The sequence below is a fragment of the Thiobacter sp. AK1 genome, from assembly GCF_039822265.1.
Classification (GTDB): domain Bacteria; phylum Pseudomonadota; class Gammaproteobacteria; order Burkholderiales; family Thiobacteraceae; genus Thiobacter; species Thiobacter aerophilum.
The window spans coordinates 1-54,070 of record NZ_JBAJEX010000002.1 but is presented as its reverse complement, the minus strand read 5'-3'; the positions used below and the strand labels follow the sequence as shown (position 1 = coordinate 54,070).

The following is a 54,070-nucleotide window of genomic DNA, read 5'->3' as shown; positions in this document are numbered from 1 at the left end:
GTGGTGGGTGGTGCCGCAGGCCGACTACAGCCCGATCGACCAGAGCGCGGTCGTGCTCAAGCCCGGCGCCGACAAGCCGGCGGCCAAGGCGTATCTGGACTTCCTGCGCGGGCCCGAGGCGCGTGCCGTGATCGACAAATACGGCTACACCATCCCGCAGTAAATCGGGGTGCACGCGCGTGGTGGAGCTTTTCGGTCATGCCATCGACCTCGGCCCGCTGTGGCTGACGCTCGAAGTCGCGAGCATCTCGACCGCCATCCTGCTGGTTCCGGGGATTGCGATCGCCTGGGTGCTGGCGCACTGGAAGTCGCCGCTGCGCGCTGCGGTCGAGGCGGTGGTCGCGCTGCCGCTGGTGCTGCCGCCGGTGGTGCTGGGCTTTTATCTGCTGGTTTTCCTCAACCCGCAGGGCTGGCTGACGCAGACGTTGCATAGCCTGGGCTATGAGGGGCAGCTCACCTTCAACAAAATCGGCCTGATCATCGGCTCGGTGGTGTATTCGCTGCCGTTCATGGTGCAGCCGTTGCTGCGCGCGTTCGAGGCGCTGCCGCAGAACCTGCTCGATGCCGCGGCCACCCTGCGCGCCGGCTGGTGGGACCGCTTTTTCAACGTGGTGCTGCCGCTGTCGCGCGGCGGCCTGATCGTCGCACTCACCCTCACCTTCGCGCACACGGTGGGCGAGTTCGGCGTGGTGCTGATGGTCGGCGGCAACATCCCGGGCAAGACGCGGATGGTGTCGATCGACATCTACAACCATGTCGAGGCGATGGAGTATGCGCAGGCGCACATCCTCTCGGCGCTGATGCTGGTGTTTGCGGTCATCGTGCTGACCGTGGTCTACGGCCTGTACCGGCAAGGCAGTCGGGAGCACGCAGCATGATGCAGGAACCGAGCGATGCCGCCGTGCGCGGCGAGCTTGCCGTGCGGCTCGGTGCCTTCACGCTGAACACGGGCACATTCTCTTGGCCGCTCGACGGCATCACCGCGATCTTCGGCCGCTCCGGCTGCGGCAAGAGCACGCTGCTGCGCGCCATCGCCGGGCTGATCCCGCGGGTGCACGGTCGGCTGGAGGTGGGCGGCGTGGTCTGGCTCGACGGCGCGCGACAGACGCCGCCGATGGCGCGCAACGTCGGCTATGTGTTCCAGGACGCGGCGCTGTTTCCGCACCTCACCGTGCGCGGCAATCTGGAGTTTGCCGCGCGCCGCGCCCCCGGCGGCGTCGACGCGGCGGCCGTGCAGGCGCAGGCCGAAGCGGTCGGCATCGCGCATCTGCTGGAGCGGCGCATCGGTGCGCTGTCCGGCGGCGAAAAACAGCGGGTGGCGATCGCGCGCGCGTTGCTGTCGCGGCCGCGGCTGCTGCTGCTCGACGAGCCGCTGGCTGCGCTGGACTGGCGCGCCAAGGACGATCTGCTCGAACTCATCGCCGAGCTTGCGCAAAGCCGCAGCTTGCCGATGCTGCTGGTCAGCCACGCGCCAGAGGAGATCGAGCGTCTGGCGCAGCGCGTGGTGTTCATGGACGCCGGGCGCATCCTGCGCGTGGAACCGCTGGCCGATGCGCTGATGCGCGCGGACTCGCCGCTGTTCGACCGCCTCGGGCCGGTGGCCGTGCTCGAAGGGCAGGCCAGCACGCTGGCCGAGGGCCTGGCGCAATTGCACATCGACGGCAGCCTGCTCACCTTTCCTGGCATTGCGGCGAGCCCCCGGGCGCGGCTGCGGGTGTACGCGCGTGACGTGGCGCTGGCGCGCCGCGTGCCCGCAGACATCAGCATGCTCAACCACCTTCCCGCGCGCATCTGCAGCTTTGCCGAAAGCCGCCGCGGCCATGTCCTGGTGCGGCTCTGTCTAGCCGACGGGCAAGGGCTATGGAGCGAGATCACCGAAACCGCCCTTGCGGCGCTGCAGCTCAGAGAAAACGAGACCGTGATTGCGCTGATCAAGGCCGCGTCGGTGGAGCGTTGACATGCAGACCAACACGATATCCTCCCTCACCTCTCGTCATGTTCCGTCCCCTGCGGCGCCAAGGGCTTTGCAGCGACGCGCGCCCGGGAGCGTGTGGATGTGATCATCGGCGATGCCGATTTCATCGATCACGCCAAAGACCTCGACCTGACGCAGCGCCAGACGCTGGGCAAGGATCGGGGCACAGGTGATGGCGTTGCTGCCCCGCGATTTCCGGAGCGGTTCCAATTCCACCTGGGCCAGCGCATGCAGCCCAACCTGGTCGACGCCAACGGAACGCAGTCGGGTCGGTTCCAGGGAGCAGCCACCTAACTCGACGAAATCGCTTCCAGGCAGGCGTTGCGCACGGCTGACGATAAGCCGGACAGCCAATGTTTACGCGAGGAGATCGCCGCGCTGGCTGAGGCGTCGGGCGAGACGGACGCACAGGTCGGGCCAAAGGGCCTCGGGGAGGTCGAAGGCCCTGCCGAGGTTGAGAAGGGTGGATTCGCGAACTCGAGTGCCTTCACGCCGAGACTCGACCAGGCGGTAGATGTGGGAGGCGACCCCGTCGGCGTTGCGGCGGCTGGGGAGCAGCGGATGGATATGCCGAAGGGGTAGCGCTTGGCAAGCGCTTTGTGGGGTGTCGTAAGAATTGAGGTGAATTGAGGGGAAGGTTGTTAAATGACCTTCCCCCGACCTCAGGGCCGACTACATCCTGGCCAACCCGCCGTTCAACGTGAAGCGCCGGGGCGGTGAGCACCTCAGAGAGGACAAGCGCCGGAAGCACGGGGTGCCGCCCGTCGGGAACGCCAACTTCGCCTGGGTCCAGCACATGATCCACCACCTCGCGCCCACGGGGCTCGCCGGCTTCGTCCCCGCCAACGGCTCGATGTCGTCCAACCAGGCGGGCGAAGGTGAGATCCGCAAGAACATCATCGAGGCGGACCTCGTGGACTGCATGGTGACCCTGCCCGGCCAGCTCTTCTACTCGACGCAGATCCCCGCGTGCCTCTGGTTCCTCGCGCGGGACAAGCGCTTTCTCCCCTCTCCCTCTGGGAGAGGGGCAGGGGGTGAGGGCCGCGACCGCCGCGGCCAGGTGTTGTTCATCGATGCCCGCAAACTGGGGCAGATGGCGGACCGCACCCACCGGGCGCTCACTGCCGAGGACACCCGTAGGGTCGCCGACACCTACCACGCCTGGCGCGGCGACCCCGACGCGTGCGAGTACCGGGACGTCGCCGGCTTCTGCAAGAGCGCCACGCTGGAGGACATCCGCAAGCACGGCTACGTGCTCACCCCCGGGCGCTACGTCGGCGCGGCGCAGCAGGAGGACGACGGGGAGCCTTTCGAGGAAAAAATGGCGCGGCTCTCCAGCCAGTGGCGTGCGCAGCGTGAGGAAGCCGCCAGGCTCAATGCGGCGATCGAGGACAACCTGAAGGCGCTGGGGTTTTGAACCGAGCGTTGACGATGGATCCAAACGGCCGACATAATAAACTCACAGTTTATTAAGCACCGGGTTTTGGGCCATGAATAACGCAGATGAAAATAAGGCAGGACGCGCCGGCCGCTACGTCCGCCAGCTCACGGGCTATCGCGCCTTCATCCCGGCACCGCTGCCGCCCAATCCGCCGCTCGATCTTGGCGCTCCGCTGCGCGAGCGGCTCTCGGCTGCCGACTACGCCCTCGGTCGGCTCGACGGCGCCGTGCTCACGCTGCCCAATCCTGACCTCTTCGTCTTCATGTACGTGCGCAAAGAGGCCGTGCTGTCCAGCCAGATCGAAGGCACGCAGTCTTCCCTGCAAAACCTGCTCGCCGCCGAAGCGCAGCTCTTCGACCCGGACACGCCCAAGGACGTGAACGAAGTTGCCAACTACGTGCGGGCGATGAACCTGGGGCTCGAACGGCTACGTGAACTCCCGATCTCAGTGCGGCTGATCCGCGAAATCCACGCTGAACTCATGCGCGGCGTGCGCGGCGGCCGCCTGCAACCGGGCGAGTTGCGCACCAGCCAGAACTGGATCGGCCCCGCGGGCTGCACCCTTGCCACCGCCCGCTTCGTGCCCCCGCCGCCGCACGAAGTGCCGCAGGCCCTCTCCCACCTGGAAACATTCCTGCACGACGGCGCCGGCCTGCCGCCGCTGGTACAGGTGGGGCTTGCCCACGCCCAGTTCGAGACCATCCACCCGTTTCTGGACGGCAACGGTCGCATCGGGCGGCTCTTGATCACCTTTTTGCTCACCGAGAAACGGCTGCTCGCCAAGCCCGTGCTGTATCTGTCGCATTACTTCAAGCAGCACCGCGCCGAATACTACGAACGCCTACAAGCCGTGCGCGATGCGGGCGACTGGGAGGGCTGGCTCGGTTTTTTTCTCGCGGGCGTCGAGGCGGTCAGCCGTGAAGCCACGGCCACCGCCGCGGCCATCCTGCGCATGCGCGAGGACTACCGCGCCAAGATCACCGAACACCTCGGCCGCGCCGCCGCCAACGGCCAGCGCGTCATGGACCGCCTGTTCGAGCACCCCATCGTCAGCGTGGCCACCGTGCGCGAATGGCTCGGTATCACACCCGCCGGAGCCAACCAGATCGTCGCGCGCCTCGAAGCGATCGGACTGTTACGCGAGATGACCGGCTACGCCCGCAACCGGCGGTTTCGTTTTGATCCGTATCTGCGGCTGTTCGAGGAGGCGGCGGAATGAACAACTCGGCGCTGGCGAAATGGCAGGGCGAAGCCGCGCGGCGGGGTGCGGCGATTGAAGCCGACTTGAAGGAGGTTGGGTATGGCGGGCGAGTGGCCTGAGACGCCGCTCGGCGAACTCGTCCAGAACTTCGACTCCCGGCGAGTACCGCTATCGAACCGCGAGAGGGAGAAGCGTCGTGGCGACTATCCCTACTACGGCGCCACCGGAATCATGGATTACGTCGATGGCTTCCTGTTCCAAGGGCTACATCTTTTCCTAGCTGAAGATGGCTCCGTTGCGCGGCCAGACGGCAAGCCTTTCCTGCAACTCGTCGATGGCAGGTTCTGGGTTAACAACCATGCGCACGTGCTGAAGGTAGCAACTGACGAGGACACCAAGTTCCTGTACTACGCACTCTCGACAGTAGCCATCGGCCCGACAAAAAAAGGGCCGTCTTGCAGCATGGCTGGGCGTGACTTCATTCCGGCGGCGAAGCGCCCGAATGCGCGGGCGGCGGCATGCAGCGCAGCGCGGCAGGGAATGGCGTAATGGGTGGCCACGCGGGGAGGCCAGGGGAATGGGGCGGCACCTTGCCGTCACCCGTAGATCGCGCCTTCCAGCCGGTGACGTACGTATGCCCCTTGCAAAATTTCCCATCTTGTTTGCCAAGGAAGGAAAGCTGCTGCCGGCATCACGCAGGCTGCTTCCGGCGCCGCGGAGGCGCGTCATGAATTTCGGCCGGCGTCGGACGGGTGATCGGGTTCAGGCCTTGCGCCGGCTGCCATCGAAGCGGGTGCGGGCGGCCAGGATCTTGGGTTGGTGCCGTTGCGCCCACTCGATCAGACCCTTGAGGGGCGGCATCAGCGAATTCCCGAGCGGGGTGAGCCCGTAGCGCACCGAGGGCGGTGTCGAGGGCGTGACCTCGCGCCAGATCAGCCCGTCGCGCTCCAGGTGGCGCAGGGTCTCGGTGAGCATCCGGCGCGAGATGTCGGGCACGGAGCGGGCCAGCGCATTGAAGCGCTGCGGGCCTTGGGCCAGGGTCACCAGGATCAGGGTGGACCATTTGTCGCCCAGGCGGTCCAGCACGTCGCGCACGGGACAATGCTTGTGTTGGCCAGGGCGCGCCGGCGCCACGGGGGCGGGGTTCAGGTCGTCGGGTTTCATGGCGGTTCCTCGCAGGTAACCAGGGGCGGCGGCGGTGCCTTCTTGTGCGACGCTCAAGGTTACTTTATAAGACCAACACCCGCAAATGAACCACGAGGAGACCCGCATGAAGCTCTATTACAGCCCGGGCGCTTGTTCCCTCTCACCGCACATCGTGCTGCGCGAGGGCGGCTTCGATTTCCGGCTGGAGCGCGTGGATCTGCAGAGCAAGCAGACCGAGACCGGCACCGACTACCGTACTATCAACCCGCTGGGGTATGTCCCGGCCCTGCAGCTCGACGACGGCAGCATCCTCACCGAGGGTCCGGCCATCGTGCAGTATCTGGCCGACCGCGTGCCGGAAAAACGCCTCGCGCCGCCCGCCGGCACGCTGGAACGCTATCGCCTGATGGAGTGGCTCAATTTCATTTCCACCGAATTGCACAAGGGGTTCGGCGCGCTGTTCAACCGGGCGTTTCCGCAGGAAGCCAGAGCGATCATCCAGACACAGCTTGCCCAGCGCCTCGCGCATGTGGAGCGCAAGCTCGGCACCGGTCCCTATGCGATGGGCCAGGATTTTTCCGTGGCCGACGCCTATCTCTTCACCGTGCTGGGTTGGGGCGAATATGTGAATGTGGACCTCGCGCCCTGGCCGGCGCTCCTCGCCTATCTGGGCCGCGTGGCGGCCCGTCCCGCCGTCCAGGCCGCGCTCGCGGCCGAAGGCCTGGTCCCCGCAAAATAAGGAAAACGCCATGACGATCTTGTTCACGCCCCTTCAACTCGGTCCCCTGCATCTGCCCAACCGCATCGTGATGGCGCCCATGACCCGCTGCCGGGCGCTGGGCAATGTGCCGAATGATCTGATGGCGAAGTATTACAGCCTGCGCGCCGAGGCCGGGCTCATCATCACCGAAGGCACCTCGCCCTCGCCCGACGGCCTGGGCTATGCCCGCATTCCGGGCCTCTATTCCGAAGCGCAAGTTTCCGGCTGGCGCAAGGTGACGGACGCCGTGCATCAGGCAGGCGGACGCATTTTCGTGCAGCTCATGCACTGCGGGCGGGTGGCGCATCCGGCCAACCTGCCGGCGGGCGCGCGCATCCTCGCGCCTTCGGCCATCGCCGCGCCGGGCGAGATGTGGACCGACAGCGAAGGCCCGCAGCCCCATCCCGTGCCCGCGGAGATGAGCGAAGCGGATATCGAAACAGCCATCCAGGAATATGCCGCCGCCTGCAGAAACGCCCTGGCGGCGGGCTTCGACGGCGTCGAGCTGCACGGCGCCAACGGCTACCTCATCGACCAGTTCCTCAACACCGCGTCCAACCACCGGAGCGACCGCTGGGGCGGCAGCATCGACAATCGCATCCGCTTCGCGGTGGAGGTAGCCCGTGCGGCGGCCCAGGCCATCGGCGCCGAGCGCGTCGGCATGCGCATCTCGCCCTACGGCGTATTCAACGGCATGACGCCGGACGCCGAGATGGACGCGCTCTATCTGCGCCTGATCGAAGCCCTCAACGACATCGGCCTCGTCTATATCCACGTGGTGGATCACAGCTCCATGGGCGCGCCGCCGGTGAGCGACGAACTCAAGGCCCAACTGCGTGCGGCCTTCAAAGGCAGATACATCCTCTCCGGCGGCTATGACGCCGCGCGCGCCGAAGCGGATCTCGCCGCGGGCAAGGGCGATCTCGTCGCCTTCGGCCGGCCCTTCATCGCCAACCCCGATCTGGTGCAGAAGCTCAAGACGGGCGGCGAGATCCAACCCGCCGATCCCGCCACCTTCTATACGCCGGACGCCAAGGGCTACACCGAGCTCTGATGCGCCAACCCACGCTGTACCTTCCCCATGGCGCCGGGCCGTGCTTCTTCATGGACTGGGAGCCGCCCGATACCTGGGCGCGACATCGCGCCTTTCTGGAAAATCTGCCCGCCACCCTGCCGGAGCGGCCCCGCGCCTTGCTGGTGATCTCGGCCCACTGGGAAGCACCGCAGTTCACCGTGCAGAAGCATCCCGCGCCGCCCCTCGTGTTCGACTACTCCGGTTTTCCGCCGCACACCTACCAACTCACCTGGCCGGCGCCCGGCGCGCCGCTGCTCGCCGAGCAGGTGGCCGGGTTGTTGCAGGCAGCGGGGCTTGCCTGTGGCTTCGATGAGCGGCGCGGCTTCGACCACGGCGTGTTCGTGCCGCTCAAGCTCGCCTTCCCCGAGGCCGACATCCCCTGCGTGCAGCTTTCCCTGCGCGCCGATCTCGACCCCGCGGCGCATCTCGCCGCCGGCAAGGCCCTGATGCCGCTCCGTGACGAGGGCGTGCTGATCCTCGGCTCCGGCAACAGCTATCACAACATGCAGGTGATGCTGCGGGCCTGGCAGAGCGGTGCGCTCACCACGCACGGACTCGATTTCGACGCCTGGCTTACCGAGACGGTCACCCAAGCGGATGCGGTAGAGCGGGAGCGGTGTCTCATCGCCTGGTCATCCGCCCCCGGGGCCCGTGAGGCCGCGCCGCGGGAAGAGCACCTGATCCCGCTTTTGGTTGTCGCGGGCGCCGGGGGCAATGCGCCCGGCGCGAAGATTTTCGAGGACCGCGTGCTGGGCGCGGTGCAAAGCGCGTTCCGTTTCGGCTGAACTCGACTGGAGGCATCACTGCACCGCGTGCAGGGATAGAAAGGCGCGCACGATGAGCTGGGCGTGGGACGCCCGCTCTGCCCGCCGGCGATGCCTGGTCGGCGTGCCGAAGGCGAGGCGCAGAGGGTTGAGCCCCATCATCATGCCGAGCAGCAGCTCCGCGCTGTGCGCGGGATCGGGGCAGGCGATCAGCCCCTGCGCGGCGGCTGCTTCGAGATAGTCCGCCAGCATGCGCTGGGTGCGCTGCGGACCGTTGCGGTAAATGGTCTGGCGCGCCCTCGCCAGGGCCGAGGCGGGCAGCGCCATGGCCTGCATCAGGCGCTGATGGTGTTTGCTCACGAGAAATGTCGCAAGATCGGTCAGGAAACTCACCAGGGCCGCGCGCAATTCGTTCAGGTCACGTGGGGCCTGTTCCAGGCTGCGGCTCAAGGCGAAGGATTCCCGGGCGACCACTGCGCGCAGGAGGTGATACCGATCAGGATGGCGCGTGTAGAGCGTGGCCTTGGAGATGCCGGCGCGCTGCGCCACGGCTTCCATGGTCACGGCCTGCGGCCCGTGGGTGAAGAGCAGGGCGCGGGCGGCGCGAAGTATGGCGCCGTCCTTGCTGCGGTCGATCGGTCTGCCCGCCCGTTTTTTTGGCACCGTACGGCTCCCCTATCCATTACAATACGCGGACGTTCACTATATCACCGGGATCGAGCATGCACCTGCGTTCCTTGCTGTGGGCCTGTGTGGCCGGTGCCCTCGTGGCCGGCTGTGGTCGCGAAGACAAAACCACCACGGACGCGGCGAGCGCGCCCTATGTCCGCACCGTCGCGCTCGCGCCGGCCGCGGCCGACAGACTGGTGCTCTCGGGCATCGTGCGTGCGCGCTTCGAGACGCCGCTGGCCTTCCAGGTCGGTGGCCGCATCACCAGCCGGCGGGCGGATGCCGGCCAGCGTGTCGATGCAGGGCAGACCCTGTTCGAACTCGATCCGCGCGATCTCCAACAGGGTGTCGAGGCCGCCCGGGCCGATGTGGCCGCGGCGGAATCGGCGCTGGCCACGGCGCGCGCAGACCTGGCGCGGGCGCGCCAGCTCTTCGAGCAGAAATTCGTCAGCGCCCAGGCGCTGGACCGCAGCGTGCTCGCGGAGCGGGAAGCGGCCACCCGGCTGGAAGCGGCGCGGGCGCGGCTCGCCCAGGCGCGCAACGGTCTCGCCTATGCGCAGCTGCGCGCGCCTGCCGCAGGGGTGCTCACCGAGGTGACGGGCGAACCGGGCCAGGTGGTGCCCGCGGGCCAGCCGGTGGCGGTGCTGGCGCGCGAAGGCGAACGCGAGATCGAGGCATATTTCCCCGAGCAGATTCGGCCGCCGACAAGCGGCCGGCTGTTGGATGCGCCGGGCACGCTGCGTCTGCGCGAAGTCTCCGGCGCAGTGGATCCGCAAAGCCGCACTTGGCGGGCGCGCTACCGGGTCGAGGGCGCGCAGGCGCCCCTGGCGCTCGGCGCCGTGCTGCGGGTGGCCTTCGGCACGGGCGAAGCGAGCGATTCCAGCTTGAGCGTGCCGCTTTCCGCGCTCGATGAGCGCGGGCAGGGGCCGCGGCTGTGGCGCATCGTCAACGGCCAGGCCCAGCCGGTGCCGGTGACCATCCTGAGCATGGACACGGAACAGGCGCGTGTGCGCGGCGACTTTAAGCCAGGTGACAGGGTGATCGCCCTGGGCACGCATTTGCTCACGCCCGGCATGGCGGTGCGCGAGCTGGCGCAATGAGTTTCCCCAATCTTTCCGCGCTGGCGGTGCGCGAGCGCGCCGTCACCCTGTTCTTTTTGTTGCTGTCGGTCTTCGCCGGCGTCTATGCCTTTCTTTCCCTGGGCCGCGCCGAGGACCCGGCCTTCACCGTGCGGGTGATGATGGTGTCGGTGGTGTGGCCGGGCGCGACCCCCGAGACGCTGCAAACACAGGTGGTGGACCGGCTGGAAAAACGCATCCAGGAAGTCGAATACCTCTACCGCATCGAGACCACGGTGCGTCCCGGACGGGCGGATCTGCAGGTGGAGTTCCAGGACTACGCGCCGCAGTCGCGCATCCAGGACCTCTTCTATCAAGTGCGCAAACGCATGCAGGACGAGGCGCCCAACTTGCCCAAGGGGGTGATCGGGCCGATCGTCAACGACGACTTTTCCGATGTGTATTTCAACCTGATGGCGCTCACCGCACCGGGCATGCCCATGCGCGAGCTGACGCGCGAGGCCGAAGCCCTGCGCGACCGGCTGCAGGCCATCGAAGGCGTGCAGAAGGCGGTGTTGCTGGGTGAGCGCAGCGAACGCGTGTATGTGGAATTCGACAGCGCACGCCTCGCCAACCTGGGCATTTCGCCGCAGGCCGTGTTCGACGCCATCGACGCCAACAACCGGCTGGTGCCGGCCGGGCACATCGAGACGGCGGGCCCACGCCTGTATCTGCGCGTGGACGCCGACCTGTCGGACCCGGCGCAACTCGCGGCGGTGCCGATCCGCATCGGCGAGCGGCTCGTGAAGCTTGCCGACATCGCCACCATCCGTCGCGGCTATGAGGAACCGCCCAGCTATCTGGTGCGGGCGCGTGGCCAGGATGCGGTGCTCTTGGGGGTGGTGATGAACAAGGGCGAGAACGGCTTGGAACTCGGCAAGCGTCTGGCCGATTTCGTCGAACGGGAACGCCACGCGCTGCCGCTGGGGATGTCGCTCACGGTGCTCACCAACCAGGCCAATGCCATCGCAGCCGCGGTGAATCTGTTCCAGATCAAGTTCCTCGTCGCCGTCGCCGTGGTCATGGGAGTGAGCATCCTCGCCATCGGCCTGCGCGCCGGGCTCATCGTCGGCATCGCTGTGCCGCTGACCTTGGGCATCACCTTCCTGGTGATGAAGCTGATGGGCATCAACCTCGACCGCATCACCCTGGGCGCGCTCATCATTGCCCTGGGCCTGCTGGTGGACGACGCCATCATCGCGGTGGAGATGATGCTGGTGAAAATGGAGCAGGGCTGGGAGCGCGTGCGTGCCGCGGCCCACGCCTGGACCGTCACCGCCGCGCCCATGCTGTTCGGCACCCTGGTGACGGTGGCGGGCTTCTTGCCCATCGGCTTCGCCCGCTCGGGCGTGGGCGAGTACGCGGGCAACATCTTCTGGGTGCTGGGTATCGCCCTGATCGTTTCCTGGTTCGTGGCGGTGACGTTCACGCCCTATCTAGGCGTGAAGCTCTTGCGCGACTTTCCCCACAGCGGCCACGGTGAAATCGACCCCTACCAGACCACCGCTTACCAGCGTCTGCGCGCCCTCATCACCTGGTGCGTGACCCACCGCAAGACCGTGGTCGGCGCTACCGTGGGCCTGCTCGTGCTGGCCATTGCGGGGCTGGCCGGCCCGGTGCAGAAACAGTTCTTCCCGGGCTCCGACCGGCCGGAGGTGCTGGTCAGCATCTACCTGCCGCAAGGCAGCAGCATCGCCGCCACCGACCGCGTGGCGAAGAAGGTGGAGGCCATTCTCGCGCCCCTGCCCGAGGTGAAGACGCTGTCGGCCTATGTGGGCGCCGGCGCGCCGCGTTTTTTTATCTCGGCCAATCCGGAGCCGCCTGATCCCGCCTTCGCCAAGATCATCGCCGTGGCGGGCAATGCCGAGGAACGCGACCGCGTCATGGCGACGCTTACGCGCCACATCGCCAACGGGGAATTTCCCGAGGCGCGGGTGCGCGTCTATCGCCTGCTGTATGGCCCGCCGGTGATCTGGCCGGTGAGCTTTCGCATCCTCGGTCCCGATCCCGACCAACTGCGCCGCATCGCCCACGAGGTGCGCGCGGTGATGGCGGCCAACCCCCACGTGCGCGACCCGCATCTGGAATGGGACGAGCGCGCGCCCACCCTGCATCTGGCCATGGACGTGGAGCGCCTGCGCCTGATGGGACTCACGCCGCTGGAAGTCGCCCAACAGTTGCAGTTCCAGCTCAACGGCGTGCCGGTGACCCAGGTGCGGCAGGATGTGCGTACCGTGGAAGTAATCGCCCGCGGCGCGGCGAGGACCTATTCCTACGAGTTCACCACCGCCGATGGCCGCAAGCTTCCCCTCGACCAGGTGGGCAAGCTGGAAGTGCGCTACGAGGCGCCGGTGATCAAGCGCTACAACCGCGAGCCATTCGTCGCCGTGCAGGCGGACGTGGCGGGCGCGCAGCCCAACGACGTCACCGCCGCCGTCTGGCGCAAGCTGGAATCGATCCGGGCCAGCCTTCCGGCGGGCTATCGCATCGACATCGGCGGCTCGGTGGAACAATCGACCAAGGCCGACCGCTCCATCCAGAAGCTGCAGCCGGCCATGGTCGCCTTCATGCTCATCTTCATCATGCTGCAGATGCGCTCCTTCGCCGGCACCTTCATGGTCGTCGCCACCGCGCCGCTCGGACTGATCGGCGCGGTCCTCGCCCTCCTGGTGTTCAACCAGCCATTCGGCTTCGTCGCCCTGTTGGGACTCACGGGCCTGGCCGGCATCCTGATGCGCAACACCCTCATCCTCACACAACAGGTCTCCGACAACTTCGCGGAAGGCCTGCCGGCGCTGCAAGCCGTGGTCGAGGCCGCGGTGCGCCGTGCCCGGCCGGTGGTGCTGACGGCGCTCGCCGCGGCACTCGCCTTCGTGCCGCTCACCTTCGACAGCTTCTGGGGCCCGCTCGCTTACGTGCTGATCGGCGGTGTGGCCGTGGGCACGGCGATCACGCTGCTGTTCGTGCCGGCGCTGTATGCCCTGTGGTTCGGGTTGGAGACCTGATCCCGCTGCGTGCTGGCGTCGAAAAAGCGGACAGGCTTGACGGGAACGTTGCGCAGTGCTCAGTTGCCTGCGGGAGAGAAGGTGGCAGCAGACGCGGCAACGCACGCGCTTTGGGCGAATGGCGCCATGTCTGTCAAGACACGAACTGGCGCTCACGGCGGACGTAAAAAAGCCCGAAACGGGTTCGGGCTTTTGGGATTGGTGGCCAGGGGCAGAATCGAACTGCCGACACGCGGATTTTCAGTCCGCTGCTCTACCAACTGAGCTACCTGGCCCAAAACTAGCGCCGTGACGCGGATTTTGGTTCCGGCTAACGTTCGCTTCGCTCACGTTACCCTTCACCGCAACTTATCTGCTGCGCGACCAACTGAGCGACGTGGCCGCAAGTCGTCAAAACCACTCCACCCGCGGCGGGAAAGCGCGACATTACAACCGAAAAGGCGGTGATCCGTCAAGGCGTGGCGCGTTTGCGAAAGAGTACGTCCCACACGCCATGCCCTAGCTTCAGGCCCCGCGATTCGAACTTGGTGATCGGCCGCCAGGAGGGACGGGGGGCGAAGCCGGCAGCGGTATTTTCCAGGTGCGGCTGTGCCGATAGCACGGCGAGGATTTGCTCCGCATAGGGTTGCCAGTCGGTGGCGATGTGTAGGTAGCCGCCCGGCCTGAGTCGGTCGGCGACCAGGGCCACGAACGCTGGCTGGATGAGGCGCCGCTTGTGATGTCGCTTCTTCGGCCACGGATCCGGAAAGAAGATGTGCACCCCGTCGAGGCTTTGCGGCGGGATCATGTGGGCGAGCACCTCGACCGCGTCATGGGCGATGATGCGCACGTTCGTAAGCGCTTTTTCGTGGATCTGTTTGAGCAGGCTGCCGATGCCGGGGGTGTGCACTTCCACGCCGATGAAGTCGAGCTCCGGATGGTCGCACGCGATGGCGGCGGTGGTTTCGCCCATGCCGAAGCCGATTTCCAGGATGCGCGGGGCGTGGCGCCCGAAGACCTCGTCCAGATTCAACCATTGCGGCCGGTAGGGTAGGCCGTAGACGGGCAGCAGGGTTTTGAGCGCCCGGCTCTGGGCGCGTGACATCCTGCCGGCACGCAGCACGAAACTGCGGATGGGACGATGGGTGGCCTGGGACACGGCTGCTATCCAAAACTGCGCATTGTACTGCAAGCACCCTGGCCGCCCCTCAAGAAGCGAGCGGGTCTGCCGTTATCACACGATCGACCTTCTTTGGCGAACGGCACGATGTTCTTCCATTCCGTGCAGGAACGGCGCATCACGCTCAGCGCGGCCCTGGTGCTTGCGCTACTGGCTGCGGTCACGGGCATGGCCACGTGGTGGCTGACGGTGAGCCAGAGCAAAGCCTGGGTGGCGCGCAGTTTGGAGCTCACCCTGAGCAGTCATGTGGCCCTGGTGGAACGGGAGATTCGCGAGCACGAGGCCGTGGTGTTGGCCTTGACCCAGGATGAGGCAGTCCAGCGTGCCCTGGACCGGCTGGCGCGGGCGCCGCGGGATGCCCAGGCTCTGGCTGCCCTGCGCCGCGCGGTGGCGGCGGTGCGGGTAAGCGCAGGCTATGGACTGCGCTTCGCCGACGGCGCGGGGCGGCAGCTGGCCCAGTTCGGCCCGGTCTCGGGCGAGTCGCAGCTGGCCCTGCCCGTGCGGGGCACGCTGCCCACTTGGATCGAATGGGCGGATGGCCCACGCCTCAGCAGCCGGGTGGAACTTGCTGGTGGCTGGCGCGGCACCCTCACCGCCAGCCGCGCGGCGCCTTTGCTGGGAGCGCTCACCAGCGGCTACCGGGGGCTGGGGCAAACCGGCGAGTTTGCCCTGTGCGCTGGCAAGGGCAATGACCACATGGACTGCCTGCCGGTGCGCTTGCTGTCGCGACCGCTTAGAGATTTGCCGCGCCGGGTGGAGGGCGAGCCTCTACCCATGGCGCGGGCGCTGGCGGGTGAGGCGGGCTTTACGTTCGCACGCGACTATCGCCGGCAGTGGGTGGCGGCTGCTTTCGCACCGGTGGGCACCATGGGCCTGGGCGCGGTGCTGAAGGCCGATACGGCGGAGCTGTTCGTGCCCATGCAGGGGCGGCTGCTGCCCTGGCTGCCGCTGGTGCTTGGCTTGGTGCTGCTGGGGGCTTTGCTTCTGCGTTGGCAGGTGCTGCCGCTGGTACGTCAAGTGTTGGTGTCGGAGAGGCGCGCACGGGCCATGGGCGCATCGCTGGCGGAAAGCGAGGCGCGCAGCCGGGCAGTGCTGGATAGCGTCGATCAGGGCATCCTCACCGTGAACGCCAAGGGTGAGGTGCAAACCTATAACCTGGCGGCCCAGCGCATGTTCGGCCATCCGCCGCAGGCGGTGTTGGGACACAACGTGGGCCAGCTGATTCCCGATGCCTGCGGCGAGGACGGTAAGTGTTTCGAACGTCTCGTGGACAGTGGTGATGCCACCCCCACGGCGACCGGCCGCGAGATGATGGGGCGACGCTACGATGGCACGGTCTTTCCCTTAGAGATTCGCGTCAGCCGTCTGCAATGCCGGCGTCAGAGCCTTTACATCGCCGCGGTGCGCGATATTTCCGAGCGCAAGGCGCAAGAAGCGCGCATGCTGCATCTGGCGCACCATGACCCACTCACCGGCCTGGCCAACCGCATCCTCCTCAAGGATCGGCTACAGCAGGCCATTGTGCGTGCCGCGCGTGCCGGCGACCACGTGGGCGTGTTGTTCCTGGATCTCGATCACTTCAAGACCATCAACGATTCCCTGGGTCACCAGGTGGGAGACATCCTGCTCAAAACGGTAGCGAACCGTATCTCCGGTTGCCTGCGCGAGGGTGACACGGTGGCGCGTCAGGGTGGCGATGAGTTCATCGTTGTGCTGCCGGCGGTCACCCGTTTCGAGGACGTGGCCATGGTGGCGAGCAAGATTCTCGCCGCGGTGTCCGCACCCTACCAGATCAATGGCCAGGCGCTGCACACCGGCGCGAGCATCGGCGTGGCGGTGTATCCCGAGGACGGGCAGGACGTGGATACCCTGCTGCGTCATGCTGATACCGCCATGTATTACGCCAAGGGCACCGGGCGTGGCAATTATCAGTTTTTCGCGCCGGAAATGAACCGCGCCGCGCGCGAACGCCTCGAGCTCGAGACCAGCCTGCGCCACGCGCTCGACAGGCGTGAGTTCCACCTGGAATTCCAGCCCATCGTCGCGCTCGATGGCGACGTGGTACGGAGTGCCGAGGCGCTGCTGCGCTGGCAGCCAGGGGGCAAAGCGGTGGCGCCCGATCGTTTCATCCCGGTGGCGGAGGAGACGGGGCTCATCGTGCCCATCGGCGAATGGGTGCTCAAGGCGGCCTGCGCCCAGTTCAAGCGCTGGCAGGCTATGGGTGTTCCCCTGGGGCGGGTGGTGGTGAACCTATCGGCGCGCCAGTTCGCCCACCGCAACCTGGTGAGCGTGGTGCGGCGGGCCCTCGACGAGGCGGATTGCGCGCCGGAACAGCTGGGACTGGAAATCACCGAAAGCCTGCTGATGGCCAATCCCCTGGAAGCGATCCGGGTGCTCACTGTACTGTCCGACATGGGCATCCAGATCTCGGTGGACGATTTCGGCACCGGTTACTCCAGCTTGAGCTACCTCAAGCGTTTTCCCATCCACAAGATCAAGATCGACCGCAGTTTCGTCCGCGACCTGGCTACGGATCCGGAGGATGCGGCCATCGTCACCGCCATCATCGCCATGGCCCATAGCCTGGACTGTAGCGTGGTCGCGGAAGGGGTGGAAACGGAACAGCAGCTCGCCTTTCTGCGTGAGCGTGGCTGCGACGAATACCAGGGCTACTACTTCAGCCGACCGCTGCCAGCCGACACCCTGATGGCGCGTCTGCTGGCACCCAGCGGCGCGGGTTGACCGGTCCACGCGGCCGGTTTATAAGGAAAAATCCCCCGGCCCGAGCAAGACCTGTGAACAGCGCGACGCTTGCCGAGCGACTCAACCAATACGAGAAGCTGATGCGGCTCGATAAGCCCATCGGCATCCTGCTTTTGCTTTGGCCCACGCTTTGGGGCTTATGGTTTGCCTCGGCCGGTCACCCAGACCCCCTGATCTTGTGGATCTTCCTGCTGGGCACCGTACTCATGCGCTCGGCCGGCTGCGTCATCAACGATTACGCCGACCGCGACATCGATCCCCACGTGGCGCGCACGCGGGAGCGGCCCCTCGCCGCGCGGCGTGTGAGCCCACGCGAGGCCTTGGTGCTCGCTGGGGCGCTGGCCTTGGCGGCTTTCCTGCTGATCCTGCCTTTGAACCGCCTCACATGGGTGTTATCCGTGCCCGCCGTGCTTTTGGCGGCGAGCTACCCCTGGACCAAACGCTTCTTCGCCGTACCCCAGGCCTATCTGGGCATCGCCTTTGGGTTTGGCATTCCCATGGCCTATGCCGCCCAGACCGGCACGGTGCCGTCCATCGCCTGGCTGCTTTTGCTGGCCAATGTGTTCTGGTCCATCGCCTACGACACGGAATACGCCATGGTGGACCGGGACGACGATCTCAAGCTGGGTATCAAGACCTCGGCCATCACTTTCGGTCGCTTCGACGTGGCAGCGGTGATGCTTTGCTACGCCACCCTGCTGGCTGTGCTGGCCTATGCGGGACAACGCCTCGGCATGGGGACCCTCTACTACACGGGACTCGCCGTCGCGGGCGGCATAGCCCTCTACCACTATCGCCTCATCCGCGACCGCAGCCGCGAAGGCTGCTTCAAGGCCTTTCTCCATAACAACTGGCTGGGCGCGGCGGTTTTTGCTGGCATCGCCCTCGACTACCTCCTGCGCTGACATGCCGGTGAAGGTGGACACCGCCGCTATTCTGGAAGAATTCGCCCAGGGCCTGCCGCGCCTGGCTGGGGGCCGTGTGGATTACTCTTCGGCACGCCGCCTGCCGGTGCTGCTATGTTTCGTGGAATGTGCGGGCCGCATCCTGCTCCTCAAGCGCAGCGCCAAGGTGCGCAGCTACCCGGGCAAGTGGGGCACGGTGGCGGGCTTCATCGACCGGGCCTTGTCCTTGGAGGCGCTCGCCTGCGCCGAGTTGAAGGCGGAATTGGGTGTGCCGCCCGAGTGCGTGGCCCATTTCGCCCTGGGCGAGCCATACGAGTACACCGACCCAAGTGGGGAGCGCACCTGGCGCCTTTTTCCCATGCTGGCGCGGCTTGCCGGCACACCCCGCATCGAGATCGACTGGGAGCACACCGATTTCGAGTGGATCGAGCCGCAAAACCTTGCCGACTACGACACCGTGCCCATGCTGGAGGAGAGCCTGCGCCGCGCCATCCGTGCATCCATCGCGTGACGCGGGCAAGCTGTCATGCCGCTGGCTTGCAAGCCAAGCTTGGCTTGGCTGGCTGATAAATGCTCAGGTCGCCAGACCCTGCTGGCCCAGGAAGCGATGCAGGATTTCGAGACGCACGCGACTGTCGTTCATTTCCAACATGCTTTGCTTGGCGGCGAGCTTCAAGGGCAGCATCTCCGCCAGCCGGTAGCCCAGCCACACCGCGTCGTCGAAGGCCAGGGGTGGCTGAAAGCGTTCCTCTCCCACCTGTTGCACGATGGCACGCAGCACATCGGCGCAGGCCGCGTGCTTAGACGGTAGCGCCAGGGGCGGCTCCACCGGTAGCAGCCGCGCCTTTGCTACCACCCATCCATCGGCTTGTGCCTGGTTTGCCAGTACCTGGAAACGCTGGCCGCCGACCACCGTGAGATGGAGCTCGCCCACTGCCTGCATGTGCCAGTCGGTGATGCGCGCAGTGGTGCCCACGGCGTGGGGCGTGGCCGCTTCGCCCCCTTCGGCGCCTTCGCGAATCAGGCATACGCCAAACGGGCGATCCGCCTTGAGGCAGGCCTTGGCCATGTCCATGTAGCGTGGCTCGAATACTCTTAGCCGCAGCATGCCGCCGGGGAACAGCACGGTGTGGAGGGGAAACAAGGGCAGATCGAAGGGCGTGCCCTGGGCGGATTCCTGGAGGTAATCCACGATGCGGTCACGGAGTTTGCGCAGCATCTCAGGTCGCGGTCTCGCCCCAGCGCGGCATGAGCTGGTGCGGCACCGCGAGCTGGTCCAGCACGCGCGCGACGACGAAATCCACGAGATCCTGCACAGTTTGGGGGTGGTGGTAAAAGCCGGGATTGGCAGGGAGTATAACGACACCCAGACGGGCCAGCTTGAGCATGTTTTCCAGATGCAAGGCGGAAAACGGTGTCTCACGCGGCACCAGGATGAGCTTGCGGCCCTCTTTGATGACCACGTCTGCTGCACGTTCGATCAAGTCGTCGGACAGACCGTTGGCGATGGCCGCCAGCGTGCCCATGGTACAGGGGCAGACCACCATGGCATCGGGCGGGTTGGAACCGGAGGCCACCGGCGCGAACCATTGGTCGCGGCCGTAAACGGCGAGTTGGCCTGGCTGCGGTTGGTAACGTTGCTCGAGAAATGCCTGTAGCGCCTGGGCGCGCGCAGGCAAGGTAAGCCCCAGTTCCTGTTTGGCGGTGACATGAGCCACCTGTGAGGTGAGAAGCTGCACCCGGCAGCCTGCGGCGAGCAGGCATTCCAGCAGGCGGAAGGCATAGGGCATGCCGGAAGCCCCGGTGAGGGCGAGGGTGAGGGTCTTCATGGTGTGAGCTCCAACGGCTGCGCTTCCCGTTCTCGCGTGCGGGGCTCATCCTGTTCCTTCTTGCGTGCCGCGTCCTCTTCTCGGCTGCGTGTGACGAGGACGCACAAGTGACGTTCGAAGGCATCGCCCAGGGTGTCGGGAATGATGGGTGTTGCTTCCTTCTCTGCTTCAGGCATGTAATCCAGCATGGTGCCATCGCTGGCGTAATAGACATAGCTGATCAGGCGCAGGGTGTGCTGCCCGCAATGGATGCGCTCACGCATCAGCGCCCAGGCCGCCGCCTGGCCCTTCACCAAGGGCGGCTGACGGAATACAACTTTTTTCCAGTAGGTGATCTCCTCGCCTTGGATCACCAGCTTGCTGCGATCATAGAAATACTGATCCTCGGCGCGGATGGGCAGGCGCATCCAGTCGGCGGCCAGGACAGGTGCGGCCGCCACCAGACAGGCGAAGAGCCACAGCCACCTCATGCGGGTTTAGGCCGCAAGGGAAGCTGTTGCAGCAGGCGCGTGGCGGCCAGACCGTTCACCGTGCCAAAGACCAGCGCGGCCCCAGCCAGAACCGGCACAAGCGAAACCAGCCCCGCATGGGGAATGAGCCAGAGATAGACCACGGCAAGCTGCCCGCTCAGGTGGGCAAAGGCGGCCACTACGCTGTGGGTGACGGGACCGAACCACTTGGCGGGGAGAGGGCGGGTGGCCGCCAGGGCCAGCAAGGCCGCCAGCGCGCCGACGAAGCTCAGCACGAAGCCCGGGGAGAGGAAAGTGCCCAGCAGGATGCTGCCTGCGACCACTCGCAGAGCCGACACCCAGGCAGCCACCCGCCAGCCAAAGCGGTCCAGCACCACCAGCGTGACGATGTTGGCCAGTCCCGGTTTCACGCCGGGCAGGGGCGAGGGAAGGGCATTCTCCGCCAGGGTGAGACCCAACGCCAGGCTAGCCAGCCAGGCGATGCGTCGGTCTTCTGCGGTGACGGGCAGCGTGATGCGCATGGGGCTAGTAGGTGATGGAATCGAAGCGGCGCGTCGCGCCGGCGAGCTCCACGCTCACCTGGTTGGGCAGGCACAAGGCGGCATCGCCCGCGCGGGTGAGCCAGCCTTGTTTCACGCAGTACTGACGTGGCCCTGGATCGGCGGCCACGCGCGCACGTCCCGGTTCGATTTCGATCACGCTCAGCCCGAGCGGGCCATGGGCGAGGATGCGGCGAGGCCCGTCGAGGCCGGCCACCGCCACCACCTGACCGCCGGCCCGCACGATGACACGCTGAGGCGCATCACGGTGCAGGGCGGCGATGGCGAGCCAGACTACCAGCATGAGTCCCATGCCAAGGGTGAGGGCATCGCCTGGACGCAGGAGGGATAGTAGCCTCATGAGGTAAGCCCCCGATGGCGTACCAGCACCTGGTACTCGGCGCGGAAGCGTTCCGCCAGCCGCTCGGCGAAATAGACGGAGCGGTGCTGGCCACCGGTGCAGCCGATGGCCACGGTGAGGTAGGCGCGGTTGTCGCGCACGAAGGCGGGCAACCATTTCTCGATGAAATAGCGGATGTCGGCCAGCATGCCGATGGCTGCCTCCTGCCTTTCGATGAATTCGATCACCGGCGCATCCAAGCCGGTCAAGGGCCTCAGCCGTGGATCGTAGTACGGGTTGGGTACACAGCGCACGTCGAACACGAAATCCGCATCCAGCGGCAGGCCGTGCTTGAAGCCGAAAGACTCGAACAAAAGAGTGATGCGGGAGCGGTCCAGCGCCAGAAAGTCCTTGACCCAGCTCCGCAGCGTATTGGGGGAGAGTTCGCTGGTGTCGATGTGGTGGCCAAGTTCCCCGATCTCCGCCAAGGCCTCGCGCTCGGCTTCCACGCATTCGGGCAGGGTCCGTTTGCCGTCCGAAAGAGGATGGCGGCGGCGTGTTTCACTGTAGCGCTTGACCAGAGTCTCGGTGTTCGCTTCCAGAAACAGCACGCGCACGTCGATGCCCTGGTGGCGCAGGGCGTGCACTTGCTGCGGCAGTTGGGAAAGGGTGTGACCGGTACGCGCATCGATGCTGATGGCCACCTGGCCGCGGCCTTCGTCGTGGAGCAGTTCGATTAGCGTGGGCAGGAATTCCACCGGCAGGTTGTCCACGCAGTAGAAGCCTGCGTCCTCCAGCACGTTGAGGACGATGCTTTTTCCGGAACCGGACAAGCCGCTCACTAGGATCACCTGCATCAGCGTTTCTCTTCGTCATCCACGGCACGCAGGAAGCGGTCGTGCCGCTCTAGGAACTGCTGGCTGCTATCGATGCCACGTAGCTGCAGGATGTGGCTACGCACCGCCACTTCCAGCAGCACCGCGATGTTGCGGCCCGCCGCCACCGGCAGGCGCGCCTTGGGAATGGCCACACCCAGGATCTCCTGCACCTCCTGCTGCATTTGCAACCGGTCGTAGCCCGCGCTGTGGATGTCCTCGGGCTGTTCCAGATGGACGATGAAACGCAAGGTCTTCTTCGGCTTCACCGCCACTTCGCCGAACAGGGCGCGGATGTTGAGAATCCCCAGTCCGCGTACTTCGATGAAGTCCTGCAGCAGTGAGGGACAACGGCCTTCCAGGGTATCGGGCGAGGTCTGGTAAATCTCCACCACGTCGTCTGCGATCAGGCGATGGCCACGGCTGATAAGCTCCAGTGCCAGCTCGCTCTTGCCGATGGCCGCTTCACCCGTGATCAGCACACCGATGCCCATCACCTCCATGAACACCCCATGCAGCGTGACGTACTCCGCCAATACCTTGGTCAGATAATGCTGCAATAGCTGCATCAGACGCGGGCTTTCCTGTGGCGTGGTGAACAGGGGCGTTTCAGTGCGGTTGGCGGCGTCCAGAAGCGGCTGCGGGACGGCGATGCCATTGGCCACGATCACGGCCGCGAGTTCGGTAGAGAACAGGTTGTCGATGGCCTGCTTGAGACCTGCTGCGTCGAGGCGGGATAGGTAGTCCATCTCGGCGCAGCCCAACACCTGCACCCGGTTGGGGTGAACGAAGTTCAGATGCCCAATCAAGGCGAGCGAAGGCTTGGAGACTGTTTCGCTGGTGAGCACCCGGTGGCCGCCGGTCATGCCCGCCACCCAAGCGAGCTGAAGCTTGGCGCGCATGTCCTCGAACAGCCGCGCGACGCTAATCTGGGGCATGGATAAACAGGCGGTGGATGGCAACGGGATCGGCGAGCTGGGCGAGCTGATCGCGGAACGCCTTGTCACCCAGCCGACTGGCCAGTTCCGAGAGGATTCTTAAGTGCAGCTCGGTGGCCTGCTCCGGCACCAGCAGCACGAACACCAGGCTGACGGGTTGATTGTCTGGCGCCCCGAAGGAAATGGGCTCCTTTAGCCGCAAAAAGCAGCCGGTGGCCTGCTTCAGGCCCTTGATGCGGCCATGGGGAATGGCCACCCCCTGTCCCAGTCCGGTGGAGCCCAGTTTCTCCCGCGCCAGCAGGCTGGCGGTGATCGTCTTGGCGGAAACCTTGAGCGTTTCTGCAAGGCGTTGTCCCACTACCTCGTAGAGGGCTTGCTTGCTCGCGGCGGCCACGTCGAGCAGGATGCGCTCGGGTGCGAGCAGGTCGGGCAGCAGGCTCATGGCCGGCGTGGCCGGGAACGGCTATTCCGCCGCCTGGCGCTTGAGCGCCTCGCGGCCGTGGCCACCATTCTTTTCCTTGTGCTTGAGTACCTGGCGGTCGAGTTTGTCGGCGAGTGCATCGATGGCGGCATACATGTCCGCGTCCTGGCTTGCGGCGAAGAGATCGCGACCGCTTACGTGGATGTTGGCTTCCGCTTTGTGAATCAGCTTTTCCACGGAGAGGATCACGTTGACGTCGATCACGTGGTCGAAGTGACGGGTAATGCGTTCCAGTTTGGCCTTGACGTAGTCGCGAATCGCGGGGGTGACTTCTACGTGATGCCCGGTGACGGTGAGGTTCATGGTGTGTGCTCCTGTTAGAAGGCCTTACGAAGACTGGCCGGCGGAATCTGCAGTGATTCGCGATACTTGGCAATGGTGCGGCGGGCGACGATGATGCCCTGCTTGGCCAGGATGTCGGCGATCTGGGCATCAGACAGAGGCCGCGTGCGGTCTTCTGCCGCCACCAATTGCTTGATCAGCGCGCGGATCGCCGTGGCGGAACAGGCGCCGCCGGACTCGGTTGCGACATGGCTGCCGAAGAAATACTTGAGCTCGTAGATGCCCCGCGGTGTAAGCATGTATTTCTGCGTGGTGACGCGTGAGACGGTGGATTCGTGCAAGCCCACCGCTTCCGCGATCTCGCGCAGTACCAGCGGCCGCATGGCCACCTCGCCGTGTTCCAGGAAATGGCGCTGGCGATCGACGATGGCCTGGGAGACACGCAGGATGGTGTCGAAGCGCTGCTGCACGTTCTTGATCAGCCAGCGCGCTTCCTGCAGCTGACTGGCGAGTTCCTTGCTGGTGGCGTTGCGGTTGCGGCGCAGGATGTCGGCATAGACCCGGTTGATGCGCAGTTTCGGCATGGCCTCTGGGTTGAGGCGCACCAGCCAGCGGTCCTTGATTTTGCGAACCTCTACGTCGTGCACGATGTAGCGCGTTTCATCCCGGCCATAGGCCGCGCCCGGTCGGGGCGTGAGATGGGTGATGAGCTCATGCGCCTCGCGCAGCAATTCATCCGAGCATTGCAACAGCTTCTTCAGTTTGTTGAAGTCACGTGCCGCGAGCAGGTCCAGATGCTCCCGCGCGATGTTGATCGCCAAGTCGCGTGCCGGCTCGGGTGCCTCACTGTTTTCCAGCTGCAGCACCAGGCATTCCGCCAGGTTGCGTGCGCCTACCCCGGGCGGGTCCATGTTTTGCAGATGCTTGAGGGCGGCGGTGAGTTCCAGCGGATCCACCTCCAGCTCCGGCGGCAGCATTTCCGCGATTTCGCTGAGTGGTTGCTTGAGATACCCGTCTTCGTCGAGGGCGTCGATGATTAGGGCGATCAGACTCTTGTCCCGCTCGGAGACGGTGAGCAGGTTGAGCTGCCATAACAGATGCTCGCGCAGTGTTTCCGCACCAGTGGCCAGTTGGGGGAAATCGCCTTCTTCGTCCTCGCCTCGTGGACCGCTGGGAATATCCTGGTCCCAGAGGCTCTCGGGTACCTCGGCGCTTTCCGGCGCGCCTTCCACTTCCACTTTGCTGACGGCCTCCTCGGTGATTGGAGCCGGCAGCGTCGTGGCGAAACCATCCAGGGCCGGCGCGCCGCCTTCCTCCTCGCTTTCCAGGTCGTAGCGCTCTAGCAGGGGGTTTTCCTGGAGCATGACTTCCAGCTCCTGGTTGAGTTCCAGGGTGGAGAGCTGCAGCAGGCGGATGGACTGCTGCAGTTGGGGCGTGAGCGTGAGCTGCTGGGAAAGCTTGAGCTGCAGACTGTGTTTCATAGGGGACTAGCCCAGCTCCGTGCCGGATGTGTGATCGGCTGGCAGCCGACCGTGCTTACGGCGGGCGTCACCTGCCTAGGCTCGAGCCCGAATAGTCCTTCAGGCCGGTTGCATTAGCATGAGCCCTGCATTCCGGATGAAGGCGCGGTTTGGGCTCAGAGGCGAAAATGCTCGCCGAGATAGACCCGTCGCACCGCCTCATTATAAACAATTTCATCCGGCTGTCCGCTGGCCAGAACCGAACCTTCGTTGATGATGTAGGCCCGGTCGCAAATGCCGAGGGTTTCGCGCACGTTGTGATCGGTGATCAGCACACCGATGCCCCGCTGCGACAGGAAACGGATGATCTTCTGGATGTCCAGCACGGCGATGGGATCGACTCCCGCGAAGGGTTCGTCGAGCAGGATGAAACGCGGTCGCGTGGCCAGTGCCCGGCCGATTTCCACGCGCCGGCGCTCGCCGCCGGACAGGCTGGTGGCGGGCGCATGACGCAAATGGTCGATATTGAGCTCGTCAAGGAGCAAATCCAGATGACTGTCGATTTCGGAGGCCGTCAGTGGCTGCAGCTCCAAGATGGCGCGGATGTTTTCCTCCACGGTGAGCTTGCGGAACACCGACGCTTCCTGGGGCAGATAGGACAGCCCAAGAAGCGCACGCCGATGGATGGGCAAACGGCTCAAGTCTTGCCCGTCGAGGAGAATCTTGCCGCCGTCGGTCGGGGTCAAGCCTACCATCATGTAGAAACTGGTGGTTTTGCCTGCACCGTTCGGTCCCAAAAGACCCACTACTTCCCCGCTGTGAACCGTGAGGGAGACGTCTTTCACCACCGTGCGCGCCTTGTAGCGCTTGCTTAGGCCAACGACTTCCAGCGTGCTCATGGTAGGCCGGCTTCCCGGCTTATGGCTGACGCGGTGTTTGCGCCGGCCGTAGTTCGAGCCCGTCCCCCGGCGGCGGCGCAACGTTGCGGGACTTGGGCTGGATCACCGCTCGTACTCGGCCCTTGGGATTGGTTTCCGTCACCGCATCGGGTCCGCCCTTCACCTGGTAGAACTCGCTCTTGGCGTCATAGGAGATGTAGCTGCCGCGCACCTCGTCCTGGCCGCGCTTGACGCGCGCATTGCCGAACAATTCCACGCGGTCACGCCGGCCATCGTATTCGATGCGGGCTGCCCAGCCTTCGATGTACTCGTCCACGCCGTCGCGCTTCTGCCTGAAGCTGGCTGGATTGCCATAGGCGGTGGCGCTGGTGAAACCTTGGGCGTCCTGGCGCACCACCAGCTTGTCGGCCAGGATCAGTAAGGTGCCCTGGGACAGGCGCACATTGCCGGTGTAGGTGGCCACCTTGGCGGCATCGTCCACCTCCATGGTGTTCGCCTCCAGGTTGATGGGCTTGTCTCGGTCAGCCTTCTCGCCGCGGGCGAGCGGCGGAGCCGCAAGCCCGAGAAGGAGGGCGAGGAGCGCGAGGCGGGCGAGGCGGGCCGAGGCGCGCACGGCCTCAGCTGCGGGGTTTCGCATAATGGACTTTCACGCGGGAGAGGATCTGGAAGTGGCGGGTCTTGGCGTTCAATTTTAAGCCAACACCGGTGATCTGGGTATGCGGGTCGCTGAGGGTTACCGGTTCGTCGGTGGTTGCGAGCTCCTTTTCCGGCTGGATGTGTAGATAAGACGTAGCCAGAGTGAGTTCGCCCCGGTCGCCATGGGCCTCGCGGATGATACGCACCTGGTCACGCAGATAGACGTTCTCGCCGTCGCGGCTGATGGTGCCTTTTTGCGCCAGCGCGTGTAACGGCGCGGCGGTGGGGGAAAAGCGTGTGAAGTGGGGACGTTCCAGCTCGCTGGTCTCGGTATCGGGGTAATGGGTCATCTTCGCCGCTGCCAGGGTGAAGCGCGGCTTACCATCCTCGCCCAGACGCACGGCGCTGAAGTTTTCCACGATGAAATCCGGATCGTGGCGCGTGCTGCCATCGCGCTTGGGAGGCGGCGGCTCCACCACCTGCGCCAGCCAATAGGTGAGGGCTGCGAGAAGCCCCAACAGGGTGAGGGCCGCCCACGTGGCGAGGTCGCGGCTCATTTCAGATAGGGCGCGAGCTGTGCCTCCCAGGTGCCCTGGGCGCGCATGATGAGTTCACACACTTCGCGCACTGCGCCGCGGCCACCGGGCAGAGCGGTGATGTAATGGGCGTGCTCTTTGACGATGTCCGGAGCAGATGGAACGGTGATGGCCAGTGCGCAGCGGCGCATCACCGGCAGGTCCACCACGTCGTCGCCCATGTAGGCGATGTGCTCAGGCGCGATCTCGAGTTCCGCAAGCAAATGCTGATAGGCCGCGAGCTTGTCTTCCGCACCCTGATAGAGATGCGTGACGCCCAGGTTGCGCGCTCGATGCACCATGAGCTGGGAATTGCGGGCAGTGATAATGGCCAGCTCCACGCCGGAACGCTTGAGCATCTTCATGCCGTGCCCATCCAGGGAAAAGAAAGCCTTGATCTCCTGGCCATCGTCGCTCAAGTAGAGGGAACCGTCGGTGAGCACGCCGTCCACATCGAAGATGATCAGGCGCAGCTGTTTTGCGCGCAGGTTCACCTCGTCGAGGGAGAGGACGTTGGTGATGGGATGACGGGTCATGACCAAACTCACACCACGCCGGCGCGCATCAGGTCGTGCATCGAGAGCGCGCCGATGAGACGACCGGCGCCATCCACCACCAGCAGGCTGTAGATGTTGTGATTCTGCATGCGTTCCACTGCTTCCGCGGCAAGCCGTTCCGGCGCGATCGTGCGCGGACTTGGGGTCATCACCTGGGCGATGCGCGTGGCGTGGATGTCGCAGCCGCGGTCCAAGCTGCGTCGCAGATCACCGTCGGTATAGATTCCCACCACCCGGTCGTCGGCGTCCACGACGGCAGTCATGCCCATGCCCTTCTTGGTCATTTCCAGCAGGGCATCGCGCAGGCTCGCCTCCGGGCGCACTCGCGGTAGAGCTTCGTCCTTGCGCATCACATCCGAGACGCGCACCAACAGACGTCGGCCCAGCGCGCCGCCTGGGTGGGAACGGGCAAAATCCTCGGCGCCGAAGCCGCGCGCATCCAGCAGAGCGACTGCCAGCGCATCACCCAGGGCCAGCGCTGCGGTGGTGCTGGCGGTGGGTGCGAGCCCCAGCGGACAGGCCTCGCGTGCCACGCTGGCATCGAGATGCACGTCGGCCTCGCGTGCCAGAGTGGACTGGGGGCGGCCGGTCATGCTGATGAGCTTGGCACCGGTGCGCTTGATGAGGGGCACGATGGTGAGCAGTTCAGGACTCTCGCCCGAGTTGGACAGGGCGATCACCACGTCCTCGCGGGTGATCATGCCCAGATCGCCGTGACTTGCCTCCGCGGGGTGCACGAAGAAGGCGGGTGTGCCAGTGCTGGCCAAGGTGGAGGCGATCTTGCGGGCGATGTGTCCTGACTTGCCCATGCCGCTTACCACCACCCGGCCGCGGCAGTTGAGCACCAGCTCCACTGCGGCGAGAAACCGCTCGTCCAGCCGCTCGGCCAGGGCCGATACTGCCTGGGCCTCGATGGTGAGCACTTGGCGCGCCAGGTCGAGGGCCTGGGGCCGGGCATGTGTGAGCGTATCGTCTGACATGGGACGCAATTATCCCAGATTATCCATTAGGACGCGGCATGAGGCCGCGCACAGCCCCGCAGGCGCGGGTGGCCAATCGAAAAACGGGGCTGAATGTCATGTGCAGTGCCGTTCATTGGGCACAAGCCGGCCTCATGGATGACCTGGGATTGTCCTAGCAACCGCGTGATGTGCTCACCCAAGGTGAGTGAGGCTGTGATGCTGCCATGGCCGCGGTACTTCACTGCATGGGAAGCGCTCGGCGGAGTTGTTCGCGATTATAGCAGCGGCCGCCCTGCGGGCACGCTTGTTATACTCGGCCGCGATCATGCACAACACGCTGGAACTCGTCCTCATCCTTCTTGCCGCTGCGGTCCTCATCGTCGCCTTGCTGCGCCTGCTCAGGCTGCCATCGCTAGTAGGCTACATGGCAGCAGGCGTGGTCATCGGCCCACATGCCTGGGGACTGGTGCCAGACACGGAGGAATCCCGCTACCTCGCAGAATTTGGCGTGGTGTTCCTGATGTTCAGCATCGGCCTGGAATTCAGTCTCCCCCAGCTCAAGGCCATGCGCCATCTGGTGTTTGGTTTGGGTGGCCTGCAGATGGGCGTGACCGCCCTCGCCGTGTTGGTCATCGCGCTCGCGGCGGGACTGGACTGGCGCGCGGGGCTCGCGTTGGGCGGCATTCTTGCCATGTCTTCCACTGCCATCGTCAGCCGACTGCTCGCAGAACGCTACGAATTGCAGTCGCGCCACGGGCAGAGCATCGTCGGCGTGTTGCTGTTTCAGGATCTCGCCGTGGTGCCGCTGCTGATCCTGGTTCCCGCGCTCGCCCGTGGGGACGACGCCTTGGCCACGACGCTTGGCCTGGCGGTGTTGAAGGCGGCGGGGGCGCTGGCGCTAATCCTCTTCTTCGGGCAGCGGCTGATGCGCCCCTGGTTCGCCCTGGTCGCGGCGCGCAAGACGCCGGAGCTATTCATGCTCAATGTCTTTCTGGTGACCCTGGGCCTGGCTTGGTTCACTCAGCGCGCCGAGCTCTCTTTGGCCCTGGGGGCCTTTCTGGCCGGTGTGCTGATTTCCGAGACCGAATACCGCCACCAGGTGGAAGCGGACATCAGGCCTTTCCGCGATGTCTTGCTTGGTCTGTTCTTCATCACCATGGGCATGCAGCTTGATCCCGCGCAGGTAATGGGCGAGCTGCCCTGGGTGCTGGCGGCCACGTTGGTGTTGGTCTTGGGCAAGCTGGCCATCGTGGCGGGACTGGCGCGGCTCATGGGCGCGAGCACCGCTGATGCCTGGCGCGTGGGTCTGTCCCTTGCCCAGGCGGGTGAATTCGGCCTGGTGCTGCTGGCCCTTGCCACGACGCAGGGTCTCATCCCAGGACCCGTGGCCCAGGTGGTGCTGGCGGCGATGCTGCTGTCCATGGTGGCCGCACCGCTCGTCATCCAGCATAGCGATGCCCTGGTGCGCCGCCTGTGCGCGAGCGAATGGATGAGCCGCGCCGCCGAGCTGCATGCCATCGCCGCCACCAGCTTCGGTCGGGAAGGTCACGTCATCATCTGTGGCTATGGACGCAGCGGGCAGATTCTGGCGCGCCTGCTGGACCAGGAACAGGTGCCCTCCATCGCCCTGGACCTGGACCCGGTGCGGGTGAAGCAGGCCGCCGCGGCCGGCGAGAGCGTGGTCTACGGCGATGCCGGGCGTCTGGAGGTCCTCATGGCGGCGGGGCTGTCGCGGGCGCGTATGGTGGTGGTCACCTATGCCGATGTGCCTTCCGCCCTCAAAGTGCTTGCCGTGGTCAGGCAGGCGCGCCCGGGCCTGCCGGTGGTGGTGCGCACGCTGGACGACAGCCAGATGGAGCCGCTCATCGCCGCAGGTGCCCAGGAAGTGGTGCCGGAAGTACTGGAAGGTAGCCTGATGCTCGCCTCCCATGCCCTGATGCTGCTGGGCGTGCCGCCCTCACGCGTGGTCAAGCGGGTGCGGGAGGTGCGGGCGCAGCGCTACAGACTGCTCAAGGCCTTTTTCCTAGGTTTGAGTGAGGCGGGCGCAGAAGAAGGGGGCGAGACCGTGCAGCCGCGGCTTTATACCGTGACCATTCCCGAGCAAGCCCCCACCTTGGGGCGCACCCTCGCGGAGCTGGATTTGGACAGCCTAGGGGTTGAGGTCACCGCGGTGCGGCGCCATGGCGTGCGCGGCCTGGACCCGGGCCCCGAGCTGCGGCTCGAGGCCGGCGATTCGTTGATTCTCATGGGGCTGCCGGACGATCTGGCCCTAGCCGAGCTGCGCCTTACGCGTGGTTAACGGAGGCGGGCATCAGAACAGGGTCACGCCGCCGCACACGGTCTGGGCACCGGTATTGTCCCAAGCCGGTGGCGTGGCGCTGGTCACGCAGGTGGATGTGTTCGGCACGTTCCAGGGCGTATAGCGGAAACTGCCACTTGCGGGATTGCCATCGTCGATTTTGCGGTCCACCTCGGCCAGCACCGTGCTGGGAATGTTAATTCCGGTCTTGATGTTGTGCACGGCCGGCGGGTTGCTCGCGGCATCCAGATAAACGTTGTCGAAGATGAGCTGGATCAGGCCGCCGAAGGGGTTGGCCGGCGAGTTGTTGGCATCGGCCGTGGTGCCGGTGCCAGTGTAGTTGCCGGTGATGAAGCCTGCCTTGGACAGGTGGTACCAGGCGCAGATGTACTCCGGCGAACCGGTGGTAGTCTTGTCCTCGATCAGGCTGTTGCCGTTGCCCCCGCATACGTTTCCCGCACCCGGGATGTTCTGGTTGGCAAGCGCCACCGGATAATCCCCGGGAATGCCGCGGTAACGGTCCTGGAAGCCAAAGAACGCGGCCTTGATGCCATCCTGCTGCGCGATGATGTTGCGCACGCGGGCGTTTTGGATCAGCTCCTGGCCCTTGAGCACGCCGCCCAAGAGTAGGCCGATGATTACCAGGACGATGGCGATTTCGATCAGGGTGAAGCCCTGCTGCCTTGCATTCATGGTACGGCTTCCATGCATGTCGTGATGATCAAGCGGATGCAAGTTTTATGCCACGCGCCAGGGCCGGTCGCGCGCGATGCTGGCGCTGGCCTTTCATGGGCTCGCCTTTGTCGGCTGTCGAGTGTTCGACGGGGCTGGCGATTTTTCGTCTGCGGCGCGGCGTTCCAGTTCTCCTAGAGTCTCGGTGAGAAAATGGCGTTCCTGGGGATCGGTCACGCTGCCGGAAGCCAGCCAGGCCCCGAGCTCGATGCGCGCCGCCTCCACTTCGCCCAGATCGGCCAGGATGAAGATCGGCATCTGGCGCGCCCAGTGGGGTACCGCAGGGCCGCGTGCCTGTTGCGCGACTTGCTGCGCGTAGGCGAGGGCGAGGTGGGGGTCGCCCAGCCGGTGGCGTGCCACCAGGGCAGCATGGGCGAGCCAACGCCAGCGCCGGTCGGGATCGGCCTCGAAGGCGCGCCGCACGAATTCCAGCATGCGGCGCGCTTTGGCCGGGTCGGGCACTTGGCTATACACGTGACTGGCCAAGAGCAGGGGCGCGTCGGCATGGGGATCCAGGGCGAGCAGGGTGGAAAGCCAGGCTTGCAGTCGTCCGTAGTCCAGGTGGGCGAAGGGTGTGGTCGCCCCCGGGGCCTCGTCCACTGTCTGTAGCCATAGGGTGAGCAGGCCCGCCAGCGGCACGGGCTCGCCCAGGGAGAAAGCCTCAAGCACCGCCACTGGGGGCGGTGCCGGCAGCTTGCCGGTGCTGGCCTCGGGCAAGGGCTCGGCTGCGCGCCAGGCGATCTGCGCTGCCAAAAGCAGGACGAGCAAGGGCATAAGGCCGCGCCGCGCGGGCCGTTCACAGATCACGTCGGCTGACATCGAGAGCCGCCGCCGTGAGCAGCAGGGCGCAATAGAGGAGGGTCTGGACCAAGGCCGCCGCCAGCCCGCCGGTCTCACCCAGAAGGCGCGCCGAGCTAGCGAAGCCATCCAGGCGCGGCATGAGCCAAGCCAGGACGTCCGTCATGGGAGCAAGCCAAGCGCTGTCCCCTCGACTGGCATGGGCGAGCAACTGCAGGCCGCCGATGCTGCGGGCGAGGAGGTAGAAACCCAGTGTGGCCAAAAGCGCGGGCAGCCACTGCCGTAGGCCGAAGGCGGCGAAAACCGCCATGGCACTCACCAGGCTCAATTCCAGATACAGGCCCACCGTCCAGCCGAGCACCAAAGCCGGTGGCGCGGTGAGGGCAAGAAGACTGGCACTGGCTAGCGCGAGTGCCAGTGCCACGGCCACGAAGCCGAGGAACCTGCCCAGCACGTAGCGCGTGCGTGGCAGGGGCAGGGAAAGCAGCAACAAGTGCCCTTCTTCGTTGAACTCGCGTACCACGGCGCCGATAATGAGCGTCGCCACGATGACGGCGCAGGCCAAGCGGCTGGCTGCGGCCAGGAAGGTCGTTTGCAGCCGCTGGCTGTCGGTGAGGGTCAGCTCGCGCAAGAATAAGCTTGCCGCGAACAGGGCGCACAAGGTGAAAAGCGCCCAACGCAGACTGCGCGCACGCAAAGCTTCCAGGGCGGTGTAGCGGGCGATGGCGAGGACCTGGCTCATGGCAAACGGGGGAAGCTAACTCGCCGATGGTAACAAAACGGGCCGCGCCCCGGCGCTCTCATGACGAAACGGAATGAGCCATGACCGAAACCCCTCGGCCTAGCCGCCCGGACGGGCTGCGTGGGCGGCCCCCCTGGTGGCTTGCGCTGATGCTTTTGACTCTCCACGCCTCCCTGGCCTGGGGGGTGCAGCCCTGGTGGGCGCGCGCCCTGCTGCTGGCCCATCTGGGTTTCTTCCTGCTGTGGCAACCGGTGTGGCGAACGGACCAGCCGGTGGGTCCCGCCTCTGGCGTGGCGCTCGCCCTGCTCGCGGCGCTTTTGGTGCTGGGCGCGGGCTGGTGGACGGCGGCCCTCTGGATTGGGGTGCTGGTGGGCCTCATCGGTGGTCGCGCCTTCGGCATCGAGCATCGACGCACGCGTCTGGCGGCCCTGCTGGCCGTGACCTATTTGCTGGGCATGCTCCTGGGCTGGGTGGTGCCCCATCTGTTTGCCGCCCAACCGGTGCCGCCCCCGGTGACGGCTCTGATTCGCTTCGGCTTGCCCGTCTTCCCACTGTTGCTCCTGCTCCTGGGTCGCGACGCGGCCGCTTCCGAAAAGCCCCACGTGGTGGACTTCATCTACAGTCTGATGCTGTTCCTGCTGGTGCTGGTGCTGGTACTGGGCAGCTTCGCCCTCCAGGTGATCAGCGGTGAGCACTACCTGCTGGCGCTGGCCGGCGCCCTGATTGCCTTGGCCGGGCTGCTCCTGGTGCTGGCCTGGCTGTGGCAGCCGCGCGCGGGCTTCGCCGGCTTCGGGCAGCTTTTGTCCCGCTATCTCTTGAGTGTGGGGCTACCCTTCGAGGACTGGTTGCGCAATCTGGCGCGGCTGGCGGAAAGTGAGCGCGAGCCAGAGGCCTTTCTACGCCGTGCCATGGGGGAGATCGAGAAACTGCCCTGGGTATCCGGCGGGACCTGGCGTACCCCGGAGGCCAAAGGCGAGTTCGGTCTGCCCACGGCCTACTGCCTGGAGATTTCCTTGCGGCGCCTGGCCCTGGATCTCTACACCCGTACTCATCCCGCCCCCGCACTGGTGATGCACACCCGGCTGTTGGTCGAGCTCATCGAATTCTTCTACGAGGCCAAGCTGCGGGAACAGCAGCAGCGCCAGAATGCCTACATGCAGGCCATTCACGAGACGGGGGCGCGTCTGACCCACGACGTGAAGAATCTCTTGCAATCCCTCACCACCCTGTGCAGCGCGGCGGAATCCAGCGGGACCGACCAGGCCGAGGCCCTGCAAGCCCTCATGAGACGTCAGTTGCCCCTGATCACCACGCGTCTTGACCAGACGCTGAAAAAGCTGCGTGCGCCCCACTTGGTGGGCAAGGAGGAGGCGCCGGCGCGCCAGTGGTGGGCGGCGCTCATGACCCGCTACGAAGACGAAAACATCGAATTCGAAGCCGAAGGCGAGCCCGACGATACCCCCATCCCGGTGGACCTGTTCGATAGCGTGGCGGACAACCTGCTGCAAAACGCCCTCAAGAAACGTGCCCAGCAGAAGGATATCCTCATTCGCGTGCGTTTCGCCGCCGGGCCGCGGCGCGCCTTTACCGTGTGCGACACGGGGCGACCCATGAGCCAAGAGACGGCCGCGCGTCTGATTAACGCGCCCGTGGTTTCGACCACGGGTTTCGGCATCGGCCTGTATCAGGCGGCGCGCCAGGCGGAAGCCTTGGGCTACCAGCTTCGCCTGCTCCACAACGAAGTGGGCCGGGTGTGCTTCGAATTGCGGCCTGCGCTCCGGCTGGTGGTTGCCAACGAAAATACCCCGCCTGCGTCTTAGCGCTGACGCAGGTGCGATTGCCGCCGCCGCGTCAGGGCAGGCGGCCGGCGGCGACCATGCGGTTGAATAGCACATAGGGCGAGAGCCAGCCGACGATATCGTCGAACTCGCAGGCGGGACTACCGTTGTCGTTACACCCTACTTGGGCTTTTTTCGGAGGGCGGGTGATATAGGCGTTGGGGGCAGGCTGCGCATTGTTGGCCTCATCCAGATTCTGGGCCGGGACCGGCGCCGCCGTGCTGCCGTCGTCATTGGTGGCACCGTAACCATTGGGACCGTAAGACAGCAGCACCACGGGAACGGACGAAAGGTCGGTCACATTCACGAGGCTACCGGCGGCGTCGCGGGTCTTGATCGTGAGCGTGGGGGCAGAGTCAAACCGAATGGGATTCGCCTGGGAGCTGAATGCAGGACTCACGGCATAGCGGAACAGGTGGCCCCAGGCGTCGAGTTTGCTCACGCCCAGCGTGGCCCAGGGAACGAAGCCGGACTGGGTCGAGCAGGGCGACTGCTCATGTCCGTCGGTGGCGGAAATGGCCGGACACGGCAGGCGGCCTTGCTGGATGGCAAAGCCGATCAACGCTTCCTTAATCTCTTCCATCGTCTTCTGCGTCTCTGCAATGCGCCGCTGCTCCACCTGGGTGGCGAAGGGCACCAGCAGGCTGCCCAGGAGCAGCACCACGATGAACAGCACCACGGCCATCTCAATCAGGGAGAACCCCCTTGAACGGGCACTGGTGGCTGCCCTCATGGCTGGTCTTGCTCCAGCGTGGCGCGCGGCATGGGGGGACGGCGCTCGATCACGATCTGGACTTCCCGCTCCCGGCCTTGGCGCAGGAGAGTCGCTTTGACCCGGCGTCCCGGCGGAAGCTTGGCGATGGTGGCGAGCGCGGCATTGGCATTTGGCAGCGGTTTGCTGTCGATGCGCATGAGCACATCACCTGGCTTTACCCCGGCCGCATCGGCTGGTCCGCCGCGCAGCACGCCTACCACCAGGGTACCGCTCACCTGGGGAAGTCCAAGATTGTGGGCCAGTTCCGGGGAGAGATCCCGCATCGAGACGCCGATCCAGCCACGGACCACGGCGCCATGGGCGAGGATTTGGTCCATCACCTGTTGCGCCAGGGTTTCCGGAATGGCGAAGCCGATGCCCAGCGAGCCGCCAGTACGGGAGAAGATGGCGCTGTTGATGCCCACCAGGGCACCGTTGGTGTCCACCAGCGCGCCGCCGGAGTTGCCGGGGTTGATGGGCGCATCGGTCTGGATGAAGTCCTCGAAGGTATTGATGCCCAGATGGCTGCGGCCCAGGGCGCTTACGATGCCCATGGTGACCGTTTGCCCCACACCGAAGGGGTTGCCGATGGCGAGCACCACGTCCCCCACTTCCAGCCGATCGGCATGGCCGAACTCGATGGTGGGCAGATCCGGCAGGTCGATGCGAATCACGGCGAGATCCGTCTCCGGATCGGAGCCGACGATTTTCGCCGCTGCGGTGCGGCCATCGGCGAGCAGGACCTCGATGGCATCTGCGGATTCGATCACGTGATGATTGGTGATGATGTAGCCGCGGCGATCGACGATCACCCCCGAGCCCAGACTCGCCAGGCGCTGCGGCTGGCTGGGAAAGCGCTCACCGAAGAAGCGCCGGAACAGGGGGTCGTTGAGCAGCGGGTGGGGGGTGGGGCGGACTTGCTTGCTGGTGTAGATGTTGACCACTGCGGGCATCGCCTTTTTCGCCGCCAGGCGGTAGGATGCGGGCGCCGGCTCGGCCGGCCTTGCCACTGGCGCGGCGGGGGCAAAAGGCGGTGCCTCGCGGCGCAATAGCTCAGGCCGAAAAACGCTGATCACGAACAGGGCCGCCACGCACAGGGTGGTGAACTGGGCGAACAGCAGCCAGAGCTTTTTCATCGGGAGACAAAGGGATGCGGCTCGAAGACCTGGACCATTATACGCGCGCGTTGCTCGACGTTTCCCGCTTCCGGGATTACTGCCCCAATGGCTTGCAGGTGGAAGGGCGCGCCGAGGTCTTGCGCATCGTCACGGGCGTGAGCGCAAGTCTCGCCCTGCTGGAAGCCGCCATCGCAGCCGGTGCCGATGCGGTGCTGGTGCATCACGGCTACTTCTGGAAAAACGAACCCGCGCCCATCGTCGGTGTCAAGCGCGCGCGCATCGGGTTGCTGCTGGCCCACGAGGTGAGCTTATTCGCCTTCCATCTGCCTTTGGATGCCCATCCGGAATTGGGTAACAACGCCCGGCTGGGACGCCGCCTGGGGCTTACCGTCGAGGAGTGGACCGGGGAGCAGGGCCTGATCGCCTTGGGCCGACTAAGCGCGCCTTGCCTGCTGGGAGAATTCGCCGCGCGGGTGGAACACGCCTTGGGCCGTACTCCCCTGGTGGTGGGAGAGCGGGACCGGCCGCTAAAGCGCATCGCCTGGTGTAGCGGCGGCGCCCAAGGCTATTTCGAGACGGTAGCGGCCCTGGGCGTGGATGCCTACCTCACGGGTGAAGCCTCCGAGCACAACGTGCACTTCGCACGGGAATCTGGCGTCGCCTTCATCGCCGCCGGCCACCACGCCACCGAACGGGACGGCATCCAGGCCCTGGGGGACCATCTGGCCGCCCAATTCGGGCTCGAACATCGTTTTATCGACATCCCCAACCCGGTCTAACTTGATGAAAATCAATCGGATGCGATGCTGGGGCTTCTATTTGCGCAAGGCTTTTGGTTAGAATGCTGCTTTTGCCTTTTTCACCATTTGGACAGGACGGGATATGAGTAACCAAGGAGTCAATCGCACCCGCCGCCGTCTCATCGTCGCCACCTCGGTGGTGGGTGGGGCAGGCGTGCTGGCGGCGGCCTGGCCGTTCATCGCCAGCATGAACCCCAGTCAGCGGGCCAAGGCCGCCGGCGCGCCGGTGGAGGTGGACATCAGCAAGATCGAGCCCGGCAGCTACGCTACGGTGGAATGGCGCGGCAAACCGGTGTGGGTGATCTACCGCACCAAGGAAATGCTGGAGCTTCTGGACAAGCATGACGACCGCCTGTCCGATCCGAAATCCGAAAGCTCCATCCAACCCGAGTACTGCAAGAACCACCGCGCGATCAAGGATCAGTACATGGTGGTCATCGGCATCTGCACCCACCTGGGCTGCTCGCCAAGCCCCAAGCTTAAGCCCGTTTCCGACAACGAGACCGGTCCCGATTGGCCCGGCGGTTTCTACTGCCCCTGCCATGGTTCCCGCTTCGACCTGGCGGCGCGCGTGTTCAAAGGCTCGCCCGCGCCCACCAACATGGTGGTGCCGCCTCACCGCTACGTGACCGATACCCGCATCCTGATCGGCGAAGACACCAAGGGAGCGTAACAACATGACCAAGATGCAGCAACTGCTCGCCTGGGTGGACGAGCGCTTTCCGCTCACCGCCACCTGGAAGGCCCACCTGTCCGAGTACTATGCACCGAAGAACTTCAACTTCTGGTACTTCTTCGGCTCGCTTGCCCTGCTGGTTCTGGTGATCCAGATCGTCACCGGCATCTTCCTCACCATGAACTACAAGCCCGACGCCAACCTGGCTTTTGGCGCTGTGGAATACATCATGCGCGACGTGGACTGGGGCTGGCTGATCCGCTACATGCACTCCACCGGCGCGTCCATGTTCTTCGTGGTGGTCTACCTGCACATGTTCCGCGGTCTCATGTACGGCTCCTACCGCAAGCCGCGCGAACTGATCTGGATCTTCGGCGTGTTCATCTACCTGGCGCTGATGGCCGAGGCTTTCCTGGGCTATTTGCTGCCCTGGGGGCAAATGTCCTTCTGGGGCGCCCAGGTGATCGTGAATCTGTTTGCCGCCATTCCCGTGATCGGTCCCGATCTGGCGGTATGGATTCGCGGCGACTACGTGATCTCGGACGCCACCCTCAACCGCTTCTTCGCCTTCCACGTGATCGCTTTGCCCCTGGTGCTGATCGCTCTGGTGTTCGTGCACCTGGTGGCGCTGCACGAGGTGGGCTCCAACAACCCCGATGGCATCGAGATCAAGAAGAAAAAGGATCCGAAAACTGGCATCCCGCTGGATGGCATCCCCTTCCACCCCTACTACACGGTGAAGGACATTTTCGGGGTGGTGGTGTTTCTGATCGTGTTCTCGGCCATCATCTTCTTCGCGCCCGAGATGGGTGGCTACTTCCTGGAGGCCAACAACTTCATCCCGGCCGACCCACTCAAGACGCCCGAGCACATCGCGCCCTTGTGGTACTTCACGGCCTTCTACTCCATCCTGCGGGCGGTGCCACCCATTCTCGGTTCCCAGTTCCCGGGCGTGGTGGCCATGGGTGCGGCGATCGTGCTGCTCTTTTTCCTGCCCTGGCTGGACAAGTCGCCGGTGAAGTCCATCCGCTACCGTGGCGTGCTCTACAAAACCGCTCTTGCCCTGTTTGCCATCTCCTTCATCGGCCTGTCCTACCTGGGCATGCAGCCGGTCACGCCGGTGTACACCGTGCTGGCGCGGGTTTTCAGCGTGATCTACTTCCTGTTCTTCCTGCTCATGCCGTGGTACACCAGGATTGACAAGACCAAACCGGAACCGGAAAGGGTGACTGGATAATGAAAAGCAAACTGATCCTCTTCTTGGCTGCGTGGTTGCCGGCCGCCGTCTTTGCCAGCGGTGCTCCGGTACACCTGGATCGGGCGCCCGTCAACGTCAATGACAAGATCTCCCTGCAGAAGGGGGCGCGCCTGTTCGTCAACTACTGCCTGAACTGCCATAGCGCCAACTACATGCGCTACTCGCGTCTGACCGACCTGGGGCTGACGGAGCAGCAGATCGCCGATAACCTGCTGTTCACCCAGGAGAAGGTGGGCCAGCCCATGACCATCGCCCTGCGTCCAGCGGATGGTAAGGCCTGGTTCGGCGCCACGCCCCCCGATCTGACCGTGATCGCGCGCTCGCGCGACCCGGACTGGCTCTACACCTACCTGCGCAGCTTCTACCGCGACCCTTCGCGGCCCACTGGCTGGAACAACACCGTGTTCCCCAACGTGGGCATGCCCCACGTGCTGTGGGAACTCCAGGGGGAGCAAGTGGCGCACTTCAAGACCGTGAAAGATCACGAAGGTCGAGAACAACACGTGTTCGATCGCTTCGAGCTCATCAAGCCGGGCAAGATGAGCCGCGCGGAGTACGATGCTGCAGTGGGCGACCTGGTGAACTATCTGGTCTATATGGGTGAGCCGGCCCAGGCCAAGCGCAAGCAGCTGGGCATCATTGTCATTTTCTTCCTGCTGGGCCTGGCAGTCCTCACTTACTACCTGAAGAAGGAATTCTGGAAAGACGTGCACTAAACGCGCCCTGCGTGGCCCATGCAGGGCCTGGCCGGATGGGGGCGGAACCACGGTTCCGCCCCTCGTCCATTGTGGGCTGCGCCCTTGAACCCGTGCCGCCTTGCCCCATCTAATGGGGCCAGTGAGCATACGCTACAGGTAAACGCCTATGATGACTTTGTACTCGGGGACCACCGATCCCTTCAGCCAACGCTGTCGCATCGTGCTCTATGAAAAGGGCATGGACTTCCAGGTCATCGACGTGGACGTGGAAAACATGCCGGAAGACATCGCGGTGATGAATCCATACAACCGCGTGCCGGTCCTGGTGGAACGCGACCTGGTGCTGCACGAAGCCAACATCATCAACGAGTACATCGATGAGCGCTTTCCCCATCCCCAGCTGATGCCGGCGGACCCGGTGATGCGCGGCCGTGCGCGCCTGTTCCTGTTTCGCTTCGAAAACGAGCTGTTCTGCCACATCGATACCCTGGAGAAGGGCCCCAAGAAAGAAGCAGACAAAGCGCGCGCCATCATCCGCGACCATCTGACCCTGATTGCGCCGGTGTTCCAGAAACAGAAATACATGCTGGGCGATGAGTACTCCATGCTGGACGTGGCCATCGCGCCGTTGCTCTGGCGCCTGGAATACTACGGCATCCAGCTGCCCAAGCAGGCCGCGCCCGTGCTCAAATACGCCGAGCGCTTGTTTTCCCGCCCCGCCTTCATCGAAGCCATGACGCCCTCGGAAAAGGCGATGCGAAAATAATGTTCGATGCCTCCACCAAGCCCTACCTGATCCGCGCCATCTATGAGTGGTGCGTGGATCAGGGCTACACGCCCTACCTCGCGGTGCAGGTGGACGGGCGCACGCGCGTGCCCATGGAGTACGTGAAAAACGGGCAGATCGTGCTCAACATCAGCTACACCGCCACCCACAAACTCAAGATCGACAACGACTTCATCCGCTTCGCCGCGCGTTTCAACGGCGTCTCGCGCGAGCTGAAAATTCCGGTGGAGGCGGTGTCCGGTATCTTCGCCAAGGAGACCGGCCAGGGCCTTTTCTTCCAGGTGGGAAGCCCAGGGGCGCCCATTGCGGGCGATACCGCGCCGACCAGTCTGCCGGCTACGCCGCCCCGTGACGAGCCACCCAGCCCCCAATCCCCCAAGCCCGCCCGCGGCAGCCATCTCAAGGTCATCAAATAAGCCGCCGTCGCGCCAGGGCGGCAAGCCAGCGTTCGCGCAAGTCCGCCAGGTCCGCGTCGCAGGCGCGCCCCCAGTGGCGCGCTCCAACGCTTTCGACCACGGTGCCAGCTCATTCCGGCGGGCCCGCCGGAATGAGCCGGTGCGGCCCACGCAAGGCTGGACGCTTTCCCAGGCGCAGATTGCCTGCGCCAGCCGCCTGGCAGGGCAGCGGCACGACTTGTTGCGCCACGAGCGTGGCGCCGATGCAGGTGCAACCCGGGCCGGCCATGACTGCCGCCCGTAAAATGGCGCCTCACTCACCACCCCGAGCGCCAAAGGTACTGGACGAATACAGCAGGGTGTTTCGCTCTTCCGGAATTCGCTACTGTGCCTTATCTCCCGCCGCCAGGAGCAGGGCGCCCCAGGGGGGCCGGTTCGGCATCAGGTGTTCGACGACCCTGGCGCTCGCGGGGTCACTCGCGGGGTCAGCGGCGCTCGCGGGGTCAGGCCTTTACTTTATAGTCTGCTGCTCTCGCGTCCCCCTGACCTTTCCATTGCGATCCGCCAGCCTCTTGTGCCAGCGCGTCTCTTACCCTCACCCACCTGGGCGATCCCGGTCTGTGTGCTGAGGGGCGCGACCTGGGCGTTCGCACCTCCGGCATTGTCACCAACCGCACCAGTGTGCGGAGTGGCGCCCCACTGGCGACACCAGGCAGCCCGGCGGCCTCTGCGACGCCCAAGGGAATTGTCTCGACAACCAATCCGGTGTGAGCGTGGGTGTGAATGGAGACCAGTTCAAGTTTTGGCAGGCGGCCTAATCGACCTGAAAACAATAGGCGGTAAAGATAACTATTGAGCGTTACGTAAGTCGTTGACAGGCTGCGTAAGTCAAACGTCATTCCCGCGAAAGCGGGAATCCAGGGTATCCTCGCCATGTTCCTGGGTCCCCGCTTTCGCGGGGACGACACAAAGGTGTCACCTACTTACGTAATGCTCAATAGGGATGGCCGGATCGCTCAGCCGGTAGATGACCTGCAGACCCTCACGCCGCGACGTCACGAGCCCGCCGTCGCGCAAGGTCTGCAGGTGATGGGAGGTGTTGGCCACCGACATGCCGGTCACCTGAGCGAGCGCATCCACGCTGCGCTCGCCCTGTCCCAGGGCTTCCAGCAGTTCCAATCGTCCGGGCTGAGCCAGCGCCTTGGCGACGCGGGCGAGTTGTTCGTACAGGCGTTTCTTGGGGGACAGCGGGGCGCTCATTCCGCTATTCAAACAAACCGTTTAACCGAAGGCAAACCGCGGGGCAGGCGGGAAGCTGCCGCGGCCGTCACCTGCGTGCGGCGATGGCGGGGCACGCGCGGCGCGTGCTTCGTGCCGCGGCTGATGGGAACGACGGCGGCGCTACTGCGCGGTGACAGGGGCTGCGGGTGCCACTGGTGCGGGCAGCAGGCTCTGGATCTTGGCTATGGGATCGACCTCGTCCCATTCCATCGAGCCGGCCACGCCGTAGCGCAGTTTGCCTTCCGTGTCGACCAGGAAACTGGTGGGAAAGACGTGCACTTTCCACGCCTTCATGGCTTCGCCTTTTGGGTCGAGCAGGATGGTGAAGTCGAGGGGCGCATCCTTGAACTCCTTGAGGAAATCGCGGATCTCCTTTTCCGTTTCTGCCATGTCCACTGCCAGGATGGCGAAGGGTTGGTCTCGCATCATGGTCTTGAGCCGCTGCATGGAGGGCATTTCGGCGCGGCAGGGCGGGCACCAGGTGGCCCAGAAATTTACCAGCACCACCTTGCCGCGATAATCCGCCAGGTCGTGGCGCTTGCCGTCGAGATCCTTAAGAAGGAGTGGCGGCGCAGTGCGCGGTGTGAGCGGTTTGAGCTCGCCTGCGACAACAGGCGCAGCAAACAGGACCAGGCAGAGCAGCAAAAACGTGGCGCGCATCATTTGGGACTCTCGGCTGGTGGGTGAAGTATGAGATCGCGCATGAAGGTCGGCAGGTGTTCCCCCAGCTCGCGTTCTGCGGGCATGGCGTCGTCTCGGAAGTAGAAACGGTCACGGATACCGGCAACAGTCCGCACGACGATCTGGCTGCCACTGCTTCGCATTACGCTCGTCAAGGTGTCCAGGGTCCAATACCAAGGCGACAGCTCGCCTTGCAGAATGTAAACGTTCAGGCGCGTCTGCGCCGTAACGGGAAGATAGGCGGGCTCGCTACCCGGCTCGGGTTGTGCCAGGTAGAGATTGGGGTAAAGGAGAATTGCACCGGCCAGCGGCTTGCCCTGCCCTTCCCGCTCTTGCCACAGACGCGCGCCCTCCAGCGCGTATTTGGCGCCGCGGCCCGCGCTCGAGAGCCACACTTCCCGCTTGGCCGCAAACGCTGCGCGGATGAGGTGATAGACATCCTCGGCGGGCAACGTTTCCGCACTGCTCGCCACAGCAGGCAGAAAACGCGCTCCGTAGAGATCGGCGAGCCAGGTTTCGATGCCCTGTTGAGCGAGGGCGCGCGCCGCTCGATGCTCCTGGGGCAGCACGCCGTATTCCGAAGGTAACCAGAGCAGGACACGGGACCCCGCAGCCGAGTAGCGCGCGACGGGTATCTCCGTCTCGCCAGCCGGCACCCGCAGGGTGGTGGCATCTTCCACCGCCCATCCGGCGCTGGCCAACATCAGGCCAAGCAGACACGCCGCCAGCTGCCTCATGCGGCTTGCCAATGCCCGGACCGCCCGCCGGATTTTTCCAGCAGGCGAATCGCCTCCATGCGCATGCCGCGGTCCACCGCCTTGCACATGTCATAGATGGTGAGCAGGCCCGCGGCCACCGCCGTGAGGGCTTCCATTTCCACCCCGGTGCGCCCCACCGTCTCGGTGGTGACGATACAGTCGATGGCTGATTCCGCCTCGCACACTTCGAACTCCACCGCAACCCGGGTCAGCGCAATGGGATGGCACAGGGGAATCCAATCCGGCGTGCGTTTTGCCGCCTGGATGGCAGCGATGCGTGCCACGCCCAGCACGTCGCCCTTTTTGGCATCACCGGCGCGAATCATGGCCAGCGTCTCGGGCTGCATGCAAATCCGCCCAGCGGCGCGCGCCACGCGCTTCGTCTCCGCCTTTTCCCCAACATCCACCATATGGGCCTGGCCGGCTTCGTCGAAATGGGTGAATTCGCTCACGGGTGAACCCTGAACCAAACGCAAGGGGCGTTATCATAGCACCATGACCTTCCGCTTCCGCTGGCTCGTCGCGCTTCTCGCGGCGCTGCCATTTGCTACGCCCCTCTTGGCCGCCGACAATCTGCCGGATCTGGGCGAGGCGTCCCAGTCCGTGTTCTCGGCCCAGACTGAGCGCAAGGTGGGCGAGGCCATCATGCGCGAGCTGCGTCTGGACCGAGCCTATTACGATGATCCCGAAATCACCGACTATCTCAACGCGCTCGGTTGGCGGCTTGCCGCCCACAGTGGCGCCAGTGGCCAGGATTTCGAGTTCTTCCTGATGCGCGATGACACCCTCAACGCCTTCGCCCTGCCGGGCGGCTACATCGGTGTGCATACCGGCCTGTTGCTCGCCGCGCAGAACGAGTCGGAACTCGCCGGTGTGCTGGCCCACGAAATCGCCCACGTCACCCAGCGCCATATCGCCCGCATGGTGGCGGCGGAAAGCCGCAACACGCTCACCACCCTCGCCGCGTTGGCGGTGGCCATTCTCGCCGCGCGTTCCAACAGCCAAGTGGCGAGCGCGGCCGTGGCCACGGCGCAGGCGGGCGCGATCCAGAGTCAGCTCGATTTTACCCGGGAGAACGAGCGGGAAGCCGACCGCGTCGGGCTGCAGACCCTGCAGGCCGCGGGCTTCGATCCTCGCGGGATGGTGAGCTTCTTCGAGCGGCTGCAAAAATATAACCGCATCTACGAGAACAACGCGCCCAGCTATCTGCGCACCCATCCCCTTACCACCGAACGTATCGCCGACATGGAAGCGCGGGTGGCGGAGCTCCCCTATCGCCAAGTGCCGGACAGCCTCGAGTTCCAGTTCGCGCGCGCCAAGCTGCGCGCCGTGACGGGCAACCCCCGCGAGGCGGTGACGTATTTTCGCGAGAGTCTGCGCGAGCACAAGTACGCCAACGAGACGGCGACGCGTTATGGTCTGGCGATGGCCCTCCTGCGCGACCGTCAGGTGGACGCCGCATGGGAGGCGCTCACCCGCTTGCGCGCTCGCCTGGCTGCGCCCCATCCGTGGGTGGAGACGCTCGCCGGAGAGATTCTGACGGCTCAGGGACGCAGCCAGGCGCTGCTGGACCACTACCGCCAGGCCCTCGAGCGTTTTCCCTTCCACCGGGCCCTGATCTACGGTTACGCCGATGCTCTGCTCAAGGCCGGCCAAGCGCAGGACGCACTCAAGCTGGTGGAAAACCGTCTGCGTAGCACGCCTGCCGATGCGCGGCTCTACGAATTGCAGGCGCGCGGCTATGCGCAGCTTGGCCAGGTCCTCGCGCAACACCGTGCGCTGGCCGAGGCCCAGGTTCTGCGCGGCAACCTGCCTGCTGCCATCGAGCAGCTGCAGATCGCCCTGAGAAGCGGCCAGGGGGACTTCTATCAACTCTCCAGCGTGGAAGCCCGGCTGAAGGAACTGCGCAGCCTCGACGCCGAGACGCGCAAGCGATGAAGCCCCATGGCGCGGAACAAATCATTGCCCCCGGTGCAGGCGAATCCGCCTTCAGCATGCCGCTGTGACGCTAGAAACCCGCGTCTGGATTGGCGCTTGCGCGCACCTCACGCCTTCATCGTCATTCCGGTCGAGCCCGACGAGAGCCGGGATCCAGTGCACCACCTTGGTCGTGGCCAGATGGGTCTAACTTCCCCCTCTCGCCGGCGCGGGCGACCCGTAGCCAATGACCGGCTGCGCTAGTCTTTAAAGACTAGATTTTCCTGCGAAAATTTTCGCCATCCAGGGTTGCTTGCTGCGGAAAGGTTTGGTTATCCTATCGACACCCGACGGATCGCCAGGGCAGATGGTGCGCCTCCCGTCCCCGGCCGATTTGCTCGCTAAAAATCCAATCAGAGGTTAAAGGAGGATGTACATGCGTAAAGCCCCAGCCATGCTGCTGGCCGCCAGCATCGTCGGCGCGCTCTTGACAACTTCCGTTTTCGCCGCCGAGGAGAAAAAGGAAGAAACCGGCCAGGACATCGCGTTCAACAATCGCAAGGGCAACTGTCTGGCCTGCCATTCCATTCCTGGTGACCCCAAGGCGGTGACCATCGCCAACATCGGTCCTCCCCTCATCGCCATGAAGGCGCGCTTCCCGGACAAATCCAAGCTGCGCGCCCAGATTTGGGATGCCACTGCGGCCAATCCCTACACTTCCATGCCGCCTTTCGGTAAGCACAAGATCCTGAGTGAGCAGGAGATCGACAAGGTGGTCGATTACGTTTACGGTCTGTAACCAAGAAGGAGTGAGTTCATGAATTTTGCACGCAGAACATTCATCAAGGGCGCGGGTGCGGCCGGCACGGTGGCCGTGGCGGTGGCCGCGGGCCTCATCAAGCCCACCGAGGTATTGGCCAGCGAATGGAACAAGGCTGCCTTCGAGGCCAAGGGTGTGGCCGACGCGCTCAAGGCCATCGGTGTGGCCAGCGCGGCCGACAGCAAGGACATTCAGATCAAAGCACCGGATATCGCCGAGAATGGCGCCGTGGTGCCCGTGGAGGTGACCAGCAATATCGCCGGCACGGAAGCCATCGCCCTGCTGGTGGAGAAGAATGCCACGCCTCTGGTGGCGGACTTCGCCCTTTCCAATGGCGCCGTGGGCTATGTCAGCACCCGCATCAAGATGGGCCAGACCTCCAACGTGCGTGTGGTGGTCAAGGCTGGCGGCAAGTACTATGCCGCGGTCAAGGAAGTGAAAGTCACCATCGGCGGTTGCGGCGGCTGATGCGGCACCCGCGTTAACCCTTAAACAGATTTCGAGGAAGACGAACATGGCAGAACCGATGCGAATCCGTGCGACGATGGCCGGCGACGTGGCCGACATCAAAGTCCTCATGAACCATCCCATGGAAACTGGCCAGCGCAAGGATGCCAAAACCGGCCAGCTGATTCCCGCCCACTTCATCCAGACCGTCAAGGCGGAAGTGAACGGCAAGACCGTGCTGGATGCCCAGTGGAGCGTGGCCATCTCCCGCAATCCTTTCCTTGGCTTCAAGGTCAAAGGTGCCAAGGCGGGCGACAAGGTCACGGTGAGCTGGACCGACAACAAGGGCGACAAAAATAGCGCCGAAGCCACGGTGGCTTGAGATCGACGCGGTGCGGCGGCGCAGGCTGCCGCACCCACCCGCATTGACGAGGAGGACGCAATGAAAAAATGGCTGATGGCGATTTTGGGCGCGAGTCTGGCCGTGGGGACGTTGGCGACGGCGCACGCGAGCCCGGAGCAGGACCGCAAGGAAATCCTGGACTATTTCAAGAACAAATTTCCCAACGTCAAGTTCGAGGACTATGTCCACGGGGCGTTCATTTTCTCGCCTGATGCTTTTGCCCAGTATCAGGCCATCATGGAGTTTCCGCCCTTCGTGACGGTCATCGAACAGGGCAAGAAGATGTGGGAGACGCCCTTCAAGAACGGCAAGACCTACGCCAGCTGTTTCCCCAATGGGGGCAAAAATGTCGCGGGGCTGTACCCCTACTTCGATGAGCAGTTGGGCAAGGTGGTGACCTTCGAAATGGCCATCAACGCCTGTCGTAAGGCCAATGGCGAGGACGAGCTCTCCTACAGCGACATGAAGACCATGGGGGTGCTGACGGCTTACGCGCGTACCTTGTCCGACGGCATGAAGATGCAAATCAAGGTGGAAGGGGACAAAGCTCTCCAGGCCTACGAGCGCGGCAAGCAGCATTTCTTCCAGCGCCGCGGTCAGCTGAATTTCTCCTGTGCCACCTGCCACATCCAGAATGCGGGCAACATCCTGCGCACGGAGTACCTGTCTCCCGTGCTAGGACAAGCCACCCATTGGCCGGTGTTCCGCGCTGGTGAAAACCTGGTGACGCTGCAGAACCGCTACGTCGGTTGCAACAGACAGGTGCGTGCCAAGCCCTACAAAGAAGGTAGTGAAGAGTATAACGACTTGGAGTATTTCCACTCCTACATCAGCAACGGGCTGCCGATGCACGCATCGGTGTTCCGCAAATAATCAGCGCTGGGTCGGAACAAGGCTTGTGGGCATTGCCGGCAAGCCTTGTTTTTTGTGCTTGGCGCCACCCCAAATGCACCCAAATGCACTAGTGTGCCGACGTGATGCAACGCGTCGGAGGCCGGAAACAAGTTGAAACTTTGCAGGAGCGATTCAGATGTCGATGACGCGTCGTGAGTTTATGCAGGTGCTGGCAGCCGGTGTGGCTGCGGGCTTGGCGATGGACAGCAAACAGGTACTGGCGGGCAACGTGCCGGCGAACTTCTACGAACTGCCCAAGTTCGGCAACGTCTGCTTGATGCACTTCACCGACTGCCACGCTCAGTTGCTGCCCATCTATTTCCGGGAACCGGACGTCAACATCGGCATTGGTTCTGCAGCAGGTCGGCCGCCCCACCTGGTGGGGGAAAACTTCCTCAAGGCATTCGGCATCAAACCGGGAACGATTGAAGCCCACGCCTTCACCTACCTGGATTTCGTCGCCGCGGCGCGCACCTATGGCAAGGTGGGGGGCTTTGCTCATCTGGCCACCCTGGTGAAGAACATTCGTGCTCAGCGGCCCGGCGCCCTCCTCATGGATTCTGGCGATACCTGGCAGGGTTCGGCCACCGCCCTGTGGACCAAAGGCCAGGACATGGTGGATGCGCAAAAGCTGTTGGGCGTGAACGTCATGGCACCCCATTGGGAATTCACTCTGGGCGCCGAGCGGGTGAAGGAAATCGTCGAGAAAGATTTCGCGGGCAGCGTCGATTTCCTGGCACAGAACGTGAAGACCGCCGACTTTGGCGATCAGGTGTTCAAGCCCTACGTCATCAAGCACGTCAACGGTGTTCCGGTGGCCATCATCGGGCAGGCCTTCCCCTACACGCCCATCGCCAACCCGCGCCACTTCGTACCGGATTGGACCTTCGGCATCCAGGAAGAGAGCCTGCAGAAATACGTGGACGAAGTGCGCGCGAAGGGCGCGCAGGTGGTGGCCGTGCTGTCCCACAATGGCATGGACGTGGATCTCAAGATGGCCTCCCGTGTCACCGGCATCGACGTGATCTTCGGCGGCCACACCCACGACGCCGTCCCCCAGGCCATTCCCGTCAAGAATGCCAAGGGCACCACCCTCGTCACCAACGCCGGCTCCAACGGCAAGTTCCTCGGCGTCATGGACCTTGACGTGCGTAACGGCAAGATCCAGGGATACAAATACCGGCTGCTGCCGGTATTCTCCAACCTCATCGAGCCGGATCGCGCCATGGCGGACTATATCCGCAAAGTGCGCGCGCCCTATGAGGCCAAGCTCAACGAGAAACTGGCGGTCACCGAGGATCTGCTCTATCGGCGCGGCAACTTCAACGGCACCTTCGACCAGCTCATCGTCGATGCGCTGCTGGAAGTGAAAGGCGCGGACATTGCTTTTTCCCCGGGCTTCCGCTGGGGCACCACGCTTTTGCCGGGCGACACCATTACCATGGAGCGCTTAATGGATCAGACCAGCCTCACCTACCCGGCCACCACCTTGAACGAACTGACTGGGGCCCAGATCAAGGACATCATGGAGGATGTCTGCGACAACCTCTTCAACCCGGATCCCTACTACCAGCAGGGGGGGGACATGGTGCGGGTGGGCGGCTTGCAGTACACCGTCAATCCCAATGCCAAGATGGGTAGCCGCATCAGCAACATGATGCTCAAGGGCAAGCCGCTGGACCCGAACAAGAAATACCTGGTCGCAGGCTGGGCCTCAGTGCAGGAAGGCGTCACTGGCACCCCCATCTGGGACGTGGTAGCGGAATACCTGCGCAGCGTCAAGGTTATCAAAAAAGTCAAACTCAACCGGCCCACCATCGTGGGCGTCGGCAAGAACCCGGGCCTGGCCTGAGCGGCCTTCTACGGGTGCAGCGAGAAGGGGCGCGCGGCGCCCCTTTTTTGCCTCATTGAGAGACATCGCCGGGCAAGCCTGCCCACTCGCCATGTCTGCCCGACGCCGGGCGCGACTTGCAACTCCCAAGGAGGGGCAGCTTAGCATGTCATTTTGCGAACACGGAAACGTGCCTCGCCCCCTCATACCTCCGCAGCGAGCCCAGACCTGCGTGGCCCTGGCCGAAACTGTCCCTTCGTGCCGCTCGCGTTGGGCGCTGGAAATCAGGGTTTACGGCCGGTACTTCGCGCCGACGGAATCACGCACGTCGCCATGGATCATCTCGGCTGAATGAGCGCAGAGCAAAAAGCCCGACCCCAAAGGGTCGGGCTTTTCGCCCAGCACACTATCTAGAGACTCAGGAGCGGCATTCGGCAGGCCGATAACGGTTATCCAAGGTGCCGCCCGTGCAGTTCCAAGTGATGGCACCAGTGGGCACCGTTCCCGCCGCAAGAGCCGCGCCGCCCGACTGGGGCGTCATGATGATGGTTCCGTTGCCGGCCCGCGCGGTGTAGGTAATGGTGATTTGCCCATTGGTACCGTCCACGGCTACGCTCGCCACGTTGTCCGTTGCGGCGGGGGCCACCCAGCCCGCGGCCAGGTCTGCGTTGCCGTTCATGGCATTCTCGGATACGGTGGTTTTTGCCGAGGAAGCGAGACTCAACCCTTCCGATACCCGCGCCCGGATGGTGTAGTCCTGATAAGCCGGGATGGCGATGGCCGCCAAAATGCCGATGATCGCCACGACGATCATCAGTTCGATCAAGGTGAAACCTTGTTGAACGCGTTTCATGTTGTCACTCCTTCGCTGAAAATGGATGGAAAGAACCGACACGCGAGTGTCTGCGGACAACAAAGCAAACTGCGTGCCAGCGAGCGCAAACGGTGGCGAGGGACCAGGTTCGAGGACTTTTCAAGGGCCCCAGTGGCTGCGCGCGCAGGTGCTGACGCTGCTTGGAGGTCGGCAGAGGCGGCTCGATGGTGACGCCAAGCGGCAGTTTTGGCCGCTCTGGGGCGCATCGTCTGCCGCGCCCGCCCGCGGAATGGGCGAGACAAGTGGGTGCGCTTGCCCCGCGAGGCCCTGCCTTCGCGTCAAGCGCTGCGGCGCGCTTATATTGTTGTCGGCGCCGAAGGATTATTGAACATTACGTAAGTAGATGACATCTGGGCGTCGTTCCCGCGAAAGCGGGGACCCAGGAACATGGCGAGGAATACTCTGGATTCCCGCTTTCGCGGGAATGACGTTTGACTTACGCAGCCTGTCAACTACTTACGTAACGCTCAATAGAGCAGACAGAACTGCATCTTGATCGGCCCGAGCTCGATGAGATCATGGTGGTTCAAGGGGCAGGGTTTGTCATTGATGGCATGGCCATTGACGAGGGGGCGCCGCTTCCCATCCACATGGGCCAAAAAATAGCCCGAGGCCTTGCGGGTGATGAGGGCCACCGCCACACCAGGCTTGCCCAGGGACAGGAGCGGCTTGTCGAGGGGAATTTTCTGTCCCGCCTGGGGCCCGGAGAGGACTTTCAGCACGGCGGGATGGGCGGCGGCTTCCCGGCCTGTCACGGTCACCACGCCGCCGTGGGCGCGGGGCGAGAGTTCCGGCGCGAGGGTAGTAGGGAAAGTTTCCGTGGGCGCATCCGCCGATGGCGCTTCGCCCTTGAGTTGGGCCAGTGTCTTGCCTGCGAAGGGGCTCCTCATGACCAGCGTCTTTTCCAGCTGCTTCATGGCGGGCGTAGCGGGGCCCGCCACGAAGCGCAGCTTGTAGCGGCCGATCTGAAACAGGTCGCCATCCTTCAGGACCCGGCGCGTGATGGGCTCACCCTGGTAGAGGGTGCCATTGGTGCTGCCACAGTCTTCGATCACCCACCCGTCCGGGGTACGAATGATGATCGCGTGGTCGCCGCTCACCGCGAGGTTGTCGATCACGATGTCGTGATAAGGCCGGCGCCCGATGGTGGTGCGCGCCTGACTCAAGTGGTGTTCCTGGACGATTTCGCCATCCAGGGTGAGGATGACGCTGGCCATGCCCGATCTCCCCGCGGCCCCGTTGGGCCGCAATGTCCCCAGGCTGTTCGTGCTTGCATTGTATGAGCAAGGGAGGGGCGGCGGCGCGCCGTTCGTCGGGTCAGACTGTCCACAAAATCTGTGGGCAAGCTTGTGGATAGCTTGTAGGAACCGACCTTAAGCTCCATCGAGGCAAAGACATTTTTCCCGTGACCAAAAAACGCACGGCAATAAATACGCATAGAAACAGTTGGTTGCGTCAAGCTACCGGTTCGGGTTCAAGGCGCGCCCCACTGCTGGCTGCAACTGCGTGTCCTGTGCATGTTTGGCGGGAAAGTCGTGCCCAAGCCGCGCCCGGACTCGATTTGCTGGTCGTGGCGAATTGGCATCGCGGGCAAAGCCGGTCCGACAGGGCTTGCACGGCCCGAGACACGGTAGGAGGCGCTTTAGGAGAAGCGAGGCGGCCTTGGTGTCGCGGTCAAGGCCGCTTCTACACGAGCCTTTCCCTCTCGCGCGAGATTATTGAGCATTACGTAAGTAGGTGACACCTTTGTGTCGTCCCCGCGAAGGCGGGGACCCAGGAAAAAGGGCCAAGAGTACTCTGGATTCCCGCTTTCGCGGGAATGACGGGGGGTACTTACTGCGCCTGTCCCCTAGTTTGATGGGCCTTGTTGAGCACGGCGTAAGTAGCTGCGCGTCGTCCCCGCGAAGGCGGGGACCCAGGCACATGGCGAGGAATACTCTGGATTCTCGCTTTCGGGGGCATGACGTTTGACTTACGCAGCCTGTCAACTATTTACGTGACGCTCAATAAGTAATCGCGCGCAAAGTAATCGCACGAAAACGGGCGGGATGGCTGGGAGGGGCCCAGCGGCCAAAGAAAAAGGGTTGGCAGACGCCAACCCTTTTTACGTATTTGGTGGGTCGTGTTGGATTCGAACCAACGACCAACGGATTAAAAGTCCGCTGCTCTACCGGCTGAGCTAACGACCCGAAAAAGAAGCGGAATTATAGGGAGGGGCCCCACCCCTGTCAACGCAATGTATGAGTCCACCACCTTTGGCACTCGGGTTGGTGTTGGAGGAGGAAGGATAGAGGGGTTTGTTGGCCGAGTCGATGGTGGGGGCGCTGGGTGTTGTAGAAGATGAGCCAATCGGCGAGTTTTTGGTTGAAGAGGGCCAGGTCGGTAGAGCCAAGTCTTCGTGGTAGTCGACGAAGGACTCCTGGAGGGTGCGGTTGAAGCGTTCGG

At 64.5% G+C, this 54,070-nt stretch carries 58 protein-coding genes, 2 tRNA genes and 1 pseudogene (1 of these 61 cut by a window edge); 29 read left to right on the top strand and 32 right to left on the bottom strand.

All coding sequences use genetic code 11. The features are described 5' to 3' along the window. From modA to V6E02_RS03510, 7 genes and pseudogenes are all read left to right on the top strand, one after another. On the top strand, nt 1-163 hold the end of the coding sequence (gene modA, locus V6E02_RS03540) for a molybdate ABC transporter substrate-binding protein (RefSeq protein ID WP_347307223.1). Its footprint begins 602 nt before the window's first position; only the last 163 of its 765 coding nucleotides appear in the window; its start codon lies beyond the left edge, outside the window; it ends in the stop codon at nt 161-163. 19 nt (nt 164-182) lie between these two features. Beyond that, nucleotides 183-878: a molybdate ABC transporter permease subunit gene (gene modB / locus V6E02_RS03535; protein WP_347307646.1), complete on the top strand. Its 696-nt coding sequence runs from the start codon at nt 183-185 to the stop codon at nt 876-878. After that, the gene (gene modC, locus V6E02_RS03530; RefSeq protein WP_347307221.1) at nt 875-1,957 is read left to right on the top strand and encodes a molybdenum ABC transporter ATP-binding protein; all 1,083 of its coding nucleotides are present in this window, start codon (nt 875-877) and stop codon (nt 1,955-1,957) included. Before modB ends, modC begins: the two co-directional genes overlap by 4 nt. A gap of 93 nt (nt 1,958-2,050) precedes the next feature. Then, a complete protein-coding gene (locus tag V6E02_RS03525; protein ID WP_347307219.1) occupies nt 2,051-2,269 on the top strand; it encodes a hypothetical protein in 219 nt (72 codons plus the stop codon). A 364-nt stretch (nt 2,270-2,633) separates the two neighbouring features. Beyond that, nucleotides 2,634-3,392: pseudogene (locus tag V6E02_RS03520) on the top strand (N-6 DNA methylase); the annotation flags it as partial. 73 nt (nt 3,393-3,465) lie between these two features. Beyond that, entirely contained in the window at nt 3,466-4,635 is a 1,170-nt protein-coding gene (locus V6E02_RS03515) for a Fic family protein (protein ID WP_347307217.1), read from the top strand. A gap of 81 nt (nt 4,636-4,716) precedes the next feature. Beyond that, entirely contained in the window at nt 4,717-5,166 is a 450-nt protein-coding gene (locus V6E02_RS03510) for a restriction endonuclease subunit S (RefSeq protein WP_347307215.1), read from the top strand. Between the two features lie 213 nt (nt 5,167-5,379). Here the strand turns inward: V6E02_RS03510 and V6E02_RS03505 are convergent, their stop codons facing one another. Next, nucleotides 5,380-5,781, bottom strand: a complete 402-nt coding sequence (locus V6E02_RS03505) for a winged helix-turn-helix transcriptional regulator (RefSeq protein ID WP_347307213.1) — start codon at nt 5,779-5,781, stop codon at nt 5,380-5,382. 106 nt (nt 5,782-5,887) lie between these two features. On the opposite strand from V6E02_RS03505, the gene gstA reads away from it, so the two are divergent. Genes gstA through V6E02_RS03490 form a run of 3 tightly spaced genes read left to right on the top strand, consistent with a single transcriptional unit; the run spans nt 5,888 to nt 8,383 of the window. Further along, entirely contained in the window at nt 5,888-6,502 is a 615-nt protein-coding gene (gstA, locus tag V6E02_RS03500) for a glutathione transferase GstA (protein ID WP_347307211.1), read from the top strand. 16 nt (nt 6,503-6,518) lie between these two features. Continuing rightward, a complete protein-coding gene (locus V6E02_RS03495) occupies nt 6,519-7,577 on the top strand; it encodes an alkene reductase (protein WP_430626769.1) in 1,059 nt (352 codons plus the stop codon). Further along, nucleotides 7,577-8,383, top strand: coding sequence for a DODA-type extradiol aromatic ring-opening family dioxygenase (locus tag V6E02_RS03490; RefSeq protein WP_347307207.1), 807 nt, complete (start codon nt 7,577-7,579; stop codon nt 8,381-8,383). The genes V6E02_RS03495 and V6E02_RS03490 overlap by 1 nt, the downstream gene beginning before the upstream one ends. 15 nt (nt 8,384-8,398) lie before the next feature. Here V6E02_RS03490 and V6E02_RS03485 read toward each other — a convergent pair whose 3' ends face one another. Next, complete coding sequence (locus tag V6E02_RS03485) at nt 8,399-9,025, bottom strand: TetR/AcrR family transcriptional regulator (RefSeq protein ID WP_347307205.1); 627 nt, start codon at nt 9,023-9,025, stop codon at nt 8,399-8,401. 59 nt (nt 9,026-9,084) lie between these two features. Here V6E02_RS03485 and V6E02_RS03480 point away from each other — a divergent pair, with 59 nt between their 5' ends. Together V6E02_RS03480 and V6E02_RS03475 are read left to right on the top strand one after the other, a co-directional pair. Then, a complete protein-coding gene (locus tag V6E02_RS03480) occupies nt 9,085-10,131 on the top strand; it encodes an efflux RND transporter periplasmic adaptor subunit (RefSeq protein WP_347307203.1) in 1,047 nt (348 codons plus the stop codon). Beyond that, nucleotides 10,128-13,154 carry an efflux RND transporter permease subunit gene (locus V6E02_RS03475; RefSeq protein WP_347307201.1) on the top strand — a complete coding sequence of 1,009 codons (3,027 nt, stop codon included), beginning with the start codon at nt 10,128-10,130 and terminating at the stop codon, nt 13,152-13,154. Before V6E02_RS03480 ends, V6E02_RS03475 begins: the two co-directional genes overlap by 4 nt. A gap of 199 nt (nt 13,155-13,353) precedes the next feature. Here the strand turns inward: V6E02_RS03475 and V6E02_RS03470 are convergent. Next, a tRNA-Phe gene (locus V6E02_RS03470) sits at nt 13,354-13,429 on the bottom strand. A 176-nt stretch (nt 13,430-13,605) separates the two neighbouring features. After that, a complete protein-coding gene (gene trmB / locus V6E02_RS03465; protein ID WP_347307645.1) occupies nt 13,606-14,238 on the bottom strand; it encodes a tRNA (guanosine(46)-N7)-methyltransferase TrmB in 633 nt (210 codons plus the stop codon). Nucleotides 14,239-14,400: 162 nt separating this feature from the next. Between trmB and V6E02_RS03460 the strand changes: the two genes are divergently transcribed. From V6E02_RS03460 to V6E02_RS03450, 3 genes are read left to right on the top strand one after another with little or no spacing between them, the layout of a single operon-like run. After that, nucleotides 14,401-17,055 carry a putative bifunctional diguanylate cyclase/phosphodiesterase gene (locus tag V6E02_RS03460; RefSeq protein ID WP_347307199.1) on the top strand — a complete coding sequence of 885 codons (2,655 nt, stop codon included), beginning with the start codon at nt 14,401-14,403 and terminating at the stop codon, nt 17,053-17,055. Between the two features lie 53 nt (nt 17,056-17,108). Continuing rightward, a complete protein-coding gene (gene ubiA / locus V6E02_RS03455) occupies nt 17,109-17,981 on the top strand; it encodes a 4-hydroxybenzoate octaprenyltransferase (protein ID WP_347307197.1) in 873 nt (290 codons plus the stop codon). 1 nt (nt 17,982) lies between these two features. Beyond that, nucleotides 17,983-18,492 (top strand): NUDIX domain-containing protein, encoded by a 510-nt coding sequence (locus tag V6E02_RS03450; RefSeq protein ID WP_347307195.1) that lies wholly within the window; start codon nt 17,983-17,985, stop codon nt 18,490-18,492. Between the two features lie 63 nt (nt 18,493-18,555). Here V6E02_RS03450 and V6E02_RS03445 read toward each other — a convergent pair whose 3' ends face one another. From V6E02_RS03445 to V6E02_RS03375, 15 genes are all read right to left on the bottom strand, one after another. Continuing rightward, nucleotides 18,556-19,200, bottom strand: a complete 645-nt coding sequence (locus V6E02_RS03445) for an LON peptidase substrate-binding domain-containing protein (protein WP_347307193.1) — start codon at nt 19,198-19,200, stop codon at nt 18,556-18,558. A 1-nt stretch (nt 19,201) separates the two neighbouring features. Further along, on the bottom strand, nt 19,202-19,810 hold the full coding sequence (locus tag V6E02_RS03440) for a flavin prenyltransferase UbiX (protein ID WP_347307191.1): 609 nt from the start codon (nt 19,808-19,810) through the stop codon (nt 19,202-19,204). Continuing rightward, entirely contained in the window at nt 19,807-20,280 is a 474-nt protein-coding gene (locus V6E02_RS03435) for a surface-adhesin E family protein (RefSeq protein ID WP_347307189.1), read from the bottom strand. The genes V6E02_RS03440 and V6E02_RS03435 overlap by 4 nt, the downstream gene beginning before the upstream one ends. Further along, nucleotides 20,277-20,801, bottom strand: a complete 525-nt coding sequence (locus V6E02_RS03430) for a Gx transporter family protein (RefSeq protein ID WP_347307187.1) — start codon at nt 20,799-20,801, stop codon at nt 20,277-20,279. Before V6E02_RS03430 ends, V6E02_RS03435 begins: the two co-directional genes overlap by 4 nt. A 4-nt stretch (nt 20,802-20,805) precedes the next feature. After that, a complete protein-coding gene (locus tag V6E02_RS03425; protein WP_347307185.1) occupies nt 20,806-21,180 on the bottom strand; it encodes a NusG domain II-containing protein in 375 nt (124 codons plus the stop codon). Next, nucleotides 21,177-22,016, bottom strand: a complete 840-nt coding sequence (rapZ, locus tag V6E02_RS03420; protein ID WP_347307183.1) for an RNase adapter RapZ — start codon at nt 22,014-22,016, stop codon at nt 21,177-21,179. Before rapZ ends, V6E02_RS03425 begins: the two co-directional genes overlap by 4 nt. Beyond that, nucleotides 22,016-22,972, bottom strand: coding sequence for an HPr(Ser) kinase/phosphatase (hprK, locus tag V6E02_RS03415; RefSeq protein ID WP_347307181.1), 957 nt, complete (start codon nt 22,970-22,972; stop codon nt 22,016-22,018). The genes rapZ and hprK overlap by 1 nt, the downstream gene beginning before the upstream one ends. Next, a complete protein-coding gene (locus tag V6E02_RS03410) occupies nt 22,959-23,414 on the bottom strand; it encodes a PTS sugar transporter subunit IIA (protein WP_347307179.1) in 456 nt (151 codons plus the stop codon). Before V6E02_RS03410 ends, hprK begins: the two co-directional genes overlap by 14 nt. Nucleotides 23,415-23,435: 21 nt before the next feature. Further along, a complete protein-coding gene (hpf, locus tag V6E02_RS03405; protein ID WP_347307177.1) occupies nt 23,436-23,756 on the bottom strand; it encodes a ribosome hibernation-promoting factor, HPF/YfiA family in 321 nt (106 codons plus the stop codon). A gap of 14 nt (nt 23,757-23,770) precedes the next feature. Next, on the bottom strand, nt 23,771-25,216 hold the full coding sequence (locus tag V6E02_RS03400; RefSeq protein ID WP_347307175.1) for an RNA polymerase factor sigma-54: 1,446 nt from the start codon (nt 25,214-25,216) through the stop codon (nt 23,771-23,773). A 155-nt stretch (nt 25,217-25,371) separates the two neighbouring features. Next, nucleotides 25,372-26,094 (bottom strand): LPS export ABC transporter ATP-binding protein, encoded by a 723-nt coding sequence (lptB, locus tag V6E02_RS03395; RefSeq protein WP_347307173.1) that lies wholly within the window; start codon nt 26,092-26,094, stop codon nt 25,372-25,374. 19 nt (nt 26,095-26,113) lie between these two features. Next, the gene (gene lptA / locus V6E02_RS03390; protein WP_347307171.1) at nt 26,114-26,731 is read right to left on the bottom strand and encodes a lipopolysaccharide transport periplasmic protein LptA; all 618 of its coding nucleotides are present in this window, start codon (nt 26,729-26,731) and stop codon (nt 26,114-26,116) included. Next, nucleotides 26,712-27,287 (bottom strand): LPS export ABC transporter periplasmic protein LptC, encoded by a 576-nt coding sequence (lptC, locus tag V6E02_RS03385; protein ID WP_347307169.1) that lies wholly within the window; start codon nt 27,285-27,287, stop codon nt 26,712-26,714. Before lptC ends, lptA begins: the two co-directional genes overlap by 20 nt. Further along, complete coding sequence (gene kdsC, locus V6E02_RS03380) at nt 27,284-27,841, bottom strand: 3-deoxy-manno-octulosonate-8-phosphatase KdsC (RefSeq protein ID WP_347307168.1); 558 nt, start codon at nt 27,839-27,841, stop codon at nt 27,284-27,286. The genes lptC and kdsC overlap by 4 nt, the downstream gene beginning before the upstream one ends. Before the next feature lie 8 nt (nt 27,842-27,849). Further along, nucleotides 27,850-28,842, bottom strand: a complete 993-nt coding sequence (locus tag V6E02_RS03375) for a KpsF/GutQ family sugar-phosphate isomerase (protein ID WP_347307166.1) — start codon at nt 28,840-28,842, stop codon at nt 27,850-27,852. A 307-nt stretch (nt 28,843-29,149) separates the two neighbouring features. Between V6E02_RS03375 and V6E02_RS03370 the strand changes: the two genes are divergently transcribed. Next, nucleotides 29,150-31,123 carry a monovalent cation:proton antiporter family protein gene (locus tag V6E02_RS03370; protein WP_347307164.1) on the top strand — a complete coding sequence of 658 codons (1,974 nt, stop codon included), beginning with the start codon at nt 29,150-29,152 and terminating at the stop codon, nt 31,121-31,123. A gap of 12 nt (nt 31,124-31,135) precedes the next feature. Here the strand turns inward: V6E02_RS03370 and V6E02_RS03365 are convergent, their stop codons facing one another. From V6E02_RS03365 to V6E02_RS03355, 3 genes are all read right to left on the bottom strand, one after another. Beyond that, a complete protein-coding gene (locus V6E02_RS03365) occupies nt 31,136-31,816 on the bottom strand; it encodes a prepilin-type N-terminal cleavage/methylation domain-containing protein (RefSeq protein ID WP_347307162.1) in 681 nt (226 codons plus the stop codon). Between the two features lie 93 nt (nt 31,817-31,909). After that, complete coding sequence (locus V6E02_RS03360) at nt 31,910-32,629, bottom strand: hypothetical protein (protein WP_347307160.1); 720 nt, start codon at nt 32,627-32,629, stop codon at nt 31,910-31,912. Between the two features lie 22 nt (nt 32,630-32,651). Then, nucleotides 32,652-33,395, bottom strand: coding sequence for an ABC transporter permease (locus V6E02_RS03355; protein ID WP_347307158.1), 744 nt, complete (start codon nt 33,393-33,395; stop codon nt 32,652-32,654). Between the two features lie 80 nt (nt 33,396-33,475). Between V6E02_RS03355 and V6E02_RS03350 the strand changes: the two genes are divergently transcribed. Then, a complete protein-coding gene (locus V6E02_RS03350; RefSeq protein WP_347307156.1) occupies nt 33,476-35,215 on the top strand; it encodes a sensor histidine kinase in 1,740 nt (579 codons plus the stop codon). Nucleotides 35,216-35,246: 31 nt separating this feature from the next. On the opposite strand, the gene V6E02_RS03345 is transcribed toward V6E02_RS03350, so the two are convergent. Beyond that, the gene (locus V6E02_RS03345; RefSeq protein ID WP_347307154.1) at nt 35,247-35,966 is read right to left on the bottom strand and encodes a type II secretion system protein; all 720 of its coding nucleotides are present in this window, start codon (nt 35,964-35,966) and stop codon (nt 35,247-35,249) included. Further along, nucleotides 35,963-37,123, bottom strand: a complete 1,161-nt coding sequence (locus tag V6E02_RS03340; protein WP_347307152.1) for a trypsin-like peptidase domain-containing protein — start codon at nt 37,121-37,123, stop codon at nt 35,963-35,965. The genes V6E02_RS03345 and V6E02_RS03340 overlap by 4 nt, the downstream gene beginning before the upstream one ends. 14 nt (nt 37,124-37,137) lie before the next feature. On the opposite strand from V6E02_RS03340, the gene V6E02_RS03335 reads away from it, so the two are divergent. The 6 genes from V6E02_RS03335 to V6E02_RS03310 all read left to right on the top strand — a co-directional run bounded on the left by V6E02_RS03335 (nt 37,138) and on the right by V6E02_RS03310 (nt 41,740). Further along, nucleotides 37,138-37,884 carry a Nif3-like dinuclear metal center hexameric protein gene (locus tag V6E02_RS03335; RefSeq protein WP_347307150.1) on the top strand — a complete coding sequence of 249 codons (747 nt, stop codon included), beginning with the start codon at nt 37,138-37,140 and terminating at the stop codon, nt 37,882-37,884. A gap of 103 nt (nt 37,885-37,987) precedes the next feature. Next, nucleotides 37,988-38,578, top strand: coding sequence for a ubiquinol-cytochrome c reductase iron-sulfur subunit (gene petA, locus V6E02_RS03330; protein ID WP_347307149.1), 591 nt, complete (start codon nt 37,988-37,990; stop codon nt 38,576-38,578). A 4-nt stretch (nt 38,579-38,582) separates the two neighbouring features. Beyond that, a complete protein-coding gene (locus V6E02_RS03325) occupies nt 38,583-39,818 on the top strand; it encodes a cytochrome b (protein WP_347307147.1) in 1,236 nt (411 codons plus the stop codon). Further along, entirely contained in the window at nt 39,818-40,555 is a 738-nt protein-coding gene (locus V6E02_RS03320) for a cytochrome c1 (protein WP_347307145.1), read from the top strand. The genes V6E02_RS03325 and V6E02_RS03320 overlap by 1 nt, the downstream gene beginning before the upstream one ends. 148 nt (nt 40,556-40,703) lie before the next feature. Further along, nucleotides 40,704-41,303 carry a glutathione S-transferase N-terminal domain-containing protein gene (locus tag V6E02_RS03315; RefSeq protein ID WP_347307143.1) on the top strand — a complete coding sequence of 200 codons (600 nt, stop codon included), beginning with the start codon at nt 40,704-40,706 and terminating at the stop codon, nt 41,301-41,303. After that, on the top strand, nt 41,303-41,740 hold the full coding sequence (locus tag V6E02_RS03310; RefSeq protein WP_347307141.1) for a ClpXP protease specificity-enhancing factor: 438 nt from the start codon (nt 41,303-41,305) through the stop codon (nt 41,738-41,740). The genes V6E02_RS03315 and V6E02_RS03310 overlap by 1 nt, the downstream gene beginning before the upstream one ends. Nucleotides 41,741-42,694: 954 nt before the next feature. Here the strand turns inward: V6E02_RS03310 and V6E02_RS03305 are convergent. The 4 genes from V6E02_RS03305 to moaC all read right to left on the bottom strand — a co-directional run bounded on the left by V6E02_RS03305 (nt 42,695) and on the right by moaC (nt 44,891). Beyond that, on the bottom strand, nt 42,695-42,979 hold the full coding sequence (locus tag V6E02_RS03305; RefSeq protein WP_347307139.1) for an ArsR/SmtB family transcription factor: 285 nt from the start codon (nt 42,977-42,979) through the stop codon (nt 42,695-42,697). A 141-nt stretch (nt 42,980-43,120) separates the two neighbouring features. Next, nucleotides 43,121-43,663 (bottom strand): TlpA disulfide reductase family protein, encoded by a 543-nt coding sequence (locus tag V6E02_RS03300; RefSeq protein ID WP_347307137.1) that lies wholly within the window; start codon nt 43,661-43,663, stop codon nt 43,121-43,123. Continuing rightward, nucleotides 43,660-44,418 (bottom strand): hypothetical protein, encoded by a 759-nt coding sequence (locus tag V6E02_RS03295; RefSeq protein WP_347307135.1) that lies wholly within the window; start codon nt 44,416-44,418, stop codon nt 43,660-43,662. Before V6E02_RS03295 ends, V6E02_RS03300 begins: the two co-directional genes overlap by 4 nt. Beyond that, complete coding sequence (moaC, locus tag V6E02_RS03290; protein ID WP_347307133.1) at nt 44,415-44,891, bottom strand: cyclic pyranopterin monophosphate synthase MoaC; 477 nt, start codon at nt 44,889-44,891, stop codon at nt 44,415-44,417. Before moaC ends, V6E02_RS03295 begins: the two co-directional genes overlap by 4 nt. A 43-nt stretch (nt 44,892-44,934) precedes the next feature. On the opposite strand from moaC, the gene V6E02_RS03285 reads away from it, so the two are divergent. The 6 genes from V6E02_RS03285 to soxB all read left to right on the top strand — a co-directional run bounded on the left by V6E02_RS03285 (nt 44,935) and on the right by soxB (nt 50,772). Continuing rightward, nucleotides 44,935-46,377 (top strand): M48 family metalloprotease, encoded by a 1,443-nt coding sequence (locus V6E02_RS03285; protein ID WP_347307131.1) that lies wholly within the window; start codon nt 44,935-44,937, stop codon nt 46,375-46,377. Between the two features lie 415 nt (nt 46,378-46,792). Beyond that, a complete protein-coding gene (gene soxX, locus V6E02_RS03280; RefSeq protein WP_347307129.1) occupies nt 46,793-47,155 on the top strand; it encodes a sulfur oxidation c-type cytochrome SoxX in 363 nt (120 codons plus the stop codon). Nucleotides 47,156-47,173: 18 nt separating this feature from the next. Then, nucleotides 47,174-47,644: a thiosulfate oxidation carrier protein SoxY gene (gene soxY / locus V6E02_RS03275; RefSeq protein WP_347307127.1), complete on the top strand. Its 471-nt coding sequence runs from the start codon at nt 47,174-47,176 to the stop codon at nt 47,642-47,644. Between the two features lie 46 nt (nt 47,645-47,690). Beyond that, nucleotides 47,691-48,005 (top strand): thiosulfate oxidation carrier complex protein SoxZ, encoded by a 315-nt coding sequence (gene soxZ / locus V6E02_RS03270; protein WP_347307125.1) that lies wholly within the window; start codon nt 47,691-47,693, stop codon nt 48,003-48,005. 60 nt (nt 48,006-48,065) lie between these two features. Next, the gene (gene soxA / locus V6E02_RS03265; protein WP_347307123.1) at nt 48,066-48,899 is read left to right on the top strand and encodes a sulfur oxidation c-type cytochrome SoxA; all 834 of its coding nucleotides are present in this window, start codon (nt 48,066-48,068) and stop codon (nt 48,897-48,899) included. Nucleotides 48,900-49,062: 163 nt separating this feature from the next. Continuing rightward, nucleotides 49,063-50,772 carry a thiosulfohydrolase SoxB gene (gene soxB, locus V6E02_RS03260; RefSeq protein WP_347307644.1) on the top strand — a complete coding sequence of 570 codons (1,710 nt, stop codon included), beginning with the start codon at nt 49,063-49,065 and terminating at the stop codon, nt 50,770-50,772. 397 nt (nt 50,773-51,169) lie between these two features. Here soxB and V6E02_RS03255 read toward each other — a convergent pair whose 3' ends face one another. The 4 genes from V6E02_RS03255 to V6E02_RS12965 all read right to left on the bottom strand — a co-directional run bounded on the left by V6E02_RS03255 (nt 51,170) and on the right by V6E02_RS12965 (nt 54,003). After that, a complete protein-coding gene (locus tag V6E02_RS03255) occupies nt 51,170-51,604 on the bottom strand; it encodes a pilin (RefSeq protein ID WP_347307121.1) in 435 nt (144 codons plus the stop codon). Nucleotides 51,605-52,092: 488 nt separating this feature from the next. Further along, on the bottom strand, nt 52,093-52,842 hold the full coding sequence (locus V6E02_RS03250; protein ID WP_347307119.1) for an FHA domain-containing protein: 750 nt from the start codon (nt 52,840-52,842) through the stop codon (nt 52,093-52,095). Nucleotides 52,843-53,738: 896 nt separating this feature from the next. Next, nucleotides 53,739-53,814 (bottom strand) — tRNA-Lys (locus V6E02_RS03245). Between the two features lie 39 nt (nt 53,815-53,853). Further along, nucleotides 53,854-54,003: an integrase core domain-containing protein gene (locus tag V6E02_RS12965; protein ID WP_430626768.1), complete on the bottom strand. Its 150-nt coding sequence runs from the start codon at nt 54,001-54,003 to the stop codon at nt 53,854-53,856. Nucleotides 54,004-54,070 lie beyond the last annotated feature (67 nt).

What these genes read in the sequence shown, in the direction of transcription:
- modC (WP_347307221.1), top strand. Translation starts at nt 875, where the DNA reads ATGATGCAGGAACCGAGCGATGCCGCCGTGCGCGGCGAGCTTGCCGTG.
- V6E02_RS03515 (WP_347307217.1), top strand. Translation starts at nt 3,466, where the DNA reads ATGAATAACGCAGATGAAAATAAGGCAGGACGCGCCGGCCGCTACGTC.
- V6E02_RS03510 (WP_347307215.1), top strand. Translation starts at nt 4,717, where the DNA reads ATGGCGGGCGAGTGGCCTGAGACGCCGCTCGGCGAACTCGTCCAGAAC.
- V6E02_RS03505 (WP_347307213.1), bottom strand. Translation starts at nt 5,781, where the DNA reads ATGAAACCCGACGACCTGAACCCCGCCCCCGTGGCGCCGGCGCGCCCT.
- gstA (WP_347307211.1), top strand. Translation starts at nt 5,888, where the DNA reads ATGAAGCTCTATTACAGCCCGGGCGCTTGTTCCCTCTCACCGCACATC.
- V6E02_RS03490 (WP_347307207.1), top strand. Translation starts at nt 7,577, where the DNA reads ATGCGCCAACCCACGCTGTACCTTCCCCATGGCGCCGGGCCGTGCTTC.
- V6E02_RS03480 (WP_347307203.1), top strand. Translation starts at nt 9,085, where the DNA reads ATGCACCTGCGTTCCTTGCTGTGGGCCTGTGTGGCCGGTGCCCTCGTG.
- V6E02_RS03475 (WP_347307201.1), top strand. Translation starts at nt 10,128, where the DNA reads ATGAGTTTCCCCAATCTTTCCGCGCTGGCGGTGCGCGAGCGCGCCGTC.
- trmB (WP_347307645.1), bottom strand. Translation starts at nt 14,238, where the DNA reads ATGTCACGCGCCCAGAGCCGGGCGCTCAAAACCCTGCTGCCCGTCTAC.
- V6E02_RS03460 (WP_347307199.1), top strand. Translation starts at nt 14,401, where the DNA reads ATGTTCTTCCATTCCGTGCAGGAACGGCGCATCACGCTCAGCGCGGCC.
- V6E02_RS03450 (WP_347307195.1), top strand. Translation starts at nt 17,983, where the DNA reads ATGCCGGTGAAGGTGGACACCGCCGCTATTCTGGAAGAATTCGCCCAG.
- V6E02_RS03445 (WP_347307193.1), bottom strand. Translation starts at nt 19,200, where the DNA reads ATGCTGCGCAAACTCCGTGACCGCATCGTGGATTACCTCCAGGAATCC.
- V6E02_RS03440 (WP_347307191.1), bottom strand. Translation starts at nt 19,810, where the DNA reads ATGAAGACCCTCACCCTCGCCCTCACCGGGGCTTCCGGCATGCCCTAT.
- V6E02_RS03435 (WP_347307189.1), bottom strand. Translation starts at nt 20,280, where the DNA reads ATGAGGTGGCTGTGGCTCTTCGCCTGTCTGGTGGCGGCCGCACCTGTC.
- V6E02_RS03430 (WP_347307187.1), bottom strand. Translation starts at nt 20,801, where the DNA reads ATGCGCATCACGCTGCCCGTCACCGCAGAAGACCGACGCATCGCCTGG.
- V6E02_RS03425 (WP_347307185.1), bottom strand. Translation starts at nt 21,180, where the DNA reads ATGAGGCTACTATCCCTCCTGCGTCCAGGCGATGCCCTCACCCTTGGC.
- rapZ (WP_347307183.1), bottom strand. Translation starts at nt 22,016, where the DNA reads ATGCAGGTGATCCTAGTGAGCGGCTTGTCCGGTTCCGGAAAAAGCATC.
- hprK (WP_347307181.1), bottom strand. Translation starts at nt 22,972, where the DNA reads ATGCCCCAGATTAGCGTCGCGCGGCTGTTCGAGGACATGCGCGCCAAG.
- V6E02_RS03410 (WP_347307179.1), bottom strand. Translation starts at nt 23,414, where the DNA reads ATGAGCCTGCTGCCCGACCTGCTCGCACCCGAGCGCATCCTGCTCGAC.
- hpf (WP_347307177.1), bottom strand. Translation starts at nt 23,756, where the DNA reads ATGAACCTCACCGTCACCGGGCATCACGTAGAAGTCACCCCCGCGATT.
- V6E02_RS03400 (WP_347307175.1), bottom strand. Translation starts at nt 25,216, where the DNA reads ATGAAACACAGTCTGCAGCTCAAGCTTTCCCAGCAGCTCACGCTCACG.
- lptB (WP_347307173.1), bottom strand. Translation starts at nt 26,094, where the DNA reads ATGAGCACGCTGGAAGTCGTTGGCCTAAGCAAGCGCTACAAGGCGCGC.
- lptA (WP_347307171.1), bottom strand. Translation starts at nt 26,731, where the DNA reads ATGCGAAACCCCGCAGCTGAGGCCGTGCGCGCCTCGGCCCGCCTCGCC.
- lptC (WP_347307169.1), bottom strand. Translation starts at nt 27,287, where the DNA reads ATGAGCCGCGACCTCGCCACGTGGGCGGCCCTCACCCTGTTGGGGCTT.
- kdsC (WP_347307168.1), bottom strand. Translation starts at nt 27,841, where the DNA reads ATGACCCGTCATCCCATCACCAACGTCCTCTCCCTCGACGAGGTGAAC.
- V6E02_RS03375 (WP_347307166.1), bottom strand. Translation starts at nt 28,842, where the DNA reads ATGTCAGACGATACGCTCACACATGCCCGGCCCCAGGCCCTCGACCTG.
- V6E02_RS03370 (WP_347307164.1), top strand. Translation starts at nt 29,150, where the DNA reads ATGCACAACACGCTGGAACTCGTCCTCATCCTTCTTGCCGCTGCGGTC.
- V6E02_RS03365 (WP_347307162.1), bottom strand. Translation starts at nt 31,816, where the DNA reads ATGAATGCAAGGCAGCAGGGCTTCACCCTGATCGAAATCGCCATCGTC.
- V6E02_RS03360 (WP_347307160.1), bottom strand. Translation starts at nt 32,629, where the DNA reads ATGCCCTTGCTCGTCCTGCTTTTGGCAGCGCAGATCGCCTGGCGCGCA.
- V6E02_RS03355 (WP_347307158.1), bottom strand. Translation starts at nt 33,395, where the DNA reads ATGAGCCAGGTCCTCGCCATCGCCCGCTACACCGCCCTGGAAGCTTTG.
- V6E02_RS03350 (WP_347307156.1), top strand. Translation starts at nt 33,476, where the DNA reads ATGACCGAAACCCCTCGGCCTAGCCGCCCGGACGGGCTGCGTGGGCGG.
- V6E02_RS03345 (WP_347307154.1), bottom strand. Translation starts at nt 35,966, where the DNA reads ATGAGGGCAGCCACCAGTGCCCGTTCAAGGGGGTTCTCCCTGATTGAG.
- V6E02_RS03340 (WP_347307152.1), bottom strand. Translation starts at nt 37,123, where the DNA reads ATGAAAAAGCTCTGGCTGCTGTTCGCCCAGTTCACCACCCTGTGCGTG.
- V6E02_RS03335 (WP_347307150.1), top strand. Translation starts at nt 37,138, where the DNA reads ATGCGGCTCGAAGACCTGGACCATTATACGCGCGCGTTGCTCGACGTT.
- petA (WP_347307149.1), top strand. Translation starts at nt 37,988, where the DNA reads ATGAGTAACCAAGGAGTCAATCGCACCCGCCGCCGTCTCATCGTCGCC.
- V6E02_RS03325 (WP_347307147.1), top strand. Translation starts at nt 38,583, where the DNA reads ATGACCAAGATGCAGCAACTGCTCGCCTGGGTGGACGAGCGCTTTCCG.
- V6E02_RS03320 (WP_347307145.1), top strand. Translation starts at nt 39,818, where the DNA reads ATGAAAAGCAAACTGATCCTCTTCTTGGCTGCGTGGTTGCCGGCCGCC.
- V6E02_RS03315 (WP_347307143.1), top strand. Translation starts at nt 40,704, where the DNA reads ATGATGACTTTGTACTCGGGGACCACCGATCCCTTCAGCCAACGCTGT.
- V6E02_RS03310 (WP_347307141.1), top strand. Translation starts at nt 41,303, where the DNA reads ATGTTCGATGCCTCCACCAAGCCCTACCTGATCCGCGCCATCTATGAG.
- V6E02_RS03305 (WP_347307139.1), bottom strand. Translation starts at nt 42,979, where the DNA reads ATGAGCGCCCCGCTGTCCCCCAAGAAACGCCTGTACGAACAACTCGCC.
- V6E02_RS03300 (WP_347307137.1), bottom strand. Translation starts at nt 43,663, where the DNA reads ATGATGCGCGCCACGTTTTTGCTGCTCTGCCTGGTCCTGTTTGCTGCG.
- V6E02_RS03295 (WP_347307135.1), bottom strand. Translation starts at nt 44,418, where the DNA reads ATGAGGCAGCTGGCGGCGTGTCTGCTTGGCCTGATGTTGGCCAGCGCC.
- V6E02_RS03285 (WP_347307131.1), top strand. Translation starts at nt 44,935, where the DNA reads ATGACCTTCCGCTTCCGCTGGCTCGTCGCGCTTCTCGCGGCGCTGCCA.
- soxX (WP_347307129.1), top strand. Translation starts at nt 46,793, where the DNA reads ATGCGTAAAGCCCCAGCCATGCTGCTGGCCGCCAGCATCGTCGGCGCG.
- soxY (WP_347307127.1), top strand. Translation starts at nt 47,174, where the DNA reads ATGAATTTTGCACGCAGAACATTCATCAAGGGCGCGGGTGCGGCCGGC.
- soxZ (WP_347307125.1), top strand. Translation starts at nt 47,691, where the DNA reads ATGGCAGAACCGATGCGAATCCGTGCGACGATGGCCGGCGACGTGGCC.
- soxA (WP_347307123.1), top strand. Translation starts at nt 48,066, where the DNA reads ATGAAAAAATGGCTGATGGCGATTTTGGGCGCGAGTCTGGCCGTGGGG.
- soxB (WP_347307644.1), top strand. Translation starts at nt 49,063, where the DNA reads ATGACGCGTCGTGAGTTTATGCAGGTGCTGGCAGCCGGTGTGGCTGCG.
- V6E02_RS03255 (WP_347307121.1), bottom strand. Translation starts at nt 51,604, where the DNA reads ATGAAACGCGTTCAACAAGGTTTCACCTTGATCGAACTGATGATCGTC.
- V6E02_RS03250 (WP_347307119.1), bottom strand. Translation starts at nt 52,842, where the DNA reads ATGGCCAGCGTCATCCTCACCCTGGATGGCGAAATCGTCCAGGAACAC.